This window comes from Thermus altitudinis (assembly GCF_022760835.1).
Taxonomy (GTDB): Bacteria; Deinococcota; Deinococci; order Deinococcales; family Thermaceae; genus Thermus; species Thermus altitudinis.
Genome location: NZ_JAKTNQ010000010.1, coordinates 1 through 54,525, shown reverse-complemented (window position 1 = coordinate 54,525; position 54,525 = coordinate 1). Strand labels below are relative to the sequence as shown.

The 54,525-nt window shown below is 64.5% G+C and carries 55 protein-coding genes (1 of these 55 only partly in view); 25 read left to right on the top strand and 30 right to left on the bottom strand.

Going from position 1 to position 54,525, the window contains the following annotated elements:
• The 3 genes from L0D16_RS05365 to L0D16_RS05355 all read left to right on the top strand — a co-directional run.
• Window positions 1–2,438, top strand: partial view of a choice-of-anchor U domain-containing protein gene (locus L0D16_RS05365; protein WP_243030415.1) — the 3' portion only. The gene continues 22 nt to the left of window position 1, outside the view; the window shows 2,438 of its 2,460 coding nt (coding positions 23–2,460); its start codon lies beyond the left edge, outside the window; its stop codon occupies window positions 2,436–2,438.
• A 61-nt stretch (window positions 2,439–2,499) separates the two neighbouring features.
• A complete protein-coding gene (locus tag L0D16_RS05360) occupies window positions 2,500–2,874 on the top strand; it encodes a hypothetical protein (RefSeq protein ID WP_243030414.1) in 375 nt (124 codons plus the stop codon).
• 72 nt (window positions 2,875–2,946) lie between these two features.
• The gene (locus L0D16_RS05355; RefSeq protein WP_243030413.1) at window positions 2,947–3,606 is read left to right on the top strand and encodes a hypothetical protein; all 660 of its coding nucleotides are present in this window, start codon (window positions 2,947–2,949) and stop codon (window positions 3,604–3,606) included.
• 4 nt (window positions 3,607–3,610) lie between these two features.
• Here L0D16_RS05355 and L0D16_RS05350 read toward each other — a convergent pair whose 3' ends face one another.
• From L0D16_RS05350 to L0D16_RS05340, 3 genes are all read right to left on the bottom strand, one after another.
• Complete coding sequence (locus tag L0D16_RS05350; protein WP_243030412.1) at window positions 3,611–3,820, bottom strand: heavy-metal-associated domain-containing protein; 210 nt, start codon at window positions 3,818–3,820, stop codon at window positions 3,611–3,613.
• Window positions 3,821–3,824: 4 nt separating this feature from the next.
• Window positions 3,825–4,250 (bottom strand): DUF1999 family protein, encoded by a 426-nt coding sequence (locus tag L0D16_RS05345; protein WP_243030411.1) that lies wholly within the window; start codon window positions 4,248–4,250, stop codon window positions 3,825–3,827.
• Between the two features lie 64 nt (window positions 4,251–4,314).
• Window positions 4,315–5,643 (bottom strand): vWA domain-containing protein, encoded by a 1,329-nt coding sequence (locus tag L0D16_RS05340; protein WP_243030410.1) that lies wholly within the window; start codon window positions 5,641–5,643, stop codon window positions 4,315–4,317.
• 102 nt (window positions 5,644–5,745) lie between these two features.
• Here L0D16_RS05340 and tsaD point away from each other — a divergent pair, with 102 nt between their 5' ends.
• Window positions 5,746–6,717 carry a tRNA (adenosine(37)-N6)-threonylcarbamoyltransferase complex transferase subunit TsaD gene (gene tsaD / locus L0D16_RS05335; RefSeq protein WP_243030409.1) on the top strand — a complete coding sequence of 324 codons (972 nt, stop codon included), beginning with the start codon at window positions 5,746–5,748 and terminating at the stop codon, window positions 6,715–6,717.
• 38 nt (window positions 6,718–6,755) lie between these two features.
• On the top strand, window positions 6,756–9,752 hold the full coding sequence (gene secA, locus L0D16_RS05330) for a preprotein translocase subunit SecA (RefSeq protein WP_243030408.1): 2,997 nt from the start codon (window positions 6,756–6,758) through the stop codon (window positions 9,750–9,752).
• Window positions 9,753–9,833: 81 nt separating this feature from the next.
• Here secA and L0D16_RS05325 read toward each other — a convergent pair whose 3' ends face one another.
• The 7 genes from L0D16_RS05325 to L0D16_RS05295 form a co-directional block, all read right to left on the bottom strand.
• A complete protein-coding gene (locus L0D16_RS05325; RefSeq protein WP_243030407.1) occupies window positions 9,834–10,568 on the bottom strand; it encodes a YebC/PmpR family DNA-binding transcriptional regulator in 735 nt (244 codons plus the stop codon).
• Window positions 10,555–12,090, bottom strand: a complete 1,536-nt coding sequence (locus tag L0D16_RS05320) for a cation:proton antiporter family protein (protein ID WP_243030406.1) — start codon at window positions 12,088–12,090, stop codon at window positions 10,555–10,557. The genes L0D16_RS05325 and L0D16_RS05320 overlap by 14 nt, the downstream gene beginning before the upstream one ends.
• 69 nt (window positions 12,091–12,159) lie before the next feature.
• Window positions 12,160–12,795 (bottom strand): DsbA family protein, encoded by a 636-nt coding sequence (locus L0D16_RS05315; RefSeq protein ID WP_243030405.1) that lies wholly within the window; start codon window positions 12,793–12,795, stop codon window positions 12,160–12,162.
• A gap of 55 nt (window positions 12,796–12,850) precedes the next feature.
• Window positions 12,851–13,795, bottom strand: a complete 945-nt coding sequence (gene speE / locus L0D16_RS05310; RefSeq protein ID WP_243030404.1) for a polyamine aminopropyltransferase — start codon at window positions 13,793–13,795, stop codon at window positions 12,851–12,853.
• Between the two features lie 2 nt (window positions 13,796–13,797).
• Complete coding sequence (speD, locus tag L0D16_RS05305; RefSeq protein ID WP_243030403.1) at window positions 13,798–14,199, bottom strand: S-adenosylmethionine decarboxylase; 402 nt, start codon at window positions 14,197–14,199, stop codon at window positions 13,798–13,800.
• 22 nt (window positions 14,200–14,221) lie between these two features.
• Window positions 14,222–16,822 (bottom strand): FtsK/SpoIIIE family DNA translocase, encoded by a 2,601-nt coding sequence (locus L0D16_RS05300; RefSeq protein WP_243030402.1) that lies wholly within the window; start codon window positions 16,820–16,822, stop codon window positions 14,222–14,224.
• A 78-nt stretch (window positions 16,823–16,900) separates the two neighbouring features.
• Window positions 16,901–17,392, bottom strand: coding sequence for an OmpH family outer membrane protein (locus L0D16_RS05295; RefSeq protein WP_243030401.1), 492 nt, complete (start codon window positions 17,390–17,392; stop codon window positions 16,901–16,903).
• Window positions 17,393–17,489: 97 nt separating this feature from the next.
• On the opposite strand from L0D16_RS05295, the gene L0D16_RS05290 reads away from it, so the two are divergent.
• Both L0D16_RS05290 and L0D16_RS05285 read left to right on the top strand, forming a co-directional pair.
• The gene (locus L0D16_RS05290; protein WP_243030400.1) at window positions 17,490–17,930 is read left to right on the top strand and encodes a hypothetical protein; all 441 of its coding nucleotides are present in this window, start codon (window positions 17,490–17,492) and stop codon (window positions 17,928–17,930) included.
• Window positions 17,931–18,014: 84 nt separating this feature from the next.
• On the top strand, window positions 18,015–18,647 hold the full coding sequence (locus tag L0D16_RS05285) for a CBS and ACT domain-containing protein (protein WP_243030399.1): 633 nt from the start codon (window positions 18,015–18,017) through the stop codon (window positions 18,645–18,647).
• On the opposite strand, the gene pheA is transcribed toward L0D16_RS05285, so the two are convergent.
• Window positions 18,644–19,465: a prephenate dehydratase gene (pheA, locus tag L0D16_RS05280; protein ID WP_243030398.1), complete on the bottom strand. Its 822-nt coding sequence runs from the start codon at window positions 19,463–19,465 to the stop codon at window positions 18,644–18,646. The two genes, L0D16_RS05285 and pheA, sit on opposite strands and share 4 nt — an antisense overlap.
• Before the next feature lie 51 nt (window positions 19,466–19,516).
• Here pheA and L0D16_RS05275 point away from each other — a divergent pair, with 51 nt between their 5' ends.
• The 5 genes from L0D16_RS05275 to L0D16_RS05255 are packed head-to-tail and all read left to right on the top strand — an operon-like array spanning window position 19,517 to window position 23,686.
• Complete coding sequence (locus tag L0D16_RS05275) at window positions 19,517–20,266, top strand: response regulator (protein WP_243030397.1); 750 nt, start codon at window positions 19,517–19,519, stop codon at window positions 20,264–20,266.
• 3 nt (window positions 20,267–20,269) lie between these two features.
• On the top strand, window positions 20,270–21,292 hold the full coding sequence (locus tag L0D16_RS05270) for a lipid II:glycine glycyltransferase FemX (RefSeq protein ID WP_243030396.1): 1,023 nt from the start codon (window positions 20,270–20,272) through the stop codon (window positions 21,290–21,292).
• A gap of 55 nt (window positions 21,293–21,347) precedes the next feature.
• Window positions 21,348–21,902, top strand: coding sequence for a hypothetical protein (locus L0D16_RS05265; RefSeq protein ID WP_243030395.1), 555 nt, complete (start codon window positions 21,348–21,350; stop codon window positions 21,900–21,902).
• The gene (locus L0D16_RS05260; RefSeq protein ID WP_243030394.1) at window positions 21,899–22,756 is read left to right on the top strand and encodes an LptA/OstA family protein; all 858 of its coding nucleotides are present in this window, start codon (window positions 21,899–21,901) and stop codon (window positions 22,754–22,756) included. The genes L0D16_RS05265 and L0D16_RS05260 overlap by 4 nt, the downstream gene beginning before the upstream one ends.
• Window positions 22,757–22,759: 3 nt before the next feature.
• Window positions 22,760–23,686 (top strand): hypothetical protein, encoded by a 927-nt coding sequence (locus L0D16_RS05255; protein WP_243030393.1) that lies wholly within the window; start codon window positions 22,760–22,762, stop codon window positions 23,684–23,686.
• On the opposite strand, the gene L0D16_RS05250 is transcribed toward L0D16_RS05255, so the two are convergent.
• Together L0D16_RS05250 and L0D16_RS05245 are read right to left on the bottom strand one after the other, a co-directional pair.
• Window positions 23,683–25,191: an ABC transporter ATP-binding protein gene (locus L0D16_RS05250; protein ID WP_243030392.1), complete on the bottom strand. Its 1,509-nt coding sequence runs from the start codon at window positions 25,189–25,191 to the stop codon at window positions 23,683–23,685. The genes L0D16_RS05255 and L0D16_RS05250 overlap by 4 nt on opposite strands.
• Before the next feature lie 56 nt (window positions 25,192–25,247).
• On the bottom strand, window positions 25,248–26,372 hold the full coding sequence (locus L0D16_RS05245) for a BMP family lipoprotein (protein ID WP_243030391.1): 1,125 nt from the start codon (window positions 26,370–26,372) through the stop codon (window positions 25,248–25,250).
• Between the two features lie 60 nt (window positions 26,373–26,432).
• Here L0D16_RS05245 and ligA point away from each other — a divergent pair, with 60 nt between their 5' ends.
• Entirely contained in the window at window positions 26,433–28,478 is a 2,046-nt protein-coding gene (ligA, locus tag L0D16_RS05240) for an NAD-dependent DNA ligase LigA (protein WP_243030390.1), read from the top strand.
• On the opposite strand, the gene thyX is transcribed toward ligA, so the two are convergent.
• The gene (thyX, locus tag L0D16_RS05235) at window positions 28,475–29,272 is read right to left on the bottom strand and encodes an FAD-dependent thymidylate synthase (RefSeq protein WP_243030389.1); all 798 of its coding nucleotides are present in this window, start codon (window positions 29,270–29,272) and stop codon (window positions 28,475–28,477) included. The genes ligA and thyX overlap by 4 nt on opposite strands.
• 207 nt (window positions 29,273–29,479) lie before the next feature.
• On the opposite strand from thyX, the gene trpB reads away from it, so the two are divergent.
• Both trpB and trpA read left to right on the top strand, forming a co-directional pair.
• The gene (trpB, locus tag L0D16_RS05230) at window positions 29,480–30,697 is read left to right on the top strand and encodes a tryptophan synthase subunit beta (protein ID WP_243030388.1); all 1,218 of its coding nucleotides are present in this window, start codon (window positions 29,480–29,482) and stop codon (window positions 30,695–30,697) included.
• Entirely contained in the window at window positions 30,694–31,473 is a 780-nt protein-coding gene (trpA, locus tag L0D16_RS05225; RefSeq protein WP_243030387.1) for a tryptophan synthase subunit alpha, read from the top strand. Before trpB ends, trpA begins: the two co-directional genes overlap by 4 nt.
• On the opposite strand, the gene mqnC is transcribed toward trpA, so the two are convergent.
• On the bottom strand, window positions 31,470–32,606 hold the full coding sequence (mqnC, locus tag L0D16_RS05220) for a cyclic dehypoxanthinyl futalosine synthase (protein WP_243030386.1): 1,137 nt from the start codon (window positions 32,604–32,606) through the stop codon (window positions 31,470–31,472). The genes trpA and mqnC overlap by 4 nt on opposite strands.
• 56 nt (window positions 32,607–32,662) lie before the next feature.
• On the opposite strand from mqnC, the gene L0D16_RS05215 reads away from it, so the two are divergent.
• From L0D16_RS05215 to metG, 4 genes are all read left to right on the top strand, one after another.
• Window positions 32,663–33,148, top strand: a complete 486-nt coding sequence (locus tag L0D16_RS05215; RefSeq protein WP_243028193.1) for an adenosine diphosphatase — start codon at window positions 32,663–32,665, stop codon at window positions 33,146–33,148.
• A gap of 44 nt (window positions 33,149–33,192) precedes the next feature.
• Entirely contained in the window at window positions 33,193–33,660 is a 468-nt protein-coding gene (gene bcp, locus L0D16_RS05210) for a thioredoxin-dependent thiol peroxidase (protein WP_243030385.1), read from the top strand.
• A gap of 2 nt (window positions 33,661–33,662) precedes the next feature.
• The gene (rpiA, locus tag L0D16_RS05205) at window positions 33,663–34,346 is read left to right on the top strand and encodes a ribose-5-phosphate isomerase RpiA (protein ID WP_243030384.1); all 684 of its coding nucleotides are present in this window, start codon (window positions 33,663–33,665) and stop codon (window positions 34,344–34,346) included.
• A gap of 157 nt (window positions 34,347–34,503) precedes the next feature.
• Window positions 34,504–36,378: a methionine--tRNA ligase gene (metG, locus tag L0D16_RS05200; RefSeq protein ID WP_243030383.1), complete on the top strand. Its 1,875-nt coding sequence runs from the start codon at window positions 34,504–34,506 to the stop codon at window positions 36,376–36,378.
• Between the two features lie 104 nt (window positions 36,379–36,482).
• Here metG and L0D16_RS05195 read toward each other — a convergent pair whose 3' ends face one another.
• Complete coding sequence (locus tag L0D16_RS05195; RefSeq protein WP_243030382.1) at window positions 36,483–37,808, bottom strand: S41 family peptidase; 1,326 nt, start codon at window positions 37,806–37,808, stop codon at window positions 36,483–36,485.
• A 77-nt stretch (window positions 37,809–37,885) separates the two neighbouring features.
• On the opposite strand from L0D16_RS05195, the gene ftsE reads away from it, so the two are divergent.
• Together ftsE and hpf are read left to right on the top strand one after the other, a co-directional pair.
• Complete coding sequence (gene ftsE / locus L0D16_RS05190) at window positions 37,886–38,614, top strand: cell division ATP-binding protein FtsE (protein ID WP_243030381.1); 729 nt, start codon at window positions 37,886–37,888, stop codon at window positions 38,612–38,614.
• Window positions 38,611–39,171 (top strand): ribosome hibernation-promoting factor, HPF/YfiA family, encoded by a 561-nt coding sequence (hpf, locus tag L0D16_RS05185; RefSeq protein WP_243030380.1) that lies wholly within the window; start codon window positions 38,611–38,613, stop codon window positions 39,169–39,171. Before ftsE ends, hpf begins: the two co-directional genes overlap by 4 nt.
• A 9-nt stretch (window positions 39,172–39,180) precedes the next feature.
• On the opposite strand, the gene L0D16_RS05180 is transcribed toward hpf, so the two are convergent.
• The 4 genes from L0D16_RS05180 to L0D16_RS05165 all read right to left on the bottom strand — a co-directional run bounded on the left by L0D16_RS05180 (window position 39,181) and on the right by L0D16_RS05165 (window position 43,557).
• Window positions 39,181–40,473: a murein hydrolase activator EnvC family protein gene (locus tag L0D16_RS05180; protein WP_243030379.1), complete on the bottom strand. Its 1,293-nt coding sequence runs from the start codon at window positions 40,471–40,473 to the stop codon at window positions 39,181–39,183.
• Between the two features lies 1 nt (window position 40,474).
• A complete protein-coding gene (locus L0D16_RS05175; protein ID WP_243030378.1) occupies window positions 40,475–41,329 on the bottom strand; it encodes a cell division protein FtsX in 855 nt (284 codons plus the stop codon).
• Window positions 41,330–41,401: 72 nt separating this feature from the next.
• Entirely contained in the window at window positions 41,402–42,499 is a 1,098-nt protein-coding gene (locus tag L0D16_RS05170) for a zinc-dependent alcohol dehydrogenase (protein WP_243030377.1), read from the bottom strand.
• Window positions 42,496–43,557: a class II aldolase/adducin family protein gene (locus L0D16_RS05165; RefSeq protein WP_243030376.1), complete on the bottom strand. Its 1,062-nt coding sequence runs from the start codon at window positions 43,555–43,557 to the stop codon at window positions 42,496–42,498. Before L0D16_RS05165 ends, L0D16_RS05170 begins: the two co-directional genes overlap by 4 nt.
• A 44-nt stretch (window positions 43,558–43,601) precedes the next feature.
• Between L0D16_RS05165 and L0D16_RS05160 the strand changes: the two genes are divergently transcribed.
• A complete protein-coding gene (locus L0D16_RS05160) occupies window positions 43,602–44,576 on the top strand; it encodes a P1 family peptidase (protein ID WP_243030375.1) in 975 nt (324 codons plus the stop codon).
• Here L0D16_RS05160 and L0D16_RS05155 read toward each other — a convergent pair whose 3' ends face one another.
• From L0D16_RS05155 to L0D16_RS05115, 10 genes are all read right to left on the bottom strand, one after another.
• The gene (locus L0D16_RS05155; RefSeq protein WP_243030374.1) at window positions 44,577–45,596 is read right to left on the bottom strand and encodes a S1C family serine protease; all 1,020 of its coding nucleotides are present in this window, start codon (window positions 45,594–45,596) and stop codon (window positions 44,577–44,579) included.
• A gap of 55 nt (window positions 45,597–45,651) precedes the next feature.
• Complete coding sequence (locus L0D16_RS05150) at window positions 45,652–46,749, bottom strand: YwiC-like family protein (RefSeq protein ID WP_243030373.1); 1,098 nt, start codon at window positions 46,747–46,749, stop codon at window positions 45,652–45,654.
• A gap of 31 nt (window positions 46,750–46,780) precedes the next feature.
• Window positions 46,781–47,158 (bottom strand): hypothetical protein, encoded by a 378-nt coding sequence (locus tag L0D16_RS05145; protein ID WP_243030372.1) that lies wholly within the window; start codon window positions 47,156–47,158, stop codon window positions 46,781–46,783.
• Complete coding sequence (locus L0D16_RS05140; RefSeq protein ID WP_243030371.1) at window positions 47,155–47,451, bottom strand: cupin domain-containing protein; 297 nt, start codon at window positions 47,449–47,451, stop codon at window positions 47,155–47,157. Before L0D16_RS05140 ends, L0D16_RS05145 begins: the two co-directional genes overlap by 4 nt.
• Window positions 47,448–47,645 carry a DUF542 domain-containing protein gene (locus L0D16_RS05135; RefSeq protein WP_243030370.1) on the bottom strand — a complete coding sequence of 66 codons (198 nt, stop codon included), beginning with the start codon at window positions 47,643–47,645 and terminating at the stop codon, window positions 47,448–47,450. The genes L0D16_RS05140 and L0D16_RS05135 overlap by 4 nt, the downstream gene beginning before the upstream one ends.
• 46 nt (window positions 47,646–47,691) lie before the next feature.
• Complete coding sequence (locus L0D16_RS05130) at window positions 47,692–48,117, bottom strand: RrF2 family transcriptional regulator (RefSeq protein ID WP_243030369.1); 426 nt, start codon at window positions 48,115–48,117, stop codon at window positions 47,692–47,694.
• A 54-nt stretch (window positions 48,118–48,171) separates the two neighbouring features.
• Window positions 48,172–49,854 (bottom strand): cbb3-type cytochrome c oxidase subunit I, encoded by a 1,683-nt coding sequence (locus tag L0D16_RS05125; protein ID WP_243030368.1) that lies wholly within the window; start codon window positions 49,852–49,854, stop codon window positions 48,172–48,174.
• A 9-nt stretch (window positions 49,855–49,863) separates the two neighbouring features.
• Complete coding sequence (locus tag L0D16_RS05120; protein WP_243030367.1) at window positions 49,864–50,394, bottom strand: cupredoxin domain-containing protein; 531 nt, start codon at window positions 50,392–50,394, stop codon at window positions 49,864–49,866.
• Window positions 50,395–50,403: 9 nt separating this feature from the next.
• Window positions 50,404–50,529, bottom strand: coding sequence for a hypothetical protein (locus L0D16_RS12395; RefSeq protein WP_279231204.1), 126 nt, complete (start codon window positions 50,527–50,529; stop codon window positions 50,404–50,406).
• Between the two features lie 495 nt (window positions 50,530–51,024).
• Entirely contained in the window at window positions 51,025–51,432 is a 408-nt protein-coding gene (locus L0D16_RS05115; protein ID WP_243030366.1) for a YbaN family protein, read from the bottom strand.
• A 360-nt stretch (window positions 51,433–51,792) separates the two neighbouring features.
• Between L0D16_RS05115 and L0D16_RS05110 the strand changes: the two genes are divergently transcribed.
• From L0D16_RS05110 to L0D16_RS05100, 3 genes are read left to right on the top strand one after another with little or no spacing between them, the layout of a single operon-like run.
• Window positions 51,793–52,458 carry a c-type cytochrome gene (locus L0D16_RS05110; RefSeq protein WP_243030365.1) on the top strand — a complete coding sequence of 222 codons (666 nt, stop codon included), beginning with the start codon at window positions 51,793–51,795 and terminating at the stop codon, window positions 52,456–52,458.
• A 10-nt stretch (window positions 52,459–52,468) separates the two neighbouring features.
• Window positions 52,469–53,899, top strand: coding sequence for a cbb3-type cytochrome c oxidase subunit I (locus tag L0D16_RS05105; RefSeq protein ID WP_243030364.1), 1,431 nt, complete (start codon window positions 52,469–52,471; stop codon window positions 53,897–53,899).
• Window positions 53,892–54,188, top strand: a complete 297-nt coding sequence (locus tag L0D16_RS05100) for a hypothetical protein (RefSeq protein WP_243030363.1) — start codon at window positions 53,892–53,894, stop codon at window positions 54,186–54,188. The genes L0D16_RS05105 and L0D16_RS05100 overlap by 8 nt, the downstream gene beginning before the upstream one ends.
• Window positions 54,189–54,525 lie beyond the last annotated feature (337 nt).

The window sequence follows — 54,525 nt, the reverse complement described above, 5'->3', positions numbered from 1 at the left end:
GTTGGCATAGGCTCAAGACCCTTCTCCTTTTCGCTCTCCTTCTCCTCTCCGCCTGCGGGGGCAACACAGGGGGTAGCCCTACCTCAGAAACCGTAAACACCCCCGGTGGCCAGGTGCAGGTAGCCCTGCAGGGGGGAAGCTTCACCCAGAACCCCTCAACCGCCCCGGTGAACGCCCCCGGCTTCCAGACCCCCTACGGCGGGATCAGCTTCACTGCCCAGGTGCCCCAAGCGGGAGGCACCCTCACCGTGACCCTCTCCTTCCCACGGGACCTGCCCCAGGGGGCGGTGCTCCTGAAGTGCCTGAACGGGAACTGTACCCCCATCCCGGATGCCCAGCTCTCGGGGCGCACGGCCACCTTCAGGGTGCGGGATGGGGGTCCCTTGGACGCGGACGGCCAGGCCAACGGCCAGGTGCGGGACCCCGTGGCCCTGGGGGTTCCCGCCCCCAACTTCAGCCTCTCTCTGAACCCCACCAGCCTCACCGTTCAGCAGGGGGGTAGCGGTACCACGCAGCTCACCCTCACCCCGCAAAACGGGTTCACGGGGCAGGTGACCCTCAGCCTGGAGGACCAAAACGGCAATACCCCCAGCGGCTTCACCCTGAGCCCCAACAGCCTGAACGTGACGGGGACGAACCAGGTGACCCAGACCCTGACCATCGAGGTGGCGGAGGGTGTGGAAGAGGGAGCCTATGCCCTGCGGGTCAAGGCCACCTCGGGGAGCCTCACCAGAACAGTAGACCTCTCCCTCACCGTGACCGCCTCGGGTGGGGGGAATGCGGGGGAGATCTGGCGACTGGTCCAGACCGGTGCGCCCCTTAATCATGTCACCCACGGGAACGGCCGCTTCGTGGCCGTAGGGAGTGGTGGCACCATCCTCACCTCCCCGGATGGGGTGAACTGGACCCCGCGGGCCTCGGGGACGAGCAGGGAGCTCTATGGCGTCGCTTACGGGAACGGCCTCTTCGTGGCCGTAGGGAGGGATGGCACCATCCTCACCTCCCCAGATGGGGAGAGTTGGACAGAGCAGACCTCGGGGACATGGGCCTGGCTCAATGGCGTCACCTACGGGAACGGCCTCTTTGTGGCCGTGGGAAGCTGGGGCACTATCCTCACTTCTTCCAATGGGGTGAACTGGACCCCGCGGACCTCGGGGACGGGGAACCACCTCTATGGCGTCACCTACGCCAACGACCTCTTCGTGGCCGTAGGGAGGGATGGCACCATCCTCACCTCCCCGGATGGGGAGAGCTGGACAGAGCAGGCCTCGGGGACTGATAGCGACCTCTTTGGCGTTACCTACGGGAACGGTCGCTTCGTGGCCATAGGGGGTAGTGGCACCATCCTCACCTCCCCGGATGGGGAGAGCTGGACAGAGCAGGCCTCGGGGGTGGTGAACTCCCTCTATGGCGTCACCCACGGGAACGGCCTCTTTGTGGTGGTGGGGAATGAGACCATCCTCACCTCTTCCGATGGGGCTAGCTGGACCCGGCAAGACCTGGATGGGGAGGGCTCGCTCTATGGTGTCACCTTCAAGGACGGCCTCTTTGTGGCCGTGGGGGGAGTGGCTTTTGTGGCCGAGGGGGTGGTGAGTGGTAGCACCATCTTCACCTCTTCCGATGGGGAGAGCTGGACCCCGCGGGCCTTGGGGGCGTGGAACGACCTCTATGGCGTCACCTACGGGAATGGCCTCTTCGTGGCCGTGGGAGAGGGGGACACCATCCTCACCTCTTCCAATGGGACGAGCTGGACCCAACGGGCCGCGCCGCCATGGACCCGGCCCTTTAGCGTCACTTACGGGAACGGCCTCTTTGTGGCCGGGGGACAGGGGGGTGCCATCCTCACCTCCCAGGATGGGGTGAGCTGGACCGCGCGGGGCACGGGGATAGGGAGCAACCTCGTGGGCGTCACCTACAACGGCCTCTTCGTGGCTGTGGGGACTGGCGGCACCATCCTCACCTCCCCGAATGGGGTGAGCTGGACCCAGCAGACCTCGGGGACGGGGAACCACCTCTACGGCGTCACCTACGGGAACGGCCTCTTCGTGGCCGTAGGGGGGAATGGCACCATCCTCACCTCCCCGGATGGGGTGAGCTGGACGCAGCAGGCCTCGGGGACGAGCAGGGAGCTCTATGGCGTCACCTATGGGAACGGCCTCTTCGTGGCGGTAGGGAGGGATGGCACCATCCTCACCTCCCAGGATGGGGAGAGCTGGATCCCGCGGGCCTCGGGGACATGGGCCTGGCTCAATGGCGTCGCCTACGGGAACGGCCTCTACGTGGCCGTAGGGAGTGGTGGCATCATCCTCACCTCCCCGGATGGGGAGAACTGGACCCTGCGGGCCTCAGGGACGGGGAACGAACTCAATGGCGTCACCTACGCCAACGGTCGCTTCGTGGCCGTGGGGGATTGGGGTACCATCGTTACCTCTCCCTAATGTCCCTTCCCGGGCGGGGGGAAACCCCCGCCCGGGGCTTGGGCAGCAGAGAGGATGAAGCATGTGGGAACCCGTACTGGGCGTGCTTTGGACCCTATTGCCTCTCGTGCTGATAGGGGTGCTCTTTCAGCTGGCCAAGGCTTTTGGTGTGGCCAGTCCTTCCTGGCACCTAGCCAAGGCGGAGGTGGTTCGCTTAAAGAAGGAGCAACCGGCCGGGCAAGGGGGACTCCCCGATGAGGCAGAGATAGTGCTAGGTGAAGGCGGAAGCCAGTGGTCCTACTTCCTCCTTTGGAACGGTCAGCGGGAGATGGCAGCTTGGCGGCTGATCCACGCGGCAGAGCGCCAGATGGCCAAGGACTTTGATGACCCCCGGGTGCGGGCACGCTTGAAGCGGGGGCTGGGGGAGCTGGAGGAGCTTTCGGAGGGAAAGGCCTAGGTCTGGAGGGAGTGCCTAAGGCGGGCCTTGTGCCAGGAAGGGGAGGAGGGGCTAGAGGGGAGGAGGACCCTTTTGCAGGAGTTTTTAGCCGACCTCTATAATGCCCGCGACACCCAGTACGCCCGGCTCCTTACCCTTCACAACAAGGGTACGTATCTCCTTTGGCTGGGACTGTTGGTGGCGGCCGCCTTGATTCTTTTATGGAAGTCATTCTTAATGGAGGTTTTTGGCTCCGTTCAACCCCTTTTTCTATTCCTTGCCGGTTTCGGGGGCGGCCTGCTTTCCCGGCTCCTACGGGTGGTGCGAACCGACAGGCTTCCCACGGACTACGGGGCTTACTGGGTACCCCTGTTTCTGTCCCCTGTACTGGGTGGGCTTGCGGCCCTCCTGGGGGTGTTGGTTGTGGAACTGGGGGTGGGGCTAAAGCTCCTTGGGGAAGGGGTTACGGGCCTGCTCCAGCCCCCCTCGGTGTACGGACTAGGGGTGGTCTTGGGCTTTAGTGAGCGCCTCTTCCAGGGGCTCTCCCAGGGGGTGGAGGACAGGTTGCTCCCTCCTCCTGGGAAGGGAGGCGGAAGCCCCGCGCCTTCCCCACCCGCCGGTGGCACCCCAGGCGGGGCGGGGTCCACTGGGGGTGGGCCTGAATGCCCTCCCCCAGTAGGGCAAGGGGAGGGACAGGGAGGCGATGGTAATAGCCTGCTCAGCGTTCCGGAGGAGATGCCTTCCCGAAGGTAGCCCCTTAGAGCATCCCTGCCAGGAAGCCCTCCTCCCGGATGGTGCGCAACAGGTCCATCACCGTGAGGACCTGGGGGTCGTACTCCACCAGGACCTGGGCGGGGCCGGTGGCCTGGACCTCGGAGGTTCCCTCCAGGCTCCGCAAGGCCGCAAGGATCCGTTCCATGCCCTCTGGGGTGGGCTCCCCCCGGATGCCGATGAGGACGCGGTTCATGCCCCTATTCTAGAACGCCCCGGGCCTCCCCCCTTGCCCCCCGGCTTCCCAGGATGCGCACCGCCAGCACCAGGGGGCCTAGGTGGAATCCCTGGGCCTCTAGAGCCCTTTTGAGGGCTTCCCGGTTGGGGTCCAGGTGCAGGGCCACCTCGTAGACCCCAGCGTCGTAGGCGCTTTTCACCACGGCCGCCAGGAGGCCTTCCAGGGTGGCCTGGTCCTCACCCTCTATCCGGCTTATGAGGACCGTAGTGGCCTCCCCTTGCCAAAGGGCCTGGGCCAGGGCGAAGCCCTTGGGCTCCTCCCCTTCCTCCGCCAGGAAGGAGTGCCCGGTGCGGGCGAAAAAGCGCACTGCTCCCCGGCTTAGGGGCCGGTTTCCCGCCACCCGGTTCAGGAGATCCAGATCCAGCTCGCTAAAGGGACGGAAGCGCATGGGCCCACTATGCCACCCCACCGGGGCTTTCGCCAAGCCAAGGGGGATGGGGCCAAGGGGGGCCTTATCCCTTTTGGGCTTCTGGCCTTGGGCGGAAGAGGAAGGCCTCCAGGAGGAGGACCATGGCGGCCAGGAGGGCCAAATAGCGGCCTGCTCCCCCTTGCTCCTTGGGCAGGAAGCTGGGCCCGGGGGTGGGGAGTAGGGTTTCCCCTGGGGAGAGAAGCCCGCTTCGCACCTCCCGGTAGGGCCTGAGGAAGTTGTAGACCAAGATGGGGAAAAAGGGACGGTCCTGGATGGCCGCCAAAGGCGGTAGGTATAGCCCCTTTTCGCTGAAGAAGATGAGCTCCCCCTCCTCGCCCTCGGCTAGGGGTTGCCAGGGCCCTTTGGGGGGTGGAGGGGAGGGCAGGCGTTCGCCCAAGAGGGCCACGCCTTCCAGGAGGGGATGGGGGGTGGTGGCCAGGACCGGGACCGGGTTCCCCCCTTGGGGGGCCAGGTAGAGGGTGGGCCTATCGGGCAGGCCCTCCGGTACCCCGATGCGCACCTCCACCTCGTCCCCCGGGGCCGTTCCCAGGAGCAGGAAGAGCCTCTCCAGGGCGGGGGCCTTGGGGTAGACCACCCCAGGCCGCCTAAGGCCGAAGCTGGCCTGGTCGTCCAGGTCTAGGGCGTCCCCGTTTAGGAGGCGGGCGGTGAAGGTGGAGGGAAGCTTCTCCAGCCGGGCAAAGCCCCCGGGGGGGACCGGCACCTCCTCCACCTTGCCCCCCACCTCCACCCGGGCGGTGAGGGTACGCCCCGCGCTGTTCCCCAGGGCCAAGAACCCCGGGGCCACGGCCACGATCCCCAGGTTCTCCTGGGGAGTCCCCACGCCGATGTACCCCTCTACCCCGGGGGGCGGGGGGGCGTCGCTGGCCACCACCACGGGGGCCTTTAGGAGCCTTCTGCCTAAGGCGATGGCTTCCTCCAGCCGGGCCTCCCGGTCCTTGGCCTCCAGCTCTAAAAGCCTCCCCTTTAGGGCGATGCCCGGGGCGGGGCCAAAGGCTTCAGGCCTTTCCCCCGCCCGCACCAGCACCGCCTCCGGGGTCCTTTCCAGAAGGGGAAGGAGCCTTTCCTTAGCCAGGTCCAGCCGGGTTTTGGCCCCTTCCCGGGCGGCCATGCTGGCGGAGGCGTCCACCACCAGGACCAGGGGGGAGGGTCCTAAGGGAGGGTCCTCGAGGGCCAGGACCATGAGGGCCGCCCCCAGGAGGAGGAGGAGGAGCCTTAGGTCCCACCGCGGCCGCAAGCGCCTCCTCCTGCCCCTTGACCAAAGCCACACCCCCGCCCAGGGGCGCACCCTGGGCCTCCTCGCCCGGTAGAGGAGGTAGACCAGGAGGAGGACCGGGAGGAGGAGCCAGAGCATCCCCCTTAGCCTAGCCGGGCCCCTCGGCGTCTGCTAGGGTAGTAAGGGCCCAGGGGCTTGGGCAGGTCCGGATTCCCGGGGCGGGGGTTTGGAGGAAAGGCTATGTGGACTTTGGGCATAGACACCTCGTGCGACGACACCGGGGTGGGCTTGGTACGGGATGGGGAGGTGGTGGTCAACCTGGTGGCCAGCCAGGTGGCCCTGCACCAGGCCTTTGGCGGGGTGGTGCCCGAGCTGGCGAGCCGCGAGCACCTCAAGGCCCTTCCCCTCCTGGTGAAGGAGGCCTTGGCCCAGGCGGGGATCGGGCCCAAGGACCTCTCCCTGGTGGCGGCTACCCGGGGTCCGGGGCTCATCGGGGCCCTGCTGGTGGGATACACCTTCGCCAAGGGGCTGGCTTGGGCCCTGGATAGGCCCTTTTACGCCATCCACCACCTCGAGGCCCACATTGTGGCCGCTTGGCCCGAGGGCTTAAACCCCCCTTTCCTGGCCCTGGTGGCCTCCGGGGGGCACACCCACCTCTTCCTGGTGGAGGCCTTGGGCCGCTACCGCCTCCTGGGGGCCACCCGGGACGATGCCGCCGGGGAGGCCTTTGATAAGGTGGCCAGGCTTCTGGGCCTGGGGTTTCCCGGGGGGCCGGAGATCGAACGTCTGGCCCAGGAGGCCAAGGAGAAGGTGCCCTTCCCGGTGCCCCTACGGGAGCAGAAGGGCTATGACTTCAGCTTCTCCGGCCTTAAGACCAAGGCGGTGCAGCTTCTGGAGGCGGGGCACGAGGCCCCGGCCTTGGCCAAGGGCTTCCAGGAGGCGGCGGTGGAACATTTGGCCCAGGTGGTCCTCCGGGCCGCCAAGGACACCGGCCACCGGGTGCTCCTGGTGGCGGGGGGGGTGGCGGCCAACCGCGCCCTGCAGGCCCGCTTCCAGGAGGCGGGGCTCACCGTCTACTTCCCCCCTAAAGGGCTTTCCCAGGATAACGGGGCCATGGTGGCCTTGGCCGCCTGGCGGCGCCACCAAGCGGGTGTTGCCCCTAGCCCCTTATCCTTGGGGGCCACTGCCTACTGGCCCTTGGAAGAGGCCTGAAGGCTTTCTCATCCAATAGGGGTACAATCGGCCTTAGGATGCTGGGCCTCATACGGAAGCTTTTTGACAACAACGAGCGGGAGATCGCCCGCTACTACAAGCAAGTGGTGGAGCCCACCAACCGGCTGGAGCCGGAGGTGGAGGAGATCCCTGACCTGGCTGCGGCCTATGGGGAACTCAGGGAGAAACACCAAAAGGGGGCAAGCCTGGAGGAGCTTCTCCCCATGGCCTTCGCTCTGACCCGGGAATCCGCCAAGCGCTATTTGGGCCTGCGCCACTTTGACGTGCAGCTCATCGGCGGGGCGGTCCTCCACGAGGGCAAGATCGCCGAGATGAAGACCGGGGAGGGGAAGACCCTGGTGGCCACCCTGGCCGTGGCCTTGAACGCCCTGAGGGGTAAGGGTGTGCACGTGGTCACGGTGAACGACTACCTGGCCCGGCGCGACGCCGAGTGGATGGGGCCCGTGTACCGGGGCCTGGGCCTCAGCGTGGGGGCGATCCAGCACAGCTCCACCCCCGAGGAGCGCCGCAAGGCCTACCTGGCGGACGTCACTTACGTGACCAACTCCGAGCTGGGCTTTGACTACCTGCGGGACAACATGGCCATAGCCCCGGACCAGCTGGTCCTGCGCCACGATACCCCCTTGCACTACGCCATCATTGACGAGGTGGACTCCATCCTCATTGACGAGGCCCGCACCCCCCTCATCATCTCGGGCCCCGCGGAGAAGGCCACCGACCTCTACTACAAGATGGCGGAGATCGCCAAGAAGCTGGAAAGGGGCCTGCCCGCCGAGCCCGGGGTGCGCAAGGAGCCCACGGGGGACTACACCATTGAGGAGAAGAACCGCTCCGTGCACCTCACCCTCCAGGGCATCGCCAAGGCGGAAAAGCTCTTGGGGGTGGAAGGGCTTTTCAGCCCGGAGAACATGGAGCTGGCCCACATGCTCATCCAGGCCATCCGGGCCAAGGAGCTCTACCACCGGGACCGGGACTACATCGTCCAAGACGGCCAGGTGATCATCGTGGACGAGTTCACCGGCCGGCTCATGCCGGGGCGGCGGTATGGGGAGGGCCTGCACCAGGCCATAGAGGCCAAGGAGGGGGTGCGCATAGAGCGGGAGAACCAGACCCTGGCCACCATCACCTACCAGAACTTCTTCCGCCTCTACGAGAAGCGGGCGGGCATGACCGGTACCGCCAAGACCGAGGAGAAGGAGTTCCAGGAGATCTACGGCATGGACGTGGTGGTGGTGCCCACCAACCGTCCCATGATCCGCAAGGACTTGCCCGATGTGGTCTACCGCACGGAAAAGGGCAAGTTCTATGCGGTGGTGGAGGAGATCGCCGAGAAGTACGAGAGGGGCCAGCCCGTCTTGGTGGGCACCATCAGCATTGAGAAGTCGGAAAGGCTCTCCCAGATGCTCAAGGAGCCCCGCCTCTACCTGCCCCGGTTGGAGATGCGCCTGGAGCTATTCAAGAAGGCCAGCCAGAAGCAGCAGGGGGAGGCGTGGGAGCGCCTGAGGAAGCTCTTGGAAAAGCCCACCCAGCTCAAGGACGAGGACCTGGCCCCCTTTGAGGAGCTCATCCCGGCCAAAGGCAACCTGAGGGCGGCTTGGGAAGGTCTGAAACGGGCGGTGCACACCCTGGCCGTGCTGCGCCAGGGCATCCCCCACCAGGTGCTCAACGCCAAGCACCACGCCAAGGAGGCGGAGATCGTGGCCCAGGCCGGCCGGAGCAAGACGGTCACCATCGCCACCAACATGGCGGGCCGGGGCACGGACATCAAGCTGGGCGGAAACCCCGAGTACCTGGCGGCGGCCCTTCTGGAGAAGGAGGGCTTTGACCGTTACGAGTGGAAGGTGGAGCTCTTCATCAAGAAGATGGTGGCGGGCCAGGAGGAGGAGGCCCGGGCCCTGGCCCAGGAGCTGGGAATCAAGCCCGAGCTTCAGGAAAGGATCCGCCAGATCCGGGAGGAGTGCAAGGCGGACGAGGAGAGGGTGCGAGGGCTGGGAGGGCTTTTCATCCTGGGCACCGAGCGGCACGAGTCCCGCCGCATTGACAACCAGCTCCGGGGCCGCGCCGGGCGCCAGGGGGACCCGGGGGGAAGCCGCTTTTATGTCAGCTTTGACGACGATCTCATGCGCCTCTTTGCCTCGGACCGGGTCATCGCCATGCTGGACCGCATGGGCTTTGACGATTCCGAGCCCATAGAGCACCCCATGGTGACCCGGTCCATTGAGCGGGCACAAAAGCGGGTGGAGGACCGGAACTTCGCCATCCGCAAGCAGCTTTTGCAGTTTGACGACGTGATGGCCCGCCAGCGGGAGGTCATCTACGCCCAGCGCCGCCTAATCCTCTTGGGCAAGGACGAGGAGGTGAAGGAAGCGGCCTTGGGCATGGTGGAGGAGACGGTGGCTGGGATAGCGGAAAACGTCCTCAACCCCCAGGTGCACCCGGAGGACTGGGACCTCGAGGCCCTCAAGGCCACCCTCCTGGACACCGTGCCCCAGCTGGAAGGCTTCCCCTTTGAAGACCTCCGCGCCCTGAAGCCCGAAGAGGGCGTGGAACGCCTGGTGGAGGCGGCCCTAAAGGCCTACGAGGCCAGGGAGGTGGAGCTTTCCCCACCCCTCATGCGGGCGGTGGAGCGCTTCGTGATCCTCAATGTGGTGGACTCCGCCTGGAAGGAGCACCTTCACAACCTGGATGTGCTCCGGCAGGGCATCTTCCTCCGGGGCTACGGGCAAAAAGACCCCTTCCAGGAGTACAAGATTGAGGCCACCCGGCTTTTCAACGACATGGTGGGCTTCATCAAAGGGGAGGTGGCCAAGTTCCTCTTCCGGCTCAAGGTGGAGGCGGAGCCCGTGCGCCCGGTGCGGGAAGCCCCGTACGTGCCCGTTCCCTCCCCTAAGGAGGAGGCCCGGTCCTTTGGCGTGGAGAAGAAGCGCCCTGCCACCCCACCTCCCCAGCCGGGTCTTTCCCGGGCCGAGCGCCGGCGGCTGATGCGGGAGGAGAAGAAGCGCAAGAAGGAGTAGGGAAGGTGGCCTGGGTTAACCCCAGGCCACCAAGGTCCTTCCCGGAGCCCCCACCCTGGCGCAAGCCAGGGTGGGGCGGTATCAGGCTTCCACCTGGAGGCTAGCAGGGTCCAGGTTGGTGTAGACGTGCTGCACGTCGTCCAGGTCCTCCAGGGCCTCCACCAGGCGCATCACCTTGGCCGCCTCTTCCGGGGAGAGGGCCACGGTGTTCTGGGGGTGCTGCACCACTTCCACCGCCTCCACGGGGATGCCCCGCCCCTTGAGCTCCTCGGCGATGCGGTAGGCATCGGCGGGGTCGGTGTAGAGGGTGAGGCTTTCCCCTTCCTCCTCGAGGTCCAAGGCCCCAAGTTCTATGGCCGCTTCCTGGGCGGCCTCGGAGTTTTGGCAGACGATCACCCCTTTGCGCTCAAACTGCCAGGCCACGCTGCCCGAAGCCCCCAGGGAACCCCCGTACTTGTTGAAGACGTGGCGCACCTCGCCGGCGGTGCGGTTGCGGTTGTCGGTGAGGGCATAGACCAAAAGGGCCACGCCGCCTGGGGCATAGCCCTCGTAGACGATCTCCTCGTACTGCTCGGCGCCATCCCCCCCGCCTTGAAGCTTTTGCAGGAGGCGCTCAATGTTTTCCATGGGGACATCGTCGGCCCGGGCCGCCTCTATGGCGTTGCGCAGCTGGACGTTGGCCTCGGGGTAGGGGCTTCCCCCGGCTCGGGCGGCCGCCTGGATGGCCCTTAGGTGCTTAGAGATGATCTTACCGCGCTTGAGGTCGTTGGCGGCTTTTTTGCGCTTGATCTGTGCCCACTTGCTATGACCGGCCATGGCTCACCTCACCCATTATAGCCAGCTTCTCCAGGACCTTTTCCGCCAGGCGCTCGCCGGCTTCGCGGAAGGGGTGGAAGAGGAGGGTGACGCCGGCGGCCTCCAGGGCCGGGTCTTCCTCCAGGTGGAAGCTGGTGGCGGCCAGGATGCCCCCAAAGCCCCGCTCCTTCAGCCAGCGGGCCGCCAGGAGTTTGGCCTCGAGGTCCGGTAGGGCCAAGACCACGGCCTTGAGGTTCCCCAGGTCCAGGCGTTCCCAAAGCTCGGGGTCCTCCGCGTCCCCGTAGAAGACCTTCCGCCCCTTGGCCTGGTGGCGGGCCACCTTTTCGGGGTCGGCGTCCAGGCCCACGGGGCGCTCCCCCTTAGCCTCCAGGATGCGGTAGACGGCCCCCCCGGTGCGGCCCATGCCCACGATGAGCACCGTGGCCCCTTCCAGGCGCTCGGGCTCCTGGTCGGGGTGGGCCACTTTCCGCTCCAGGGGGAGGAGGCGGGATTCCCAGCGCTTGTAGAGGCTATGGCTGTACCGGGCCAGGGGGGCGGAGAGGGCCATGGAGACGGCCACCGCCAGGGCGAGGGTGGAAAGGCCAAGGGGCAGAAGGCCCGCTCGTTCCAAGACCACGCCCACGATTAGGGCGAACTCGGAGTAGTTGCCCAGGTACATCCCGCTGACGAAGGCGGTGCGGGCCCGAAGCCCCAGGAGGAGAAAAAGGCCGAAAAAAAGAGGGGATTTGACCAGGATGAGGAGGAGGAGGGTCAGGACCAGCCCCACCTCCACGCCCCGTAGCCCCTCCCTTAGCCCTATGTCCAGGAAGAAGGCCACCAGGAAGGCCTCCTTCAGGCTCCAAAGGGCCTTGGCCATCTCCCCCCCCTTTTCATGGCCGGCCAGGAGGACCCCCATCAGGAGGGCCCCCAGCTCCGGGGATAGGCCCACCTGGCGGAAGCCCTCCCCCCCAAGGAGGGCTAGGCCCAGACCGAAGAGCACCAAGAGCTCGTCGTGGCCGCTTTTCTCCAATAGCCAGGCCACGGCAGACCGCCCTAGGGGCAGGAGGAGGATCAGACCGGCCCAGGGGCTGATCCGGTTTTCGCCGTAGAGGGTGATGAGGCCCACGGCCACCAGGTCCTGAAGGACCAGGATGCCTACGCTGAGGCGGCCGTGGTAGGTGGTGAGCTCCTTTTTGTCCTCCAGGACCTTCACCACCAGCACGGTGCTGGAAAAGGCCAGGGCTATGGCCAGGGGAAGGTTTCCCAGGAAGAGAAGGGCCAGGAGGGAAAAGACTAAGAGGTGGAGTCCCCCGGCCACCAGGACCCGAGGCTCCAACAGGTCCTGGAAGCGGAGCTTTAATCCCACGGTGAAAAGCAAAAGGAGGACCCCGATTTCGGCCGCATGGTGTAAAAACTCCGTCTCCCTCAGGCCCAGCCCGTGAAGGGCAAAACCCGCCGCCAAATACCCCACCAAGGGGGGAAGCCCCAGGCGGCTCGTCAGTAAGCCCAGGGCGAAGGCCGTGGCCACCCAAAGGGCTTCCATGGGTTCCAGGGTAGCAAAGAAATCAAGGGACGGCGGGCTTTACCTTTCCGTGTTTCTACACCTATCCCCTCACTTCTTTTCGGCCAGGGCTTTGTCCAGGAGGTTCTTCCATTCCTCGTAGCTCAGGAAGCCGGTGCGCTTCTCCCCGGCAATGAAAAAGGTGGGGGTGCCGGTGAGGCCCAGGTCCGTGGCCAGCTTTTGGTCGGCCAGGACGCCCTGGCGGTGCTTTCCGGAGGCCAGGCACTGGGCGAAGGCGTTCTCGTCCAGGCCCATCTGCCCGGCTAGGTCCACCAGGTAGCGGTCCAACACGCTTCCTTCCAGGTTGCCCCAGCTGGAGGCGGCCCGGAAGAGGACCTCGTGGTAGTCGTAGTAACGCCCTTGGTCGGCGGCGCAGGCGGCGGCCTCACTGGCCCGGATCACGTTGGCCTGGCCCGGGAAGGGGAAGTCACGGAAGAGGTAGCGCACCTTGCCGGTGTCTATGTACTCGGCCTTAAGCCGGGGAAGAACGTTTAGGGCGTGGTTTTGGCAGTGGCCACAGAGGTAGTTGGAGAAATCCACCACTGTTACCGGTGCCCCCTCGGAACCTAGGGCAAAACGAGCCCCTTGGGCGGGGTCCAGACCCGCCTTGCCCTTCGGACCCCATAGGATCCAGCCCAGGCCCACAAGGGCCAAGACCACCACCACGAGAACGATAACGCGTTGCATGGGCTTACTCTATCACGTCCCGGATGAGAAGCCCTAGAGGGCCCCGCAGGTCCGCCTAGCCCCGGTAGGGGGCCTGCCGGGCCTCTCCTTCGGGGGTAACGTAGAAGGGGTTTTGGTCCGTGGATACCAGGGTTTCCCGGTCTATGGCCTCCTGGATGTCCTTGGGCAGGACGAACATGGCCTCCAGGTAAGGGGCGGAAAGGTGGCGTAGGGCCAGGTTCCGCTCACGGATGCGGGCCGCAATCACCCCTTCGGAGAAGGCCGCGGGGTCAAAGGCGTCCGAGGCCAAGAGGAAGCCGAAGTTCAGAAAGAAGCCGGGGATGTGGTTCTTGTAGCTGCGCACGTAGCGGAAGGCCTCCCGCACCGTGCGGTGGATCACGGGATGGATCCGGTGGTGGGTGAGCATGATCATGCCCGCCTGCATGCCCATGATCCCGCCGGGGTTCAGGTGGCCCTTCACCAGCCGGTAGAACTCCACCGTATAGAGGAGCCGGGCGGGGTTGTCCTCCCCCACGGGGTCCGTGAGATCGATGATGACCACGTCGTACGTGTCCTGGGTGTGCTCCAGGTAAGCCCGGGCGTCGTCAATGATCAGGACCGCCCGGGGGTCCTCAAAGGCCCCCTGGTGCCATTCAGGCATGTGGCGCTTGGCCACCTCCACCAGCTCCCCGTCTATATCCACCATCACCGCCCGTTCCACGGTGGGGTGCTTGAGCACCTCCCGCAAGGTGGCCCCTTCCCCGCCTCCTACGATCAGAACGGCCTTGGGCTCGGGGTGGGAGAGCATGGCCGGGTGGACCAGGGTTTCGTGGTAGACGTACTCATCCCTTTCGGTGCTCTGGACGTCCTTGTCCAGGACCAGCACCTTGCCAAAACCCTGGGTTTCAAAAAGGAAGTAGTCCTGGTACTTGGTTCGGCCGGAGGCGATCACCCGCTCCATGCGCCGCACCATGGTCTCAAAGGGGGTGATGTGCTCAAAGAAGTACATGCCGTAGTCCATAGCTATCCTCCTTGTTGGCCGCCAAAGGCCCGCCGCTTGATGGCGTGTTCCGTTCCCCGCCAGTACCGGAAGGCCGATTCCTCCTTGGCCCCGAAGGCCCGGGAAAGCCCCTTCAGGACCTCCTCCGGGTTCACCCCATCCCGGTAGAAGTAGAGGTCCAAGGTGGCGGAGGCGTTATCCTCCGGCCAGGTGTGGATCATCACCGCCGCCACCGGGCTGACCACGGCGGCGGAAAGACCCTGGGGATGAAACTTGTACACCACCGACTGGGCCGCATCCCTGGGCGCCCCCAAGCGCATCACCGCATCCAAGAGGGCCGCCTCCACCATCTTGGGGTTTTCCAAGACATCCAGGTCGCAACCGTAGATCTCCGCCACCCAGCGCCCGCCCGGCACCGTTTCCACAAAGGGCCATGATAGCACACCTCTAGCCGAAGAAGTCCTTAAGCTGTTCCTTGCTGATAAGGACCTCCCGGGGCTTGGAGCCCTTGGGCGGGCCCACGATGCCCATGGCCTCGAGGGCATCCATCAGCTTCCCCGCCCGGGCGTGGCCGATGGAAAGCCGGCGCTGCAGGCGGCTTACGGAGCCATAGCCTTCCTCTACCACGATCTCCGCCGCCTTCTTGAGCAAGGGATCGGAGAAGTCCACCTCGCCCACCCCGGCCCCTTCCGGCCCCTTTGGGGGCTCAAAGTCCTGGCCGTAGGCTTCGGCAAACCGGTCCTCAAAGCTTTGCCCCCTTAAGAAACCCGCCAGGCGCCCTACCTCTTCCTCGGAAAGGTAGGGCACCTGCAGGCGCACGGGCTTAGGCAGCCCGGGCTGGTAAAAGAGGGCATCCCCCTGGCCGATCAGCTTCTCGGCCCCCTGGGTGTCCAGGATGGTGCGGGAGTCAAAGCCGCTGGACACGGCAAAGGCCAGGCGGGCGGGGATGTTCACCTTGATGAGGGAGGTAAGGATGTCCACGCTGGGGCGCTGGGTGGCCAGGATTAGGTGCATCCCCGTGGCCCGGGCCATCTGGGCCAGGCGCAGGATGGCCGCCTCCACCTCCTTGGGGGCGGTCATCATCAGGTCGGCCAGCTCGTCCACCACGATGACCAAATAGGGAAGGGTTTCCCCGCCCTCCTTTTCCATCTTGGCGTTGTACTGCTCCAGGTTGCGGGCCCCCACCCCGCTGAGCAGGCGGTAGCGCCGTTCCATGTGGGCCACGGCTCCTTGCAGGACCAAGGCGGCCTCCTCGGGGCTGGTGACCACCGGGCGCACCAGGTGGGGGATGCCCTCGTAGGGAGTAAGCTCCACCATCTTGGGGTCTATGAGGAGAAAGCGCAAGGAGGTGGGTAGGTGCTTAAAGAGGAGACTGGTGATGAGGACGTTGATGGCCACGCTTTTGCCACTGCCGGTGGAGCCGGCGATGAGAAGGTGGGGCATCTTGGCTAGGTCCCGCACCCAGATCTCCCCCTCAATGCTCTTGCCCAGGACCAGGGGCAGAAGGGCCTTGGCGTTTTGGAAGGCAGGGGAGAGGACGGCTTCGGAGAAGCGCACCAGTTCCCTTTTGGGGTTGGGTACCTCCAGGCCCACGGTGTTCTTTCCCGGAATGGGGGCTTCTATGCGCACCGCCCCTGCCGCCAGGGCCCGGGCCAGGTCGTTTTGCAGGCTCTGGATGCGGCTTATCTTTTCCCCAGGGGCAGGTAGAAGCTCGTAGCGGATCACCGAGGGCCCGCGGGCGTGGCCCACCACCTCCGCCTGGACCCCAAAGTGCTTGAGGGTGTCGGCGATGGTGCGCTTGAGCCTTTCCACCTCCTCCTCCAAACCCCGGGCCGTTCCCTTGGGCTCCGGGGGGTCCAGGAGGTCCGGGGTGGGAAGGGCCAAGGCGGTGCTTTGGGGAAGGGGACGGGGTGGGGAAGGCGGGTCCGGTGGAGTTTGGGGCGGGGAGGGCTCGGGAAAGACCAGGTCCAGGTCAAAGGGTTCCGGTTCGGGGGCAGGGGGTGGGGAGGAGGGGACGGGCGGGGGGTTACCCGTGAGCAAGGCCCTTAACCCCTCGGCCTGGGCCTCGGGATGACGGGAGAGGAAGGATAGCCAGGAGGCAAGCTCCTCAAAGCGGGCCTCCAGGTCCTGGACCAGGCCAGCAAGCTCCTCCCACCGGGCCTTGCGCTCCTCTCTAAGCCTTAGCCCCCGCACCAGTCCCCCCACGGTGGCCCTGGGGGTGGGGATGGGGTGGAGGGCCTTCAGGCGGGCGAGGAGGGCCTGGGCCTCGAGGTGGAGGGCGGCCCGCCGCTCCTCTAAGGCATCCCGCAAGGGACCCTCCCCAGGCACAGGGGCCTTCAGGCCCTGGAGAAGGGATTGGAGCCGGGGTTCCAGGGGCCTTTGGTCCTCCTCCATCTGCCGCCTCAGCTCGGCGGCCCGTTCCTCCAAGAAGGCCCTTAGGGCCTTCTCCACCCCGGGAAGCTCCGCGGGGGAAAGGTTCTGCGCCAGGGCCTTGAGGGCGGTGTGCTCAGGGTAAAGGCGGGCGAGGAGGCCGATCCTTTGCTTAAGGAGAAGGGCCTTCACCCGGTAGCGGACCCGTCGCACCCCCTCCACCCCCAGGTGCAGGCCGGTGAGGAGAAGGTGAAGGGGAGGCTTTCGCCGCCAGAGGTCCAGGACCAAGGAGGCCAGGATCAGGGGAAGGAGGAGGCCCAAGGCCCCGGCCTTGGTTTCCAGAAGGGACCGGGCCTCCTTCCCCAGCTGCCCCGAAAGGGGTCCCAGGAGGGGAAGGAGGGCCAAGGCCAGGAGGTAGAGGAAAAGGAGGTGGCGAAGGAGGGGTTTTAAGGGCTTGTTCCTGAAGAGAAAGGTTCCCAGGAGAAAAAGGCTTGGCGGTAGGAGGTAGGCGGGCAGGCCCAGCATCTGGTAGAAGCCTTCCCGGAGGAAGGAGCCGAAGGCCCCCGTGGGTAGGGGTAGGAGGGGAGCGGCGAAGAAGACCCCCGCTCCCAGGGCCAACATACCCAGGGCCTCGAGGTCGCGGTTACGGCTGGGCTTGGCCGGCTTCCGCTTGGCCATCGGAAGGATTATAACCTCCAGATGGACTAGCCAAAAGAAAAACCCCGGGGAAACCTTTCCCCGGGGGAGGGGTTTGGGCTAGCGCTTCAGCTCCTTCTTTACCGCTTCGGTTAGGTCGGTGTCGTCGTCGGCATACACCACCAGGCCCGACTGGGCCGCCACCTGGCGGCTCATGACCACGGAAAAGCCCTGGGCCTTGGCCACTTTGGCGATGGCCTTATCCACATCTTCCAGGATGGGTTTAAGCACAGGGTTCTGCCGCTCCTGCCACTTCTTCACCGTGTCCTGGTAGGTTTTGACCAGGTTCTCATAGTCCTGGCGCTCTTTGGCCGTGGCCTGCCCCGAGCGGATCTTGGCCTCCAGGGGCTTGATTTTTTCTTCTATTGGGCCCAGCTCCTTCCGGGCCTGGGCCTGGAGGTCCTGGACCTTTTTGTAATCGGGGTGGGCCTGCACCAGGGCATCGGCGTCCACAAAGCCCACCCGGGTGGCCACGTTCTTGTTCTGGGCCAGCATGGGGGTGAGAAGGGCGCTGAACGCCAGGAGGAGGGCTGCTAGGGAAAGCCGCTTCATAAAAGAAAGCCTAAGGCCTTAGGGTGAAGGGTGCGTGAGAGAAGCCTCTCTTCCCCTTGGCCGTAAGGAAGGGTAGCATGCCGGAAGGAGGTGGGTTATGCGCAAGATCGTCTTGGTTTTGGCGTTGCTGGCCTTAGGCCCCGGGGCTTTGGCCCAGCGAGCGGTTTCCTTCCGGCTTTCCCTGCCCCCGGCGGGGCTAGGGCTGGGCCTGGAGGCGCCCTTGGAGCGCAACCTGGCCTTCCGGGGTTTTGTGGACATGAACCCCCTACCGTCCGGGCCCAGTTTCTTGGCGGCAGGGGAGCTCCTCTTTAAGCCGGACCTGGGCCAGCTGGACCGGGACCTTAGGGGTATACGCCCCTACTTTGGCGGGGGGCTTGCCGGGCGCTTTGCCGGCCCGGGGGAGCTGGGGCTTCACCTTTCCCTGGGGGTGGAGTTCCTCTTGGATGCCCGCACGGGGATCTTCCTGGATGGAGAGTACTTTTACGCCTTTGGCGGGGGCCGGCTGGCCCGTACGGTCATAGGGGCCAACCTGCGCTAGAGGGACCTTCCTGTCCCCGCCCAGCCCTGGGCGGGGACATCTTTCTTTTGGGCCCGGGGTAGACTGAGAGCCGGAGGTGAAGCCATGCTGGTCAGGGACTGGATGACCAAGGACCCCCTCACCGTGGCCCCGGATACCCCGGTGCTGGAAGCCATTAACCTTTTGAAACATAAGGGCTTCCGCCGCCTGCCGGTGGTGAAGGATGGTAAACTCATCGGCCTGGTCACCGACAAGGACCTCAAGGACGCCATGCCCTCCAAGGCCACCACCCTTTCGGTCTGGGAGATGAACTACCTCCTCTCCAAGCTCACCGTGCAGGAGGTGATGGCCAAGCCCGTCATCACCGTGGAGGCCGATGCGCCTTTGGAGAAGGCGGCCCTCCTGATGGAGGAGAAGAAGATCGGCGGCCTGCCGGTGATGGAAGGGGAGAAGCTGGTGGGCATCATCACCGTGACCGATGTCCTCAGGGCCTTCATTGAGGTGTTGGGGCTTAAGATGGGGGGCTTGCGCATCACCGTGGACATCCCCGACGTGCCCGGGGCCCTGGCCCAGATGGCCCGGGCGGTCCCCCCGGCCAACATCGTCTCCATCGCCACCGCGGCCCACTTGAATGGGTACCAGCGCCTGGTCCTCCGGGTGGTGGGGGAGGATGTGGAGGGGGTTCCCGAGCGGCTAAAGGCCGCGGGGGAGCGGGTGGTGGACGTACGCCCCGGTTAGGTGCCGTTGCGGTGGGCGGGGTAGGAGCCCAGCACCTTTAGGAAAGCGGCCCGCCGGAGAAGGCCTAGGAGGGCATGGGCGGGACCGGGGTCCTCGAGGTGGCCCTCCAGGTCCAGGTAGAAGAGGTAGCTGAAGGGCTTATCCCGCCTAGGCCGGGATTCCAGCTTGGTAAGGTTGACCCCGGCTTCGGCGAAGACGGTGAGGGCCTCCAAAAGCCCCCCAGGCCTGTGGCGCACGGCAAAGACAATGCTGGTCTTGTGGGGGCCTTCTCCCCTTTTAGCCTCCTCCCGCCCGATGATGAAGAAGCGGGTGTAGTTGTGGGGATAGTCCTCGATGTTTTCCGCCAGGACTTCGAGGCCATAGAGCTCCGCGGCCCGCCGGCTGGCGATAGCCCCCACGCCCGGTTCGGGATGTTCCGCTAAGGCCCGGGCTGCCCCGGCGGTGTCGTATACGGGAATGGGGGTCAGGCGCATGCGGGCCAGGAAGCCGTCGCATTGGGCCAGGGCCTGGGGGTGGCTCTTTACGGCCTTCAGGTCTTTAAGCTCTGTACCCTTAGGGGCAAGAAGGCAGTGCTCCACCCGGTGGATGATCTCCCCCACCACGTGGAGGTCGCTTTCCAAAAGAAGGTCATAGGTCTGGTTGATGCTGCCTGCGGTGGTGTTTTCCACCGGCACCACCCCGTAGTCCGCCTCCCCAGCCTCCACCGCCTCAAAGACCTGGTGGAAGGTGGGAAAGCCAAGGGGGGTGGATTCCGGGAAACCCTTGAGCAGGGCTTCCTCGCTGTAGGCTCCCTCCGTGCCCTGGAAGGCGATCCTCATGCCCCCCATGGTACTCCTTCCCGTAGACGCGGGAAAGCCGTCTCCCTTAGCATGGCCTTTGTGGCGCGGCTTCTTGTGGTGGACGATGACCCCCGCATCCGGCACCTTTTGGAACTTCTGCTTTCCGGGGCAGGCCACCAGGTGACGCTGGCGGATTCGGCCAAGGCCGCCCTGGAATACCTGCGCAGGGAAACCCCGGACCTGATCCTTTTGGACATCATGATGCCGGATATGGATGGCCTCACCCTTCTTGGGCGTATCCGGGCGGTGCGGCGCTTGGCCAAGGTACCGGTGATCATGTTCACCGGGGGCGGAAAGGAGCTGGAGGGGCCCAGCCGGGCCCTAGGAGCCGATCTCTTCCTGGAGAAGCCCGTTTCGGGCCGGCGCCTCAAGGACGCGGTGGAAGGCCTTCTCAGCATGGAGGGGTATCTGTTGCCCGGAGGGGAACGGGCGAAGACCCTCGAGGAGGTGGGAAGCCATCTGCGCCGTGCCCTTCCGGAGGAGGACCGCTTTAAGGTCCTCTGGCGCAAGACGGCAAGCCGCCGGGCCCTCCTGCAAAACCTCCTGGCGAAGGGTTGGACGGAGGCCCTTGTGAGGCGCATCCTTCCCGGGGAGTATGACCTCTACGACCTTCTAGGGCATCTGGCCTATGGCTGGCCTCTGCTGCCCCTAAAGGAGCGGGCGGCGCGGGTGCAGGATCCCCGCCTGGCTTCCCACCTGGAGGCCTACCTGAAGGAGAAGCGGCTTCCCCTGGAGGGCAACGGTCTTTTGGAAGAACTGGCCCAGGCCCTGTACGCTTAAGGGGTGGGGGACCTGGTAGAGATCACCGATCCCGAGGCCTGGAACCGGCTGGTTTCCGGCTTTCCCATCACCAGCGCCTTGCAGTCCTGGGGCTGGGGCGAGGTGAAGCGGCTTTCCGGCTGGGTGCCTAAGCGCCTGGCAGTATACGGAGAGGAAGGGCCCTTAGGGGCGGCTCAGGTCCTCCTAAGGCCCTTGCCTGGGGGGCTACGCCTGGCCTACGCCCCCAGGGGGCCAGCCCTCCTTGGCCTTTCGGATCTGCCCCGGGTGGCCCAGGCCCTGGCCCAGGGGGTGCGGGGGACGCATCTGGTCCTCGAGCCCGAGGCCGGGCTTCCTGCGGAGGAGCCAGCCCCAGGTTTTTCCGGCCTGCTACCGGAAGAGCCCATCCAGCCCGCCTACTCCCTTTGGCTGGACCTCACCCAGGGGGAGGAGGCCCTTCTTAAGGGCATGAAGGAGATGCACCGCCGCAACGCCCGTCTGGCCCTGAAGCGCACGGAGCTTGGCGTGGAGGGGGAGGAGGCTTTCCCGGAGTTCTTCCGCCTCTTTGAGGAGACCAACCGCCGGGCCAGGCTTTTGCAACATGCGGAGGCCTACTACCGGGCAGTACTTAGGGAGATGAACCAGCCCTATGGGGAGGCCTTCTTGGCCCTGGCCCGGAAGGATGGGGAGGCCTTGGCGGCAGGGCTTTTCGTGGCCTTTGCCGGCAGGGTGGATTACCTCTATGGGGGAAGCAGCCGCGCTCACCCCGAGGCCAAGGCTCCCATGGGCATGCACCTGGCGGCCATCCGCCACGCCATTGGCCGTGGCTACCGCATCTACGATCTTTGGGGCGTGCCCAGAACCCCAGAGGGGAGCCATGCCGAGGGGATATGGCGCTTCAAGGAGGGGTTTGGAGGCCGGCGCGTCCAGTTTCCCGCCTACACCTTGCCCCTTTCCCCTCTTTACCGTCCCCTGAAGGCGCTTTTGCGCCTGCGCAAGACCTGGGTGAACCTGCGGGTGCGGGGTAACCCCCGGGACGTCTTGGGGTAAACCGCCCCTTGGGCCCTTGTCATCTTTCTCAAGGGGCCTTGGGTATGGTGGTAGGGTGGTTCGCTTCTGGGTGGTTCTGGCCGTGGCCTTGGGTTTACTCCTCTGGCTTCTTCGGCCTTCCCCCAAGCCCCCGGTGGCGCAGGGGGGCGTGCGTCTAGAAGGGGTGGAGTTCCTCCTTTTCCCTGAGGAAAAGGACGTGGTCTGGCGGTTTGCCGCGGAGGAAATGGTGGAGGAAGGGGGGGTTTTCCGCATCCGGGGGGGTCTTAGAGGGGAAAGGCTTGTGGGGGAGCGGCTGGACCTCCGCCTCTTTGCCCCCGAGGTGGCCGTGGAACCGGGGGACAACCTACGGGCTCCGTATGCGCGGGCAGAGATTTTAAGGGGATGCTACCGCTTGGACCTCTCCGCTCCGGGCAAGGGGGAGGTGCTCATTCGTCAAAAAGAGGGTTTTTTCGCTCCTTGGGTAAGGATTGAGGCTCCCAATCTCCGGGGGGAAGCGGAAGCCTTTCGTGCGGATTTCGCTCTGGAACACATAGAGGCGGATCGCCCCCGGTTTGAGTTTCCCGCAGGGGGGGCCTTTGGCCCATGTACCGTGGAGGGAGGTAGCTCGTGAAAAGGTGGCTTTGGGTTGGGCTTTTGGGTTTGGCCTTGGCGGCTTCTGGGGTTAGGGTCATCCAGGTGGAGGGCGGGAGACTTTCCGGGGACCTGCGCTACGGGCCCTGGACCTTTGAAGGGGAGGTGCGGGGCCGGGTGAAGGACCTGGAGATCCGGGCCCCCAAGGCCACCCTTACCGCTCCTAAGGGCAAGACCATGCAGGAGGCGGAAGGGGAGCGGGAGGCCCGCTTTGAGGGCGGGGTGGTGGTGCGCCGGGGCCGGGTGGAGGCCAGAGGGCCCCTCCTGGTCTACCGGGAAAAGACGGGGGAAGGGGAGCTTCTGGGCCCGGCCCGCATGCGCCAAGAGCCCAAACCGGGGGAGGACCCGGTGGAGGTGGAGGCCAGCCGCATGGCCTTCCAGGTGGATACGGACACCTCCACCAGCGAAAATGCCCTTCTCCAAAGCGGCAACCAGGAGGGCCGGGCGGGTTTCGTCTATTACGAGGAGGAAAAGGGCCTGGCGGTGTTCACCGATCCCAAGGAGGTGGTCCTCACCCGTAAGCGCAAGGATGGGGACCTGGTGATCCGGGCTAAGGAGGTGCGAAGCCTCACCGGCCCCAAGAAGCTCATCGCCACCGGGGGGGTGAGGCTGCAGGATGGGGATCTGGTCACCACCGGGGATAGCCTTTACTATGATGACAACACCGGGGAAGCCATCGTCCTAGGGAGGCCGGCGGTGAGCGAGAACAAGAAGGAGGGCTTCAAGCTTTCGGGGAGCACCCTGCAACACAATGTCAACCGCCACCAGGTGCGGGTGTACGGCAAGGCCTTCCGACTGCCGGTGGAGGAGTTTCGTAAGCTTTCGGAGAAATAGGCGGTGAGATGGGCTTCTTTCCTCTTTCTGGGGCTCGCCCTTTGTACGCTGGCCCAGGAAGTCTACCGCCCGGAGGTGGAACTGGTCCGCAAGGATAAGAGGGTGGTGGCCTGGGTCAGCGGGGAGGAAGGAAGCCTTTTCTATGCCGATTACGGGGATATCTGGGTAGGGGACCTCGAGGCCCTTTCCCGGGAGAGGGCGCAGGTGGGGGGACGGGCCTTTTTTCTGGATGCGGGTAGCGCCGTGGAGGAAGGCCTGGAGGTGGGGCAGAAGGTGGAGGTGGCCTTTAACCCGGACTGGGAACAGGATGGCCTACCCTACCTCATGCGTTTACGCAAGGCCAGCGAGGAGAAGGCGGCGCGCTACCTGCGCCTGGTCCTCTTTGACCCAAAGGAGGTGGCGGTGCGCCTGGGGGAGGAGGTGGAGGCTAGGGGGCCCCTGGCGGTGGTGGAGCGGGGTGGGGTGGAGGAGCTTTTCCTCTCTGGAGGGGAGGCCCGCTACCTGGAGGAGGGAGGCCGGCTGGAGGTAAAACCGGCTCCGGGGAAGGTGGAGGTGGCCCAAGGGCAGGTGCGGGTAACAGGGCAAAGACTTCGCTACCAAAACCATACCGGAGAGGCCCTTTTGGAAGGACCCCTGGAGGTACGCCGAGAAGGGGAAAAGCCCCTTGTGGGCAGGGCGGGCTCCCTCCGTTACCTCTTGGATGAGGATCGGCTCTGGCTTCTCGGGGGGGTGGAGTTTACCCAAGGAGGAAGGACCACCAAGGCGGATAAGGCCCTTTTCAGGGAGAAGGAGGGGTACGCCTACCTCTTTGGTGGGGTGGAGAGCCGGGACGAGAAGGGCCTGGTGCGGGGGGAAAGGGTGCGCTACGCCTTAAGGACCGGGGAGGTGGTGGTCCTAGGCCAGGTCAAAGGGGAGTTTCGGAGCGATTAGGCGGGTACGCCGGCCATCAAGAGGCCCAGGCGCTCTTCCCTGGCCTCCTCGGGGGTGAGCTCGCCCACGATCCGCCCCTCGTACATGACCAGGATCCGGTCCGACAGGCTGATTACCTCGGAAAGATCCGCGGAAACCAAAAGCACCGCCAGGCCCTGGTCGCGGGCCTCTACCAGGCGCTGGTGGATGAACTCTATGGCCCCCACGTCCACGCCCCGGGTGGGCTGGGCGGCGATGAGGAGGCGGGGCCCCCGCAAAAGCTCCCTACCCACCACGATCTTTTGCTGGTTTCCCCCGGAGAAGCGCCGGGCGGAGAGTTCCGTGGAGCGAGGGCGGACATCAAAGGTTTCCACCAGGGCCCTGGCATGGCGTTCCATGGCCTTCCCATCCAGGAAGCCCAGGAAGCCCCGGAAGGGGGGGCGGCGCTGATCTCCCAGGATGGCGTTTTCCCGGACGGAAAAGTCCAGGACCAAACCCCGGGCAAGCCGGTCCTCTGGGATATGGCTCACCCCCGCTTCCCGCACCCGTAGGGCCTGGTGGGGAAGGGGGTGGCCCAGGTAGCGCACCGTGCCCCGGTACTTGCGCAGGCCCACCAGGGCCTCCACCAGCTCCGTCTGGCCATTGCCCTCCACCCCGGCGATGCCCACGATCTCCCCAGCCCGCACGGAGAAGCTTACCCCCCTTAGCCTTGGGGGCGCCTCGAGGCCCTCCACCTCCAGCACCACTTCCCCGGGCTTGGCGGGGCCCTTTTCCACCCTCAAGACCACTTCCCGGCCCACCATCATCCGGGCCAGTTCCTCCAAGGAGGTCTCGGGGGTCCTCACCGTGCCCACCACTTTGCCGTCCCGGATCACCGTGACCCGGTCGGACACGGCAAGCACCTCCTTCAGCTTGTGGCTGATGAAGATGGCGGCGTTCCCCTTGGCCACGTAGGCCCTTAGGAAGCGGAAAAGCTCCTCGGCCTCCTGGGGGGTTAGGACGGCGGTGGGCTCGTCCAGGATGAGGATCTTGGCCTGGCGGTAAAGGGCCTTGAGGATCTCCACCCGTTGCTGCAGGCCCACGGGAAGGTTCTCAATGCGCTCGTCCAGGGGCACCTGGAAGCCCAGTTCCGCCATGAGGGCGGTGGCCCGCTTCCGGGCCTCCTCTAGGTTGAGGTAGAGGGGGTTTCCCGGCTCGAGGCCCAACACCAGGTTTTCCAGCACGGTAAAGGGTTCCACCAGCATGAAGTGCTGGTGCACCATGCCGATCCCGTGGGCGATGGCGTCCAGGGGGCTTTTGGGCCGGTAGGGCTGGCCATCCACCCACATCTCCCCTTTGTCCGGGGGCTGAAGGCCGTAGACGATCTTCATCAAGGTGGATTTACCCGCCCCGTTTTCCCCCACCAGGGCCAGGACCTCGCCCCAGTTCAGGTCCAGGCTGATGCGATCGTTGGCCAGGACCAGGGGGAAGCGCTTGGTGATGTCCTTTAGGACCAGGGCCTTTGAGGTGGTTCCGCCGACCTCCACGCCCGGAGTATACAAAAAGGCCGGGAGGTTCCCGGCCTTTTGCTGAGCCCGCCTTTCTAGCGTTTTTCGGGCACCTTAAGCTGGCCCTTGATGATCTGCTGCTTCAAGACCTCCAGCTTGCTGACCACGGCGGCCGGGATCAGGGCCTTGTTGTACTCGTCCAGGGCGTACCCCACCCCGTTGTTGGCCAGGCCGAACTCCCGCACCCCACCCTTAAAGGCCTTCTGCACCACGCTCTTGATGACCTCGTAGGTGGCCACGTCCACCCGCTTCATCATGGAGGTGAGGCCGTGGTTCAGGGTGCTGGGGTTATTGTCGGTGTCCCCCAGGTAGTTCTGGTTGGCGTCCACCCCGATGAAGAAGAGGGGCGTGGCCTTGGTGCCGTCGGTGCCACAGGTCTTGGTGTAATCGGCGTACTTGGGCACCTTGGCGTAGGGGTCGGCCTTGCGCACAAAGCGGATGGCCCCGCCCTCCTTGAGGCACTTGGCCTGCTTCACGTAGTCGATGAGGCCCAGGCCCGAGCCACCGGCGGCGGCGTAGATGATGTCCGCCCCCTGGCGCACCTGGCTGGCGGCGATCTCCTTGGCCTTGGCGGGGTCGTTCCAGGCGGCGGGGGTGTTGCCCACATAGCCCACCAGGACCTTGCCCTGGATCTTGTCCTCCTTGAAGGCGTACTCCGCCCCGGCGCGGAAGCCCGCCTCAAACTTGTGGATGAGGGGGATGTCCATGCCGCCGATGAAGCCCACCACCCCGGTGCGGGTCATCTTGCCGGCGATGTAGCCCACCAGGAAGCTCCCCTCGTGCTCCCGGAAGACCAGGCCCACGGCGTTGGCCAGTTTGCCCTCGCCGGGGACGGCGTCAATCACCGCGAAGTTCACCTTGGGGAACTCCTTGGCGGTGGCGGTGATGGCCGGCTCGTTGGCGAAGCCCACCCCGATCACCAGGTCAAAGCCCTCCTCGGCGAAGGTGCGGATGCCCTGGCCCACCTGGGAGGGGTCGGCGGGCTCAAAGTCAAAGAGCTTGACCCCGAAATCCTTGGCCGCCTTCTGCGCCCCTTCCCAGGCGGACTGGTTGAAGGAGCGGTCAAACTTACCCCCAGCGTCAAAGGCGATGCCCACGCGGACTTGGGCCAGGCTTAGGCCCAGGGCCAATACTGCCAAAAGGGTTACGATACGTTTCATCTGCCACCTCCTACGGCGTTTCGCCGTAGGGCATTATACCGGGTTGGGTAAACTCAAGGCATGACCCTGGAGGAAGCCCGCAAGCGCATCAATGAGCTACGGGACCTGATCCGCTACCACAACTACCGCTACTACGTCCTGGACTCCCCCGAGATCTCCGATGCCGAGTACGACCGGCTTCTTAGGGAGCTGAAGGAGCTGGAGGAGCGCTTTCCTGAGCTCAAAAGCCCCGACTCCCCCACGGAGCAGGTGGGGGCGAAACCCTTTGGTCAGCCGTTGGGTTATCTGGAGGCCACCTTCCGCCCCATCCGCCACCCAAGCCGCATGTACTCCCTGGATAACGCCTTCTCCCTGGAGGAGGTCCGGGCCTTTGAGGAGCGGGTGGAGCGGGCCTTGGGAAGGAAGGGGCCTTTCGTCTACACGGTGGAGCACAAGGTGGACGGGCTTTCCGTGAACCTCTACTACGAGGAAGGGGTTTTGGTCTATGGGGCCACCCGGGGGGATGGGGAGACGGGGGAGGAGGTGACCCAGAACCTCCTCACCATTCCCACCATTCCCCGGAGGCTTAAGGGGGTGCCGGAGCGCCTCGAGGTCCGGGGGGAGGTGTACTTGCCCATAGAGGCCTTCCTGCGCCTGAACGAGGAGCTGGAAGAAAAGGGGGAGCGGATCTTCAAAAACCCCCGGAACGCCGCCGCCGGCTCCCTTAGGCAGAAGGATCCCCGGATCACCGCCAAGAGGGGCCTTAGGGCCACCTTCTACGCCCTGGGGCTTGGCCTGGAGGAAAGCGGGAGCAAAACCCAGTTTGAGCTTCTCCATTGGCTAAAGGAGAAGGGCTTCCCCGTGGAGCACGGCTTCACCCGGGTCCAAGGTGTAGAGGGGGTGGAGAGGGTTTACCAGGCCTGGTTGAGGGAGCGGCGGAGCCTACCCTTTGAGGCGGATGGGGTGGTGGTGAAACTGGATGACCTTTCCCTCTGGCGGGAGCTGGGCTACACCGCCCGGGCCCCGCGGTTTGCCATCGCCTACAAGTTCCCCGCAGAAGAGAAGGAAACCCGCTTGCTGCAGGTGGTCTTCCAGGTGGGGCGCACGGGTAGGGTCACGCCGGTGGGCGTCTTGGAGCCGGTTTTGCTAGAGGGGAGCGAGGTGAGCCGGGTTACCCTCCATAACGAAAGTTACATTGAAGAGCTGGACGTGCGCATCGGGGACTGGGTCTTGGTGCACAAGGCGGGGGGGGTGATCCCCGAGGTCCTGAGGGTCCTGAAGGAGAGGAGGACGGGGGAGGAGAAGCCCATCCGCTGGCCAGAAACCTGCCCCGAGTGCGGCCATCGTTTGCTGAAGGAGGGCAAGGTCCACCGCTGTCCCAACCCCTTGTGCCCCGCCAAGCGCTTTGAGGCCATCCGCCACTACGCCTCCCGCAAGGCCATGGACATCGGGGGCCTGGGGGAAAAGCTCATTGAGAAGCTCCTAGAAGCGGGATTGGTGAAGGATGTGGCCGACCTGTACCGGCTTAGGGAGGAGGACCTGGTGGGCCTGGAACGCATGGGGAAGAAGAGCGCAGGGAACCTCCTCCGCCAGATTGAGGAGAGCAAGGGCCGGGGTCTGGAGCGCCTCCTCTACGCCTTGGGCCTGCCGGGGGTGGGGGAGGTGTTGGCCCGCAACCTGGCAGCCCGCTTCGGTACCATGGACCGGCTCCTCGAGGCCACACCGGAGGAACTCCTCCAGGTGGAGGAGGTGGGGGAGCTCACCGCCCGGGGCATTTACGAAACCCTGCAGGACCCCGCCTTCCGGGACCTGGTGAGGCGCCTGAAGGAGGCCGGGGTGGAGATGGAGGCCAAGGAACGGGGGGGGGAGGCCCTAAAGGGCCTCACCTTCGTCATCACCGGGGAGCTTTCCCGCCCCCGGGAGGAGGTGAAGGCCCTCTTGAGGCGCTTAGGGGCCAAGGTGACGGATTCCGTGAGCCGCAAAACCAGCTACCTGGTGGTGGGGGAGGCCCCAGGGAGCAAGCTGGAAAAGGCGAGGGCCTTGGGGGTGCCCACCCTCACGGAGGAAGAACTCTACCGACTCATAGAGGCGCGCACAGGGAAAGGCCGGGAGGCCCTCTTGGCCTAGGTGGGTTCCGGGGGGAAGAGCTTGCTTAAGGCCTCTTCCACCCGACTCCCGGAAAGCCCCAGCTCCCGTAGGGCCTTCTCATAAAGCTCGGGGGTGAGAAGCCCCTGTAAGGCCCTAAGCTCCGTCTGGGAGAGATGGGCTCCCTTTAGCACGTGTTCCTCAAAACTCCCCCAGGCCAGGGGCACGTGGGCCTTGACGATCTCCGCGATGGCCTTGGCGTACTGCCGGATCTCCCACTGGGCATGGGGATCTAGGCGGAGGGCCAGGAAGTGGAAGAGGTTGTGCAGGTCCTGCTTCCAGTAAAACTCCGTGTACAGGTTTAAGGGGAGGACCATCCGGGCCATCTCCCGGGCGATGCCCTTTTCCAGGAGGGTCTGGTAGGCCTGGTAGGCCTCCCTCTCCACCCTCTTTAGAAGGCGGGAGGCTTCCTCGTCGGTGAAAGCCCCTTCCGAGCCCTGCTTATTCCGCCTGGCCTGGTGGCGCCAGGCCTTGGGCTCGTAGAACTCCTCCTGCAACACGGAATAGCGCCCAGAGATCTCGTTGACGCTGGCGGTGCGGTGGCGGAACCACTGGCGCACCACGAAGATGGGGGCCTTGACGTGGAACTTGAACTCCACCATCTCAAAGGGGCTGGTGTGGCGGTGGCGCATGAGGTAGTCGATGAGGGCGGCATCCTCCCGCAGGGTCTTGGTGCCCGGACCGTAGGAAACCCTGGCCGCCTGGACGATGGCGGCGTCGTTCCCCATCGCCTCCACCAGGCGGACGAAGCCCTTGTCCAAAACGGGGATCTCCATCCTCCGAAGTTTACTCCGTCCCCTTGCCCTTTGGCCCAAAGGGGTCTACCCTAAGCCTATGCGGGGTTCGCACCCCCTTGGCCTACAAGTGGCGGCATGGCCGCTATAGGCCTTGGTCACGGGCGAAGCCCGTACTTGGCCTCTTGGGCCAGCGGCTTGTAGGATGGATGGGCTTTTGGGGCTTGGTGGCCCCTTTCTGGAGTGGAGATGTTGAGGTTGCCTGATTTTCCTTTACCGGATGAGCGGGGACGGTTTGGTCCCTATGGAGGAAGGTACGTTCCCGAAACCCTGATTCCGGCCCTCGAGGAGGTGGAGGCCGCCTACAAGGAGGCCAAGAAGGACCCCGCTTTTTTGGCGGAGCTGGAGCACTACCTCAGGACCTTTGCCGGCCGGCCTACCCCCCTTTACCACGCCAAGAGGCTTTCCCAATACTGGGGCGGGGCCCAGGTGTACCTAAAGCGGGAGGACCTCCTGCACACCGGGGCCCATAAGATCAACAACACCCTGGGCCAGGCCCTCCTGGCCCGGCGCATGGGCAAAAGGCGGGTGATAGCGGAAACCGGGGCCGGGCAGCACGGGGTTTCCGTGGCCACGGTGGCGGCCCTTTTCGGCTTGGAATGCGTGGTCTATATGGGGGAGGAGGACGTACGGCGCCAGGCCCTAAACGTGTTCCGCATGAAGCTTCTGGGGGCCGAGGTGCGCCCGGTGGCGGCGGGAAGCCGCACCCTTAAGGACGCCACCAACGAGGCCATCCGCGACTGGCTCACCCATGTGCGCACCACCTTCTACATCCTGGGCTCGGTGGTGGGCCCCCACCCCTACCCCATGATGGTGCGGGAGTTCCAAAGCGTCATCGGGGAGGAGGTGAAGGAAGAGAGCCTGAGGATGTTCGGCCGCTACCCCGATGCCCTCATCGCCGCCGTGGGTGGGGGGTCCAACGCCATTGGCCTTTTTGCCCCCTTCGCTTATTTACCGCCGAAGGAGCGTCCCCGGCTCATCGGGGTGGAGGCTGCCGGGGAAGGGCTTTCCAGCGGTAGGCACGCCGCCAGCATCGGGGCGGGGAAGCGGGGGGTGTTGCACGGGAGCTACATGTACCTCCTTTACGACCACGACGGCCAGATCACCCCGGCCCACTCGGTTTCTGCGGGGCTGGATTACCCAGGAGTGGGGCCCGAGCACAGCTACTACGCCGACCAGGGCATCGCCGAGTACGCCGGAGTGACGGACGAGGAGGCCCTCGAGGGGTTCAAACTCCTGGCCCGCCTGGAGGGGATCATCCCTGCCTTGGAGTCCGCCCATGCCATCGCCCACGCGGCCAAAGTGGTGCCGGAGATGGATAGGGACCAGATCGTGGTCATCAACCTTTCGGGCCGGGGGGACAAGGACGTGACCGAGGTGATGCGCCTTCTGGGAGGGGAGCTATGACCACGCGGGAAGCCTTTGCCCGGGCCAAGGCCGAGGGGCGGGCCGCTTTGATCCCTTACCTTACCGCAGGCTTTCCCAGCCGGGAAGGGTTCTTGCAGGCGGTGAAGGAGGTATTGCCCTACGCCGACCTCTTGGAGATCGGCCTGCCCTACTCCGATCCCTTGGGGGATGGTCCGGTGATCCAAAGGGCCAGCGAGGAGGCCTTAAGGAAGGGGATGAGCGTCCAGGGGGTTCTGGAACTCTTCCGGGAGGTGCGGGCCCTCACGGAAAGGCCCCTTTTCCTCATGACCTACCTGAACCCCGTCTTAGCCTGGGGTCCGGAACGGTTTTTTAGCCTTTTCAAGCAGGCGGGGGCCACGGGGGTCATCTTGCCGGACCTCCCCCCGGACGAGGACCCGGCCCTGGTGCGCCTGGCCCAGGAGATCGGCTTGGAAACGGTGTTTCTCCTGGCCCCCACCTCCACGGACCGGCGGGTGGAAACCGTGGTGGGCTACGCCACGGGCTTCATCTACGCGGTCTCCGTCACCGGGGTCACCGGGGAGCGGGAGCGCCTGCCCGAGGAGGTGCGGGACCTGGTGCGGCGCATCAGGGCCAGGACCTCCTTGCCCGTGGCGGTGGGCTTTGGGGTTTCGGGAAGGGAAACCGCAGCCCAGGCGGCGGTGGCCGATGGGGTGGTGGTGGGAAGCGCCTTGGTGCGGGCCCTGGAGGGAGGCCGGCCCCTGGCCCCTCTCCTCGAGGAGATCCGCCAAGGGCTTTTGCAAAAGGAACCCGCTTAGGCCAAGGGGAGCTCCAGGCCCTCTTCCAGGAGGGCCTTGGGGTCTGGATACCGCAGGATGCGGTAGAGGGGATCCCGCTCCGCAGGCCTGAAACCCGCATCCACGATCTGGCGCACTATTTCCCGCACCGTGGCGTGGGTACGCCCGTGCCCCCCGGCCGCCGAGACCACGTTTTCCTCCAGCATGGTGCTGCCAAAATCGTCGGCCCCGTAGTAAAGGGCGGCCTGGGCCACCTTGAACCCCAGGGTGGGCCAGGAGGCTTGGAGGTGGGCGAAGTTGTCCAGGGTGAGCCGGGCGATGGCCAGGGTTTTCAGGTACTCGTGGGCGGTGGCCCCCGGGGCCTTGCCCTTAAGCCGGGTGTGCTCCACCTGCAAGGTCCAAAGGGCAAAGGCGGCAAAGCCGTTTTGGTACTTTTCCCGGGCCTTGTCCTGCTGGGCCCTTAGGCCCAGCAGGTGGGCGGTGCGCTCCCTTGGCCCTTCCCCAAAGCCGATCACCATGCTGGCCAGGGTGTAAAGCCCCAAGGCCTGGGCGGCATCCACGATGCGGTACCAGTCCGCGGTCTTGATGCGGGCGGGAGCGGCCTTTTGCCGCACCTCGTCCACCAGGATCTCCGCCCCGGCCCCCGGCATCCCATCCAGCCCCGCTTCCATGAGCCTTTCCAAGATAACCTCGGCCCGAAGCCCGGTGAGCCTTTCCAAGCCCAGAATCTCCTCGGGGCTGAAGGCGTCGATGCGCAGGTCGGGGAAGCGGTTCTTGAGGTAGCGGAGAAGGTCCAGGTACCACTCCAAGGGAAGCTCGGGGTTCACCCCCCCTTGCATCAGGATGCGCCTCCCCCCCACCTGGTAGAGTTCCTCTACCTTCTCGGCGATGGCTTCGTAGGTGAGGGTGTAGGCATCCTTCTGCCGCCGGGTGCGGTAAAAGGCGCAAAAGGCGCAACCCACCGTGCAGACGTTGGTGTAGTTGATGTTGCGGTCTATGAGAAAGGTCACCACCTCTGGATGGGTTTTCTGAAGGCGCACCTCGTGAGCGGCGGCGGCCAGCTCAGGTAAGGGAAGGTCAAAAAGGGAGAGCACCTCGCTTTCGGTAAGCCTCTCTCCCCCTACGGCCTTTTCCAGAACATCCATGGGACCCATGCTACACCCTTCGGACCCCCTGGGGTTGGGTCTTGGGCCACGGATAAAATAGGGGCATGGAACTCAAGCTCATTCCCATTGAGAAGCCGGAGAACCTGAACGTCATCCTGGGCCAAGCCCACTTCATCAAGACGGTGGAGGACCTCCACGAGGCCTTGGTGACCGCCGTGCCGGGTATCAAGTTCGGCCTTGCCTTCTCCGAGGCCAGCGGCAAGCGCCTGGTGCGGCGTTCCGGCACGGATCCCGAGCTCACCCAGCTGGCGGTGCGGAATATCCTCAACCTGGCGGCAGGGCACACCTTCCTCATCGTGTTGGGTGAGGGGTTTTATCCCATCAACGTGCTCCACGCGGTGAAGGCTTGCCCTGAGGTGGTGCGCATCTTTGCCGCCACCGCCAACCCCCTCCAGGTGGTGGTGGCGGAGGAGGGGGAGCAGAGGGCCATCCTGGGGGTTATGGATGGCTTCAAACCCCTGGGGGTGGAGGACGAGGCCGAGGTGGCCTGGCGCAAGGACCTCCTCCGCCGCTTCGGCTATAAACTTTAGCGCCCCCTTATTGGCGGCCGGGGGGGTTGGGGTAAGATGCCCTCATGGAGCTCGGAACCGTGGCGCCCGACTTCGCCCTGCCGGACCAAGAGGGGCGGATTCACCGGCTTTCCGATTACCGGGGGAGGTGGGTGGTTCTCTACTTCTATCCCAAGGACGATACCCCCGGGTGCACCAAGGAGGCCTGCGGCTTCCGCGACCGTATGGGGGATTTGCAGGAACTGGGAGCCGTGGTCCTAGGGGTTTCTGCGGACGATGTGGAAAGCCACAGGCGTTTTGCCGAGAAGTACGGTCTGAACTTTCCCCTTCTTGCTGACCCCGAGCGGCAAGCCATCCTGGCCTATGGGGCCTGGGGGAAAAAGAACCTTTATGGCAAGGAGTACGAAGGGGTGTTGCGCCAGACCTTCCTGATAGACCCCGAAGGGCGCATCGCCAAGGTGTGGAAAAAGGTCTCCCCGGAGGGGCACGCCGAGGAGGTGGCCGAGGCCTTGCGGAGGTTGCGGGGGTTTTAGCCATGGAAAGACCCTTGGAATCCTACAAGAAGGAGGCGGCCCACGCCGCGGTGGCGTATGTCCAAGATGGCATGGTGGTGGGCCTGGGCACGGGGTCCACGGCCCGGTATGCCGTTTTGGAGCTGGCCCGGCGGCTTAGGGAGGGGGAGCTTAGGGAAGTGGTAGGGGTTCCCACCTCGGAGGCCACTAAGGACCTGGCCCTGCGGGAAGGGATTCGCGTGGTGGAGCTGCCGCCAGAAGGGGTGGACCTGGCCATAGACGGGGCCGATGAGATCGCCCCGGACCTTTCCCTGATCAAGGGCCTGGGCGGGGCTCTCTTGCGGGAGAAGATTGTGGAGAGCAACGCCAAGGAGTTTATCGTGATCGCCGACCACACCAAGAAGGTGCCCGTGCTGGGCCGGGGGGTGGTGCCGGTGGAGATCGTGCCCTTTGGCCATCTGGCCACCTTGAAGGCCATCCGCGCCATGGGCGGGGAGCCAGAGCTAAGGATGGACGGGGATGAGTTTTACTTTACCGACGGGGGGCACTTGATCGCCGATGTGCGCTTTGGTCCCATCGGGGACCCCGGGGGCCTCCATAGGGCCCTTCTGGAGATTCCGGGGGTGGTGGAGACGGGTCTTTTCGTGGGCTTGGCCACCCGGGCCCTGGTGGCGGGGCCCATGGGGATAGAGGAACTGGTGCCTTAAGGCCCGGCCTTCTAGGTGGTCTCCGGTTTGGGGGATGGATTTTGTGCCGGGACTGGGCGCCGGTGTAGAATCATGGCCATGAAGGGGATGCCTCACCCCTAGGGCGGGGAAGCCTTTCCCGCCCGGGGCGCATGCCCCGGTTTTTCTTGGAGGAGGGATGGAAAAGGTTTTTTACATCACCACCCCCATCTACTACGTGAATGCGGAACCCCACCTGGGCCACGCCTACACCACCGTGGTGGCGGACTTCCTGGCCCGCTGGCACCGGTTGGATGGATACCGGACCTTTTTCCTCACCGGCACCGACGAGCACGGGGAAACCGTCTACCGGGCGGCCCTGAAGGCGGGGGAGGAGCCCCAGGCCTTTGTGGACCGGGTCTCCCAGCGCTTCCGCAAGGCTTGGGAGCTTTTGGGCATCGCCTACGACGATTTCATCCGTACCACGGAGGAGCGGCATAAGCGGGTGGTGCAGCGGGTCTTACAGAAGGTCTACGAGGCGGGGGACATCTACTACGGGGAGTACGAGGGGCTTTACTGCGTAAGCTGCGAGCGCTTCTACACGGAAAAGGAGCTTCAAGGGGATTTTTGCCCCATCCACGCCCGCCCCGTGGAGCGGAGACGGGAAGGGAACTACTTCTTCCGCATGGAGAAGTACCGGGAGTGGCTCATTGACTACCTCCAGACCCACCCCGACCTCATCCGGCCCGAGGGGTACCGGAACGAGGTGCTTTCCATGCTCTCCGAGCCCATCGGGGATCTCTCCATCTCCCGGCCCAAGGCCCGCGTACCTTGGGGCATCCCCCTGCCCTGGGATGAGGCCCACGTGACCTACGTGTGGTTTGACGCCCTCCTCAACTACGTTTCCGCCCTGGGCTACCCCGAGGACCCCCGCTACGCCACCTTCTGGCCCCAGGCCTGGCACCTGATCGGCAAGGACATCCTGAAGCCCCATGCGGTCTTCTGGCCCACCATGCTGAAAGCGGCGGGGATTCCCATGTACCGGCACCTGAACGTGGGAGGGTTTCTGCTGGGGCCGGATGGCCGCAAGATGAGCAAAACCCTGGGGAACGTGGTGGACCCCTTTGCCCTTACGGAGAAGTACGGCCGGGATGCCGTGCGCTATTACCTTTTGCGGGAGATTCCTTATGGCCAGGATACACCGGTGAGCGAGGAGGCCTTGAAGGCTAGGTACGAGGCGGATCTGGCCGACGACCTGGGCAATCTTCTCCAGCGCACCCGGGCCATGCTGTTTCGTTTCGCTGAGGGACGCATTCCCGAGCCGGTTTCTGGGGAGGAGCTGGAGGAGGGCACGCGCCTTGCGGGACGCCTCAGGGGTCTGGTGCGGGAGCTTCGCTTCCACGTGGCCCTCGAGGAGACCATGGCCTACGTGAAGGCCATAAACCGCTACATCAACGAGAAGCGTCCCTGGGAGCTATTCAAGGAGGATCCCAAGGAGGCTAGGGCGGCGCTCTACCGGGTGGTGGAGGGCCTGAGGATCGCCTCCATCCTCCTTACCCCGGCCATGCCGGACAAGATGGCCGAGCTGCGCCGGGCCTTGGGCCTGAAGGAGGAGGTGAGCCTTGAGGAGGCGGAGCGCTGGGGCCTGGCGGAACCCCTTCCCCTTCCCCAGGAGGCAGGGGTTCTCTTTCCAAAGGAAGTCCCAAGGGGGGAGGCCGGGGGAGGCAAAATGGAGGGCACAAAGGAGGATCGCTTCATTGGCATGGAGGATTTCGCCAAGGTGGAGCTTAGGGTGGCCCAGGTGGTGGCAGCGGAAAAGCACCCCAACGCCGATAAACTCCTGGTGCTTAGGCTCTCCCTGGGGAACGAGGAGCGCACCGTGGTTTCCGGCATCGCCCAGTGGTACCGCCCCGAGGACCTGGTGGGGAAAAAGGTGGTGGTGGTGGCCAACCTCAAGCCTGCCAGGCTTCGGGGCGTGGAGAGCCAGGGGATGATCCTTGCGGCATCCGAGGGGGATAGGCTGGCCCTGGTCACGGTGGAGGGGGAGATTCCCCCAGGGGCGTTGGTGAAATAGCCCTTGGCGCAAGAGGGGTGGAGATGGTGGGGCTCCACCTTGGCCTGTCAGGGTGGGGTGGTCTAGGGGGGCCGGGGAAAACCCGGCCCCTTGGCCTTTCCCGGCTAGCGGGTGGCGTTCAGCTCCTCCAAGGCCCGCTTGAGGATGGCGTCCCCTTCCAGGTCCAAAACCGCCTGCCCCCGCTCCTCGGGCAAGGGCCGCTGGCGCTGGGGCTCGGCGTAGGTGAACTTGCCCTCGGCATCGGCCTTGACCTTCACCGTCTTCCCGTTTAGGGTCACGGTGACCTCAGCCCCGGGAGGCGCCCCGGCCCCTTGCAGGGAGAAGGGGGTGGGGAAACGCGTGTCCTTGACCTCTATGTCGGGCTTCAGCCCCTCCTTGTTAATGGCCCGGCGCTTAGGGGTGAGCCACTCAAAGGTGACCAGGGTGAGCTCACCGCCGTTGGCCAGGGTGTAGGGGGTCTGGCCCACGCCCTTGCCGAAGGTCTTTTCCCCGATAACCTTGGCCCGGCCGTAGTCCTGCAGGGCCCCGGCCACGATCTCGCTGGCGGAAGCCGAGTTCCCGTTCACCAGGACCACCATGGGCCCATCCCAAAGGGGTTTCCCCGAGGCCTCGCACCAGACCCGGGTGAGGTTCTTGGTGCGGGTGTAGACGATGGGGCCTTCCTTCAAGAAGGCGCTGGCCACCGCACACCCCTGGTCCAGGAGGCCGCCCCCGTTATCCCGGAGGTCAAAGATGAGCTTCCTGATGCCCTGGGCCTTGAGCCCGTCTATGGCCTTCTTAAGCTGGTCCTCTACCTTGAAGTTGCCGAAGGTCTCCAGGGCCACATAGCCCACGTCCCCGATCCTGCCCGTGGAAACCGAGATGATCTCCACCTTTTCCCGGATGAGCTCAAAAACCAGGGGGGCGGGGGTCCCTTCCCGGCGCACCTTGATGGTGACCTTGGTTCCCTCCCGGCCCCGGATCCGGGCCACCACCTCCAAAAGGGGAAGACCCGTGACGTCCTCTCCGTCCACCTCGAGGATCACATCCCCGGCCCGCATCCCCGCCCGCTGGGCAGGCAGGCCCTTCATCACCCCTTCAATCTTGGCCCCGGTGCCGTCGGGATTGGCGGGGGAGAGGGTGGCCCCTATGCCGAAGAACTCGCCCCTTAGATCCTCCTGGCGGACGCTGGCCCGCTGGGGGGGAGAGTAGCTGGTAAAGGGGTCCTTAAGGGCGGAGACCATGCCCCCGATGGCCCCTTCCAGGAGGGCGTTGAGCTTATCGCGGGGGAGGTTCTCCAGGTAGTCCTGTTGGATCCTTTGGTAGACCTCCAACAGGGCCTGGCCGTTGGGGTTTTGCAGGAGGTTTTCCGCCTGGGGCCTTGGAAGCTGAGCGTATACCAGGGCCAGGACCACCCCGAGCCCTGCAATGAACCACGCGCGTTTTTTCATCTCTTCCCTCACCTAAGCTCCACTATAACGCCCCACCATGAGAAACAACCGTGGCCTGTCTTCCGTATAGTAAGGGCATGATCGCCTTCCACCGGGTGGGCCTGGAATACCCCCGCACGGGGACCAAGGCGCTGTACAACGTGAGCCTTGAGGTCAGGAAGGGGGAGTTCGTGTACGTGGTGGGCCACTCGGGGGCGGGGAAGTCCACCTTGCTTTCCCTGATCCTGCGCCGACTCCTTCCTACTCAAGGAACGGTGTACTTTGGCGGACAGAACCTGAAGCTTCTCAAGGGGGACCAGGTGGCCCTTCACCGCCGCCGGATCGGCATGGTGTTCCAGGACCACCGCCTCCTTTCCGACATGACGGTGGAGGAGAACCTGGCCTTTGTGCTCCAGGTGCAAGGGATTCCCCCCAGGGAGTGGGGGGAGCGCATCGCCACGGCCCTGCGACGGGTGGGGCTTTCCCACAAGAAAAGGGCCTTTCCCGAGGAGCTTTCCGTGGGCGAGGCCCAGCGGGTGGCCATAGCCCGGGCCTTGCTCCTGGACCCCCCGGTGATCCTGGCGGACGAGCCCACGGGGAACCTGGACCTGGAAAACGCCCTGCAGGTACTGGATATCCTTAAGGCCGCCCACGGACGGGGGGCCACGGTGCTGGTGGCCACCCATAGCCGCGAACTCTTGGAGGCCTACCCGGCCCGGGTGGTGGTGTTGAAGGCGGGCCAGGTGGTGCGGGACGAACGTCCTGGGGAAGGTGGTAGCATAAGGGTAAGGGAAAGCCCTGACCGGGGCGGAAAGGAGGGTGTATGAACGTCTACAAACTCATCGGTCGCAACCTGGAGATCACCGACGCCATTCGGGACTACGTGGAAAGGAAGCTTTCCCGCCTGGACCGCTACCAGAATGGGGAGCTCATGGCCAAGGTGGTTCTTTCCTTGGCCGGCAGCAACCACGTGGCCCGCAAGGCCAAGGCCGAGGTGCAGGTGGACCTCCCCGGGGGGCTCGTTAGGGTGGAGGAGGAGGACCCTGACCTTTATGCGGCCATCGACCGCATGGTGGACCGGCTGGAAACCCAACTGAAGCGTTACAAGGAGCGGCGTTTCGTGGGCAAGCGGCACACCTACCAGGGGCCGCCACCTCCCGAGGTACGGGACCTCGAGGCCCTGCGCAAGCCCGAGGAGGAGGAAGGTCCCAGGATTGTCCGGGTCAAGCGCTTTGAGATGAAGCCCATGGACCCCGAGGAGGCCGCCTTCCAGATGGAGGCCTTGGGCCACGACTTCTTCGTGTTCCGTAACGCCAAGACCGACGAGATCAACGTCATCTACCGCCGCAAGGACGGCAACTACGGGCTTATTGAGCCCGCATAGCCAAGGTCTTCAGTAGTAGGCGGAGGGATCCACGAAGCGGGTCTCTCCGCCTAGGCGTACCGCCACCCTGAACTCCACTTCCTCCGGGCGGATGAGGAGGCCGCCTCCCGTGTAGCCCAGAAGCTGTCCGCGTTGCACCCTCTGGCCTTCCTGCACCAAGGGTTCTTGCAGGTTGGTGTAGACGGTGGAAAGGGTTTCCGTGTGCACCAGCATCACCGTGTAGCCCAGGTTGGGCAGGTAGAGGATCCCGGCCACGTACCCGTCGGCGGCAGCCTGTACCGGGCTTCCCGGGGCGGGGCCCTGGATCACCTGGAAAGGCCCTTCCTGCCCATAGGGCACCAGGATTCTACCTCCGGGCACGGGAAAGGCCAGCCGGCCCACGGTGGCGGGCAAGGGGGGAGGGGGTACCACCACGCTGGCCTGGCGGGGTGAGGGAGGGGTGGCCGCCTGGCGGCGCTCGGCCTCCAGCCTCCTCCTCTCCTCCTCCTGCCTTCGCCGCTCCTCCTCCTGGCGCTTAAGCTCCAAGAGGCGTTGCCGTTCCGCCAGCACCCTGGCCTGGAGGGCGGCCAGCTGGGCTTGCAGGCGTTGCCGTTCCGTCAGGGCCTCCCGGAGAAGGGCCCTTTTGCCCTGCGCCTCCTGCCTTAGGCTGGCGAGGGTGGTCTCCAGCTCCCCCTTTTGCCCCTCGAGGGCCCTTTGGGTCTGGCCCAGGGCCTTCTCCTTGGCGGTGAGGTCGGCGAGGAGGAGGCCTAAGCGCTCCCGCTCTTCCCTTAGGGCCTTCAAGGTGGCCTGAAGGGTACGGACCAGCTCCGCATCCCGCTCCGAGATGTACCCCACCCAGCGGGCCCGCACCGCCAGGTCGGTGAAGGACTGGGCCCGGAGGAGGGGGAGGTAGCGGCCAGCCCTTTCCCGGTGCAGGCTTCGCATCAGGGCCTGGAGCCGCTCCTTTAGGTTTTCCAGGTCTCTTTCCAGCTTGGCGATACGCCCTTCCGTCTGGCCGATTTCCTCCTTCAACTGGGTGATCTGCCGGCTTAAGACGGCTCGTTCCTTCTCCAAGCGGGCGATCTCCCCCTCGAGGCGGGCTTTCTCCTTGAGCAGGTTCTCCACCCGGGTGGATAGGCGGGCAAGCTCCTGGTTTAGGAGGCGGATTCGCTTTTGGCTTTGCTCCTCCAGGGCCTTGGCCTGGCTCAGCTGGTCTTCCAGGTTGCGCACGGTGCGCTCCTGGGCAGGCACGTTCTGGGCCAAGACCCCTAGCAGGAAGCCTTGGCTTAGAACCAAGGGGAGGAGGATCCAGCGGAAGCCCATCCTAGACTTCCCTCAGATAGGCCCGGGTGGCCATGAGGGCCCCACCGGCCCCCAGGACCACCGCCAGGGCCAGGACCATGAGCCCGGTCTGTGAGAGGTCCTTGACCCCCAGCACGGGCAGAAAGGGAAGGAGCCCCTGGAGGGCTTGGGCCAGGCCCCGGTACAGGAGGCTGCCGAAAGCCACCGCCAGGAGGCTGGCCCCAAGGGTGAGCAGGATCCCTTCCACCACGAAGGGAGCCTGGATAAACCGCCGGGTGGCCCCCACCAGGAGCATGATGCCCAGGGCTTCCTTCCGGCTCTCCAGGGATAGGCGTATGGAGCCCATGACGCTGAAGAAGGTGTTGAGGAGAAGAAGTCCCACCAGGACCCCCATGGCCAAGCGGCTTCCAGACAGCACCTGGACCAGCCTTTCCGTTAGCTCGCCTCCGTACTCCACCCCCTCTACCCCCAGAAGCTTCCTGAGCCTTTCCGCCACCCTGCGCACCGCCTCCGGGTCCTTAAGCCTCAGGCGCAGGGTGTCGGGCAAAGGGTTCTCCACCAGGTCCTTGGCTTCGGCCAGGTAGGGGTAGTCCAGAACCAGCTGGGCCAGGGCCTCCTCCTTGCTCTGAAGCCGCACCTCCCCCACTTCGGGCCAGCCCTGGATCTCGCTGAGGATGGCTTCCACATCGGCCCCTTTTTGCAGGAAGGCCGCCACTTCCAGTTCCCTCTCGAGGGTATACACTACCCGCTCCAAGTTCCATAGGACGAGGCCCAGAAAGTAAAGGAGGGCGAAGGAGACGAGGGCGGTAAAAAAGGTGGCGAGACTGGCCGTAGGATGACGGAGGATCTGCCGCAGGCCCTCGCGGAAGGCGTACATGGCTACCATCTTACGTGCCTTTACGGATGAGAAGCTTTAGCCATGGAGCGTGGCGGCCATCGGGAAAGGCTCCTATGAGGAGATGGCTGGCCGGAAGAGGGCCTTTCCCTTGGCGGTAAGGGCCTGGGGCCAGGCCTCGAGGGGGAAGATGCCCCCGAGGAGTTCCTCCAATCCCCTAAGCTCTGGGAGGAGGCCCACTGCCTGGCTAAACTCCTCATGGGTGTAGGTGTAGCTTCCCACCAGGCCCACCTCCTTGAACCAGAAGGGGGAGAGGTCGGCCCAGTCCAGGCCGGGGGCGCCCAAAAGGAGCACCCGGCCCCCTTCCTGGGCCAGGGTGAGGGCCTGGCGGAAACCAAGCCCGCTTCCCGAGGCCTCTATGACCGCCTCGTACCCGCCCCGGTATCCCTCAAAGAGGAGGTAGCGGTAGCGCCGGGCCCGTTCCCATAGGGCCTCCTTGGCGCTTCCGTAGATCCCATCCGCCCCGAAGGCCCAAGCCCGCTCCGCCTGGTGGGGGTACTTGGCCACCCCATACACCTTGCCGGAAAACCCCAGGGCCCGAAGGGCTTTGAGGGCCAAAAGCCCCAGGGTACCCATACCTAGGACCAGGATCTCCCTGGGCCAGGGCCTTAGCTTGTTAAGACCCCGCACCACCACCGCCAGGGGCTCGGCCAAAACGCCCCGCTCCTCGGGGACGCCCTCAGGGAGGGGATAAAGCCTCTCGGGCCGGGCCAGCACCCACTCCCCCCACCCCCCCGGCAGGTCCCGGTTGTAGCCCAGCATCCCGGGGGCCAAGGGTCCTTCGGCCACGTTCTGGCATAGCCCTTCCTCCCCCCGCTGGCATGCTGGGCAGGGGGGAAGCCCCCGGTCGGCGCAGGTGAGGAGGGGGTTCACCGCCACCAGGCTGCCCTCCACCTCCCCCAGGATCTCATGGCCCAGGACGGCGGGGAAGGAGAAGAAGGGGCTGATGGAAGGAGGGCTTTTCCCGTAGAGGAGGGAAAGGTCCGAGCCGCAGACCCCGCTTAGCCGCACCTTGACCTTGACGAAGCCTGGCCGCTCGGGAAGGGGCACCTGGGCCAGGGTTAGGGGCAGAAGGCCCTTGGGGAAGCGCTTACCTATGGCCCGGGCCGCAAAGAAGCGAGGAAGGGAAGGGGTGTAGAGGAGGGCCTTCATGACATGGGGACGGTGCGGATGAGCCTGCCCTCTATCCGCTCCATGATCTCCTCCAGGCTCCTTCCGGTGATGGTGAGGCCGTGGTTTTTCAGGCCCACCACCGCCCGGGTGGGGTCGGGGGCCTCCCGTACCTTTTCCGCCACCGCCTGGGCCAGCTCGTAGGTGCCGCAAGGGTAGTTGAAGGGGGTGGCGGGAACCCCCTCCATCCAGGCGTGCACGTGCAGGATGGCCCCTACCCCCGGGTGTTCCCGGTAGATCATCCAGTGCTCAATGGCGTCCACGCTCACCCGCCTGGGCTCCACGTGGGGGGGCACGGAGAGGAGGATGGCGTTTTCCTTGGGGTCGTAGTCCTTTACCATGAGGATGTCGCGGCCGATCTCCCTTAGGTTGGCCTTGTCCACGCCGCTTGCGGACATCCAGAAGCGGCGCTCGTCCTTGCGCACGGAGAGGTTGCCGTAGGAAAGCCCACCGATGCCGTAGAGGCGCTTCACGTGGCGGAGGTCCTCGGGAGGGAGGATCTCCTCAATGGGGAAGGGGGCAGGAAGGAGGTCCCACTCCTTGAGCCTCTTCCCCGCCCGGTACATGCTCTCCGTGAGCTCGTCCCCCTGCCAAAGCTCAGGCTCCAGGTCCGGGTGGAAGATGTTGTTGATGACCAGGCGGCTACAGGCGATGGGCCTTAGGCGTGCGGCCACCCGCTCAAAAAACCCTTCGCCATTGGGCTCGTCGTAGTGCCCGAGCTCCAGGGTGAGGAACTTGACCCCTTGGCTGGGCACGTAGGCTAGAAGCACGTTGGAGAGGGCGCGGACCAGGTAGGGGTAGAGGGCCTGCAGGGGGTTTTCGGGAAAGGCGGGAAGCTCCAGCACCGAGGCCACGAAGGTGGCCTGGGCCCTTCGCCGGTAGGGGCGGGGGTTTTCGGGAGAAATCGCGTTCAGCACCAGATTGGGGGCCTCGGCTTTGGGGTTATAGCGGAACCCCTGGGCTTCCAGGGCCTTCCCAAGACCCTCTAGAAAGGCTTGGATGCTAGGGGAAGGCTCGCCGTGGATCAGGTACTCCCACATACTCCCTCCTTGTGCTGGCCTTTAGCCTACCCGATACTGGCCTTATGGCGGAAGCCTTGTGGGGCAAAGCGGCCCTTTGGCCGGGGATCAGGGTGGGGCATTTCACCGACCTCGAGGCCCTCACCGGCTGCACCGTGGTCCTGGTGGAGGAGGGTTGGGTGGGGGCGGTGGACGTGCGGGGGGCAGCCCCCGGCACCCGGGAGACGGATCTTTTGCAGCCAGAAAACACCGTGGAAAGGGTGCATGCCCTCCTCCTCACCGGGGGAAGCGCCTTTGGCCTGAGGACGGCGGAGGGGGTCATGCGCTACCTGGCGGAAAGGAAAAGGGGCTTTCCCACCCCGGCAGGCGCGGTACCCATCGTGCCTGCTGCCGTGCTCTACGACCTGGGCCGGGGAGGGGTGCACCGCCCGCCGGGGGAGGAGGCGGGGTACCAGGCGGCCTGTGCCGCGGGGGAGGAGGTGGAGGAAGGGGGCGTGGGAGCGGGCACGGGGGCGGTGGCGGGCGGGGTAAAGGGCGGGGTGGGCCTGGCGGGGTACCTTCTGGAGGAAGGGTACCGGGTCCTGGCCCTGGTGGCGGTGAACAGCCTAGGCCGTTCTTTTGACCCCCTGACGGGAAGGCTTTATGGGGAAGACCTCCTGGCGGAAGGGGAGAGGGCTTTGGTTCCGGATCGCTCCCGCTACCGGGGAAGCCCAGAGGACTACCGCTACCCCTCCCTCCTGGGCCAGAACACCACCTTAGCGGTGGTGGCCACGGATGCCCCCCTTAGCAAGGCCCAGGCCAGGAGGCTTGCCATCATGGCCCAAGACGGGATCGCCCGGGCCATCCGCCCGGCCCATACGCCCGTGGATGGGGACCTGGTCTTCGCCCTGGCCCAGGGGGATGGGAAGGGTGTGGATCCTTACGCCCTTTTGCGCCTAGGAGCCTACGCCGCCGATGCCGTAACCCGGGCCATCCTCCGGGCGGTGCTCCTTGCGGAAAGCGCACAGGGTATTCCCGCCTACCGGGACCTCATGGGCTGACTACCGCCCGGGGAAGGGGGCGAGTTCCACCTCCACCTGGAAGACCTCCCCTCCCCGGCGCACGGTGAGGCGGATTAGGTCCCCCACCCTGTAGCGGCGCACCTCCCGCAGGAGGTCCTCAAAGCTATTCACCGGGGTGCGGTTCACCTCGAGGATCACGTCCGGCACCCCTCCCGCCTCCAGGCCCCTTAGCCCTGCCCGGTGGGCGGCCCCGCCGGGCACCACCTCTCCCGCCAGTACTCCCCCTGGGGGCAAGCCCAGCTCCCGGGCCAGCTCCGGCGTGAGGGTCCTGGGGCCCCTCAGGCCCAGGTAGGGCCAGTAGCTCCTTTTACCTTGTTCTAGATCCGCCAGGATGGCGCTCCGCTCCGCAAGGGGGGTGAAGAAACTCCTAAAACCCGCTTCCGTCTGGCCGATGGCCACCGCCACCCCCAGCACCTTCCCCTGGCCGTCCAGTACGGGCCCCCCGGAGTCCCCAGGGGAAAGGGGCAGGCTGGTTTCCACCAGGCCCTGGGGCAAGAAGGGGGAAGGGTCTACGGAAACCCGGGTGATGCGCCCATAGCGGGGGGCGATGAACTGGCCCCGGCCGTTGCCGATGTGCAGGACGGCCTCTCCCACCTGGGGGCGCCTTTGGGTTTCCAGGGGAAGGAGGGCGGGGGCTTGGGCCTCCGTGGCCAGGACCGCCAGGTCCAGGGGTTCGGCGAAACCCAAAAGGGTGGCCCTGGCCCGCTGACGGTTGGCGAGCACCAGGGTGTAGGGCCCTCCCTCCGCCACCACATGGTAGGCGGTGAGCACCAGGCCTTCCCGGTAGAAGAAGCCCGTGCCCCTGCTTCCCTCGGGGCCATCTATGCGCAAGGCGGCGGGGTGGGCCTTGGCATAAACATCCTGCAGGCGCTCAGGAGGTGACTGGGCCAGCTCCCAAGCCACCTTCTCTGGTTTCTTCCCGAGTGGTCCCAGTTGGCCCCAGAGGGCGTAAAGGGCCACGACCAGGATAGGGAGGACAATCCCCCAAGCTTTTCTCATGCTCTTATTTTCCCGGGTTTCGGGCGTAAGAGGGTGGTGTCCCCCACCATGGGCCTCAATGCCAAAGAAGCAGAAGCCCCAGGAGGAGGAAGCCTATCCCAGGCCAGGGGTAGGGTTTCTTCAGGAGGAGGTGGAGGAGCACCACGCCCGTGAGGGCCAGGAGGGGATGGGGGAGGGGTTTCCAGACGAAGGCTAGGTAGAGGAGGCCCAAGAGGGCATTCACGTCATAAAAGCCCACCAAGATGCGGATGGGCCTACCCACCTCTTTTCGCCATAGAAGATAGAGACCTGCCAGGAAAGCTAACCCCACTAAGGCCCAGCCCAGAAACCGGTGCAGGGCCGGTACCCCCAGGAGAGCGGTGGGGAGGCCCTGGAGGGTATAACCGAGGGCGGTGGCCAAGACCAGCAAAAGCCCAAAGCCCATCTGGGTCCAGCCTATGATCCTGGCCTCCACCGGCGGCCTGAGGAGGGCCAGGCTGCCATAGAGGGCCAGAAGCAGAAGGACCAGGGATGCGGCAAGGGGGAGAAGCCCCTGGCCTTGGAGGAACAAAGCGAGGCCAGCGCTGGACCAAAGGGCGATATAGGCGGGGTAGCGTTTTGGGCGCATTCCTCGGGCCCTCAGCACCTGGGTGCGGGCGTAGTAGAGGGCGGCCACGTCCCTGAGGGCCAGGACAAGAAAGCTCCCCAAGGCCATCTCCGGCCCCAAGCCCCCCGCCAGTACCCCTGCTGGGGCTAAGGAGGCCATGGCGAGAGCGGCAGCTATTTCGGGGAACAGGTCACGGGAGCGGTTTTGCGTATCCGCCCAGAGCATGAAAGCCCCTAGGGGCAAGGCCAAAAGGAGGGGAAGGAGGAAGGGCCCCTGGGCGGTGAAGGCGGTGAGGAGAAAACCTAAGAGGGCCAAGGTTAGGTAAACCCCGCTCACCCTGAGGGCCAAGTGGGTGCGGGGGTAGCGCTTGCCCTTTCTAAGGTCCTGGTAGATCAGCTTCAAGGGATGCCGGGCTAGGAAGCCGAAGAGCCCTAAGAGGGCAAGGCCCAGGGTGGGGGGGCCTGGGGAGAGGAGGAGGCCCAAGAGGATGGGTTCCAGGGTAAACCCCCAGCCCCCGTGCTCCGTGGGCAGGGCTACCGATTTAAGAGGGATGCTGGCCGTGCGCATAAGCTTTCCCCAGGTGGGCCGGATAGGCCCCTTAGTTCCAGAGTACCTCCAGCATCAAGAGGGTAAACAGAGCGCCAGCCAAGGCCGAGAGGGTGGCGAACAGGCTCCAGATACGGGTTTCTAGCCCCAGACCCCAGGCTAAGGTCATTCCCAAAAGCCCTAGATTGGCCAGAAGCACCTGGAAAAGGGCCAGCCCTGGCCTGCGGAAGACCACCCCTCGGAACCGGGGCAGGGCGTGGTAGGCCACCCCATAGATCATAAGGCTTACGAACCCTAGTAGCTGCATGTGGGCGTGGGCGGGCCGCCAGGAATAGGGAAGGAGGCCTAAACCGAGAAATAGGCCCACCAGGTTGGCGGCCAGGAACCAGAGGAGCGCCGTGGTGAGGGCCACCCGGCTTGCTGGGATCATGGTCTAGGGGTGATGATGCCAAGGACCAATAAGGTTCCTTCCCCGGCCTTGGCGCCGTGGGCTTCCCTAGGCTCTACGGCTAAGAGGGTACCAGGGGTGGCAGGGATAGCCTGTTCCCCAGCCCATAGGGTGCCCTCACCCTCGAGGCAAAGCAGGTGCACCCTTGGCTCCCCTTTGCCCCGGACCTCCTGCCCTTTTTGCAGGCTGAAGAGGACCAGGCGTACTTCCGGGTGGTCGGCCAGCAGCTCCACTCCACGGACCTCGCTGTAGCGGGCCTTTTGGATAAGGTTCATCCTTGCCCCTCCAGAACGGCTAGGAGTTCCTTCAGCACCTCTTCCGGCTCTTTCCCCGCCTGGCGAGCGGCCTCTTCCAGGGAATCGGCCCCACCGCAACAGGTGTCTATGCCCATCCCGTTAAGCAGCTTCACCGCTTCCGGATGGCGTTGGAGGATCTCGTTTACCGTGGTCTTCAAGGTGAGTTCCACCATACCCCCTAAGCTTGGCACCCAGGGGATAGGGACGCCATGACCTGGGTCAAGCGGTCTTGGTGGCCCCGGGCAAGAGATCCTTCAAGGTGAAGCCCGCCAAGGTTTTGCGGATCTCCTGGTCCATGCGCACCAGGTTTGGCTTAAGGTAGCAGAATCCTCGCCTCTCTTCCGTGGGGCAACGCTTTAAGGTGGCGCAAAGGTCTATGACCACAGGGCCGGAGAGGCTTTCCATCACCCTGAGCAGAGTGATCTCCTCCGGGGGGACCTTCAGCCACACTCCCCCGGCCCGGCCCATGCGGCTTTCCACCAGGCCTGCTTTGGCCAGCTTGGAAAGGACTTTAGCCATGAAGGCAGGGGGGGCTTTGAGCTTGGCAGCGATCTCTGCTGCGCTGAGCCCGGGCTCCTCTGATAGGAGCAAAAGCGCATGAAGGGCGTAGGATTCCTCGCGTCTCAGGAGGCTTCGCACCGGCATGCTTACATAGTAAGCCCCCTGGAGGATTAACCCCCAGGGGCGGGTAAAGGAGCCCTACCTTCCACCGATGAACCATGACTGGGAGAGGAACCAGTGGTTATAGAGATAGTAGATTAGGAAGAAGGCCAGGAAGAGGAAGGCCAGGAGTTGGACACCCTTGGGGGTAGCCTGCCCTTCTTCCGCCTTCACCTGGTAGGTTTTTTGGATTTCTTCGTCGGTCAAAGGTTGACCCCATAGCAGGGTGGCTACTGTTAGGAGGATAAAGAGAAGGCCGCCCAAAAGGGCCAGGGTTCCCCCGATTCCCATGATGCCAAGAAGGGGGGCCATCTCTGGAGGGTACTGGAAGGCAAAGGGGCTTCCCCCGAATTGGAAGGTGTCCCCGAAGCGCCGGGGGAGTCCGTAGACCACCCCTAGGCGAATCATGGCCAGGGAAAGGAGGCCTATGCCCAGTCCAAAGAACCAGGGTTGCCAGGCGGCAAGCCGAGGCCAGATGAGCTTTCGGCGGAAGATAAGGGGCAGGAGGTAGTAGGTGAGGCCCATGAAGGCCAAACTGGTGCCAGCCACTACCGTGCCCTTAAAGTGGCCCACCACCGCCAGGGTGTTGTGCCACTTAAGGTTTTGGTCGTAGGAACCCATGGTGACCCCGCTCATGCCCCCCAAGAAGCCGAAAAGAATGACGGAAAGCACCAGGGCGGAGAACCCAGGGTTGCCCCAAGGGGCCTTGGTCAGCCAGCCGAAAAGCCCGTTGTTAAAACCCTTGAGCCTAAGACCCCGCTCGATGGCTGCGGGCACCGAGAATGCGTGGATCAAGCTTCCCAGAACAGCCACGTGGATCAGGTAGCCGGTATTCACCCAGGTCCAGGCGCTGGAAAGAGCCCCCGTGGGCTCGGTGAGGAGGTGATGGGCGGAGCCCAGGTTGATACCCAGGAGATAGAGGAGGAAGGCGATGCGGGAGAGCCGTTCGCTGGGAGTAGTACCCCCCACGGTGAAGAGGGCCAAAAGGTACCAGGCGGTGACCATGGCGGCCAGGTTTACCTGCTGGGCCCCGTGGCCAAACCCCCAGTAGGTGTGCCGGAACCAGAGGGGATCCACCTTGATTAGGCCTAGAGACCACAGGAAGGTGGGGATAAAGGCGATGGCTCCGGAGAGAAGCGTGGTGGTGGCTAAGATGGCGGCGGTGAGGGCTCCGAAAGCGCCCAGAGGCATGGTGGTCCCATAGGTTTTCTCCCGCCAGGCGCGATGCAGAGTGGCGAAGAAGACGAAGACCGCCAGGATGGCCCCCACGGCGAAGAGGATCACCGCCAGGTAGAAGAGAGGTGGGGCTTGGAGGGGAACGTAAGGGGTGAAGGGGAGAAAGTTAATGGGGCCCATTAGGCCAAGGTAGTTGATGAAGGCTGCCCCCAGAAGCATAAGCCAGAACCCTCCCCAGGCCAGGCGAGGGAAGCGGAGGGGGATTTTGAGGAGGGCAGAGGCAGCGAAGTGGAGGAGGGCCACTTCGAAAAAAAGGATCCAGAAGATGAGCATGTTCCAACCGTGGAGGAAGGTGGACTGATAGTACAGTTGGGGAGAAACCGCGTCAGGTCCCAGAACCCGGTTCATGGTGCTGGGGATGACCCAGAGAGAGCCCAGGAGTAGGAAGACCACCGCAGCCACGGCGTTCACCTTTACCAAGGTTTCTGCAGCGCTAAAGAGCCTCAGCCCTGTGGCAGGGCAGGTGCGTTCCAAGGGAAGCGCCATAGGTTCCTCCTACTCTTCCACCAGAATCCGTCCCACCATCACGTGGTGCCCTAAACCGCAGTAGTCGTTGCAGATAAGCGCGTACTCTCCCGTTTTGGTGGGTGTGAACGCGTAGACCCACTCGTAACCGGGGTAGAGCTGGATGCTCCACTCGTGGGGGTACAGGCTGAAACCGTGGGGATAATCCACCGAGGCTACCCTGAGACGGTAGGTTTCCCCCTTCTTCAGCTTTAGGACGGGATACCAGCTGAAGGCCTGGGCCATAAGGTAAACGTCCCCCGGGGGTGGGGCCACCACAGGGATGCCGTGAAGCTCCCCCACCTGGTAGCGTTCTGCGAAAGCCTGCACCTCCTGCCGGAAGGATGCCGGGTCTACCTGGTAAGCCTCCCCATGGGTGGTCTGGAGGCCAGCCAGATGCCAAAGTCCCATGAAGGCAGAGAGAAAGACGATGGCGAAGAGGGTGGCCAGGACCAGCCAGATCCGCTCCTCCGGAGCGATGGCCTCTTTTAACCAGTTTTTGGGAGGGGTGTGCAGGGCCATGGCTACCTCCTAACGGCTGGAAACCCGGCTGATATCCAACCAGCCCCAAATGAGGTAAAGTCCCACGAAGAGCACCACGTGAAGGGCGAGGAGGAGCCAGGGATTATCCAGGAGCCAGTGACCTTTCTCCGTCATACGCCACCTCCTAACTAAGATCTACGTGTCTTAGTTTTGATCCTGCTTCCGGCAATGTCAAGTACAAATGTCCTTTCCCATTGCCGGTACCCTGAGGACATGCCTTCCTGGATCCCCCCGCTTTTGGCTCTCTTGCCAGCGCATCTTCAAGGCCTGGGAGCGGAGCTAGGTTTAAAGGGCTTCTGCGGGGACCTCCTTGTTAGTCTGGGACGAAGGGCTTACGGGGGAGAGGCGGAGTCCTTCTTTTACCAGGGGGTGCTTCTCGGGGGGCTGATTCTCCAAGGAGGTATGGGCTATGCCCTCCTTTTTCTACTCACTGTGGCCCCGGAAGCACTAGGAGGGCGCTTAGGAAGGTGGCTGTGCTGGGTTTCTGCCTTTCTGGCCCTGGGCCTTTTCCTCTTTTATGGGGCAACTCGCTTTGTGGGTCTTCCCCTCCTCACGCCTTACGGCTGGGCCTGGGGGGGAAGGGAAGATGGAGATGCCTTGGGGGATTTCTTAGCCCTTTGGGAGGCCCTGGTCTTTTGGGCCTTCCTGGTTACCCACCGGCGATAAGGTGGGTACCCGTTTCCAGATGAAATAGATGCCGTAGGCGATAAGGAGAACCACGACCACCCGGCCTGCGATGGGGGGTAGACCGTAGAGGCTTATGCCCGCTGCCCCCAAGGCTAAAACCGTGGCCAGGATCTTGGTGCTCTTGGGGATACCCCGGCCTTCCCGGTAGTTTTGCACCAAGGGGCCTACCTGGGGCAGGGAGAGAAGCCAGGCCTCGAGCCTTGGGTGGCTTCGGGAGAAAAGGTAGGCCGCTATCAGAAAAAAGGGGGTAGAGGGGAGGATGGGGAGGAGGGCCCCCAGGAAGCCCAGCCCGGTGAAGAGTAAACCCAAGCCCAAAAAGGCCAGCTTCATGGCGTTAAGTTTACTCTTACCTAGGCTGGGATTGCCTTGACTGAGGTCACGAAAAGGTAAGGTTTTCATCAAGTTCTGCTTAGGAACATGGGTCGCGAGCACGTCCTTGGCCTGCTGGAAGGAGAACACAATTCGGCCTTGCTTGAAGGGTACCATCCCCGTTGACCACGCCTGAAGGGTATCATCCCAGGTTGCCAGCCCTTAAGCCACGGGGGGTTCATTCCCAACGGGTTGGAGCTCGGGCATAACCACCGGTCTATCCCTCAGGAGTCCTCTGGGACTTTTGCCCTTGACCTAGATCATGGAAATCCCGAGGGCTGTATCGGAGTTTATGAGCTGGAGGTGAAAGGAGGTTGAGGTATGGAGATTGGCTGGATAGAAACCACCATCGGGGCCCTGTTTGCCACCGTGGTCCTCACCCTTTGGCTTTCCCGGGGGTCCGGGTGGCTCGAGCCCCGCTTTTGGCGGAATGCGGCCGTGGTGAGCTCCTTGATCATGACCGGGATCCTAGTCTATCTGACCATTGACTCGCTGAACCAGATCCGCGAGGGCTCGGCTAGGGTGCCGGCCTATACCGTCATCAACAAGACCATTTGGCTTAAGCGCGACTATGAGAAAAGGCGGGATATCCCGGTCATCGGGGAAGAGGTGGGGTTTTTCGGCAAAACCTGGAGCGAGGCTGAGGCCTTCGCCCTGGTTAACAAGGGCAAGATGACCCTGCAGAGCCGCAACTGCATGGACTGCCACACCCTCCTGGGCAACGGGGCCTATTTTGCCCCGGACCTCACGCGGGCTTGGTTGGACCCCAAATGGGAGACCATGGTCAAGGGAATGACCGGGAAGGCCACCAAGGAAGAGGCTATAGCGGAATGGCTCCAACATCCGGACCGCTACCCCACCTTTGCTCGCCGGATGCCCAACTTGGGCTTGAGCGAGGAGGAGGCCAAGGCCTTGGTGGCCTTCTTAAAGTGGATGTCGGCCATAGACACCAACGGCTTCCCGGACCGCTTCGCCGGGGTGCAGTAGGAGGTGTTCCATGACCCAAGCATTACCGCAAGGAAAGCTTTACGAGTCCCAGAAGCTGGCCCTCTGGTACTTCTGGGTGGCCTTGGCCCTTTTCGGGGCCCAGGTCCTCTTCGGTTTGCTGGCAGCTTGGCAGTACCTGGATCCCAATTTTCTCTACGGCAAGCTGAACTTCATGACCAACCGGATGCTCCACATCAACGCTATGATCGTTTGGCTCCTCCTTGGCTTCATGGGCGGAGTGTACTGGTTTCTGCCCATGGAGCTGGGTCGGGAAGTGGTGGGCATCCGGCTTGCCCGCTTGGCCTTCTTCACCCTGATCGCCGCTGTGGGTATCGTGGTAGTGGTCTACCTTTTGGTCCAGTACGGTCCAGGCAACGCCCCTACCCTTTGGTTCATTACCGAGGGACGGGAGTACATAGAGGCCCCCCGCTGGGCGGATTTTGGCATTGTGGCGGTGATGGCCGTCTTCCTCTACAACGTGGTGGCCACAGCGCTTAAGGCCCAGCGCATCACCGGAGTGGTGGCGGTCCTCATGTTTGACCTGGTGGCCCTGGCCGGGCTCTATATGGCGGGCATGCACTACACCCCCAACATTTCCATGGACCAGTACTTCTGGTGGTGGGTGGTGCACCTTTGGGTGGAGGCCACCTGGGAGGTGCTGGTGGGCTCCATTATGGCCATGGCCCTGATGCACCTTCTAGGAACTCCTAGGCGGATTGTGGAAACCTGGCTTTACCTCGAGGTGGCTTTGGTCTTCGGCACCGGAATCTTAGGACTGGGGCACCACTACTTCTGGATTGGCACCCCGGAGTACTGGTTGGGCCTGGGTGGCTTCTTCAGCGCCTTGGAGCCGATACCCTTAGTGGCCATGGTGGTGCATGCGGTCTACGACGCTGGGGTCCACCGCATGCAGACCGTGAACCAGCCTGCCCTCTTCTGGGCTATTGCCCAGGCTTTTGGTAACTTCATCGGCGCAGGGGTGTGGGGGTTTATGCAGACCTTGCCCCAGATCAATCTCTACTCCCATGGCACCCAGTTAGCCCCAGCCCATGGGCACCTAGCCTTCTTCGGAGCCTACGTCACCGCCATCCTGACGGTGATCTATATGGCCCTCCACCAGGTGAGGCGGCCTGACCTACCCCGCTTTGACTCCAAGCTTTGGAAGTGGGCTTTTGTGCTGATGGTTATCAGCATCTTCGGCATGTCGGCGGCCATGACCATCGCGGGCTTTACCCAGACCATGGTGGAGCGGGCCATCGGCGGAAGCACCTGGCAGGCCTACATAGAGGCCCAGCAGCACCCCTGGTTCCAGAACGGCATGGTTTGGCGGTTCGTCTTTGGGGTTTTCTTCCTGGTGAGCTACCTGGTCCTCCTCTGGGACCTAGTCACCATCGGGAAAGGGGAGGTCAGGGTGACCAAGGAGGTAGGTGCCCATGACTAGCGAGGCGGTGCGGGACCTGATGCTTTACGGCATGCTCATGGTTTCCGCCGCGGGGTTCTACGCTATGTTTTACGCCCTGGGGCGGATGCTGGAGAGGTCCTCCATCGTCGCTTTTTCCTACGCCTTCGCCGTTTTGCAGGCCCTGGGGGCCTTGGGCATGATTTTGCCTCCCTACCTGGATCCTTTCTGGAAGTACTTGATCGCCTTTAGCTCCATGGTGTACCTCTTCATCCCCCAGGGAATGTGGTGGGTGGTGACCACCTTCCACGAAAAAGAGCACGCCCATTAGCCCCTTCTGCCTTTTACCGGACCCCTTATGGGGTCCGGTTCCAACTTTCTTCCACAGACTTTATTTAAATAGGGACTTCTGTCTTGGGACATCTGTACTACTCGGATAGACGTATCGTAGTTCGGGGAGGTGACAGGTATGGGTAGGTGGTTGGGTTTCTTGGGCGTTCTGGTTTTGGGGGCCTTGGCTCTGGCCCAGGCTCCTGCACCCCTTAACCCGGGGGAGAGGGAGCAGGCGGCAAAGATTTACAGAAAAAGGGGAGTGCGGGGGGCCATAATGCCCCCCCTTCAGTCCGGGGATACATGGACCCCCCACAGTGGGCTACACTAGGAGCAAA

Excerpts from the sequence above, each read along its gene's own strand:
- L0D16_RS05360 (WP_243030414.1), top strand. The coding sequence starts at position 2,500 with ATGTGGGAACCCGTACTGGGCGTGCTTTGGACCCTATTGCCTCTCGTG.
- L0D16_RS05350 (WP_243030412.1), bottom strand. The coding sequence starts at position 3,820 with ATGAACCGCGTCCTCATCGGCATCCGGGGGGAGCCCACCCCAGAGGGC.
- L0D16_RS05345 (WP_243030411.1), bottom strand. The coding sequence starts at position 4,250 with ATGCGCTTCCGTCCCTTTAGCGAGCTGGATCTGGATCTCCTGAACCGG.
- L0D16_RS05340 (WP_243030410.1), bottom strand. The coding sequence starts at position 5,643 with ATGCTCTGGCTCCTCCTCCCGGTCCTCCTCCTGGTCTACCTCCTCTAC.
- tsaD (WP_243030409.1), top strand. The coding sequence starts at position 5,746 with ATGTGGACTTTGGGCATAGACACCTCGTGCGACGACACCGGGGTGGGC.
- secA (WP_243030408.1), top strand. The coding sequence starts at position 6,756 with ATGCTGGGCCTCATACGGAAGCTTTTTGACAACAACGAGCGGGAGATC.
- L0D16_RS05325 (WP_243030407.1), bottom strand. The coding sequence starts at position 10,568 with ATGGCCGGTCATAGCAAGTGGGCACAGATCAAGCGCAAAAAAGCCGCC.
- L0D16_RS05320 (WP_243030406.1), bottom strand. The coding sequence starts at position 12,090 with ATGGAAGCCCTTTGGGTGGCCACGGCCTTCGCCCTGGGCTTACTGACG.
- L0D16_RS05315 (WP_243030405.1), bottom strand. The coding sequence starts at position 12,795 with ATGCAACGCGTTATCGTTCTCGTGGTGGTGGTCTTGGCCCTTGTGGGC.
- speE (WP_243030404.1), bottom strand. The coding sequence starts at position 13,795 with ATGGACTACGGCATGTACTTCTTTGAGCACATCACCCCCTTTGAGACC.
- L0D16_RS05300 (WP_243030402.1), bottom strand. The coding sequence starts at position 16,822 with ATGGCCAAGCGGAAGCCGGCCAAGCCCAGCCGTAACCGCGACCTCGAG.
- L0D16_RS05295 (WP_243030401.1), bottom strand. The coding sequence starts at position 17,392 with ATGAAGCGGCTTTCCCTAGCAGCCCTCCTCCTGGCGTTCAGCGCCCTT.
- L0D16_RS05290 (WP_243030400.1), top strand. The coding sequence starts at position 17,490 with ATGCGCAAGATCGTCTTGGTTTTGGCGTTGCTGGCCTTAGGCCCCGGG.
- L0D16_RS05285 (WP_243030399.1), top strand. The coding sequence starts at position 18,015 with ATGCTGGTCAGGGACTGGATGACCAAGGACCCCCTCACCGTGGCCCCG.
- pheA (WP_243030398.1), bottom strand. The coding sequence starts at position 19,465 with ATGAGGATCGCCTTCCAGGGCACGGAGGGAGCCTACAGCGAGGAAGCC.
- L0D16_RS05275 (WP_243030397.1), top strand. The coding sequence starts at position 19,517 with ATGGCCTTTGTGGCGCGGCTTCTTGTGGTGGACGATGACCCCCGCATC.
- L0D16_RS05245 (WP_243030391.1), bottom strand. The coding sequence starts at position 26,372 with ATGAAACGTATCGTAACCCTTTTGGCAGTATTGGCCCTGGGCCTAAGC.
- ligA (WP_243030390.1), top strand. The coding sequence starts at position 26,433 with ATGACCCTGGAGGAAGCCCGCAAGCGCATCAATGAGCTACGGGACCTG.
- thyX (WP_243030389.1), bottom strand. The coding sequence starts at position 29,272 with ATGGAGATCCCCGTTTTGGACAAGGGCTTCGTCCGCCTGGTGGAGGCG.
- trpB (WP_243030388.1), top strand. The coding sequence starts at position 29,480 with ATGTTGAGGTTGCCTGATTTTCCTTTACCGGATGAGCGGGGACGGTTT.
- trpA (WP_243030387.1), top strand. The coding sequence starts at position 30,694 with ATGACCACGCGGGAAGCCTTTGCCCGGGCCAAGGCCGAGGGGCGGGCC.
- mqnC (WP_243030386.1), bottom strand. The coding sequence starts at position 32,606 with ATGGGTCCCATGGATGTTCTGGAAAAGGCCGTAGGGGGAGAGAGGCTT.
- L0D16_RS05215 (WP_243028193.1), top strand. The coding sequence starts at position 32,663 with ATGGAACTCAAGCTCATTCCCATTGAGAAGCCGGAGAACCTGAACGTC.
- bcp (WP_243030385.1), top strand. The coding sequence starts at position 33,193 with ATGGAGCTCGGAACCGTGGCGCCCGACTTCGCCCTGCCGGACCAAGAG.
- rpiA (WP_243030384.1), top strand. The coding sequence starts at position 33,663 with ATGGAAAGACCCTTGGAATCCTACAAGAAGGAGGCGGCCCACGCCGCG.
- metG (WP_243030383.1), top strand. The coding sequence starts at position 34,504 with ATGGAAAAGGTTTTTTACATCACCACCCCCATCTACTACGTGAATGCG.
- L0D16_RS05195 (WP_243030382.1), bottom strand. The coding sequence starts at position 37,808 with ATGAAAAAACGCGCGTGGTTCATTGCAGGGCTCGGGGTGGTCCTGGCC.
- ftsE (WP_243030381.1), top strand. The coding sequence starts at position 37,886 with ATGATCGCCTTCCACCGGGTGGGCCTGGAATACCCCCGCACGGGGACC.
- hpf (WP_243030380.1), top strand. The coding sequence starts at position 38,611 with ATGAACGTCTACAAACTCATCGGTCGCAACCTGGAGATCACCGACGCC.
- L0D16_RS05180 (WP_243030379.1), bottom strand. The coding sequence starts at position 40,473 with ATGGGCTTCCGCTGGATCCTCCTCCCCTTGGTTCTAAGCCAAGGCTTC.
- L0D16_RS05175 (WP_243030378.1), bottom strand. The coding sequence starts at position 41,329 with ATGTACGCCTTCCGCGAGGGCCTGCGGCAGATCCTCCGTCATCCTACG.
- L0D16_RS05170 (WP_243030377.1), bottom strand. The coding sequence starts at position 42,499 with ATGAAGGCCCTCCTCTACACCCCTTCCCTTCCTCGCTTCTTTGCGGCC.
- L0D16_RS05165 (WP_243030376.1), bottom strand. The coding sequence starts at position 43,557 with ATGTGGGAGTACCTGATCCACGGCGAGCCTTCCCCTAGCATCCAAGCC.
- L0D16_RS05160 (WP_243030375.1), top strand. The coding sequence starts at position 43,602 with ATGGCGGAAGCCTTGTGGGGCAAAGCGGCCCTTTGGCCGGGGATCAGG.
- L0D16_RS05155 (WP_243030374.1), bottom strand. The coding sequence starts at position 45,596 with ATGAGAAAAGCTTGGGGGATTGTCCTCCCTATCCTGGTCGTGGCCCTT.
- L0D16_RS05150 (WP_243030373.1), bottom strand. The coding sequence starts at position 46,749 with ATGCGCACGGCCAGCATCCCTCTTAAATCGGTAGCCCTGCCCACGGAG.
- L0D16_RS05145 (WP_243030372.1), bottom strand. The coding sequence starts at position 47,158 with ATGATCCCAGCAAGCCGGGTGGCCCTCACCACGGCGCTCCTCTGGTTC.
- L0D16_RS05140 (WP_243030371.1), bottom strand. The coding sequence starts at position 47,451 with ATGAACCTTATCCAAAAGGCCCGCTACAGCGAGGTCCGTGGAGTGGAG.
- L0D16_RS05135 (WP_243030370.1), bottom strand. The coding sequence starts at position 47,645 with ATGGTGGAACTCACCTTGAAGACCACGGTAAACGAGATCCTCCAACGC.
- L0D16_RS05130 (WP_243030369.1), bottom strand. The coding sequence starts at position 48,117 with ATGCCGGTGCGAAGCCTCCTGAGACGCGAGGAATCCTACGCCCTTCAT.
- L0D16_RS05125 (WP_243030368.1), bottom strand. The coding sequence starts at position 49,854 with ATGGCGCTTCCCTTGGAACGCACCTGCCCTGCCACAGGGCTGAGGCTC.
- L0D16_RS05120 (WP_243030367.1), bottom strand. The coding sequence starts at position 50,394 with ATGGCCCTGCACACCCCTCCCAAAAACTGGTTAAAAGAGGCCATCGCT.
- L0D16_RS12395 (WP_279231204.1), bottom strand. The coding sequence starts at position 50,529 with ATGACGGAGAAAGGTCACTGGCTCCTGGATAATCCCTGGCTCCTCCTC.
- L0D16_RS05115 (WP_243030366.1), bottom strand. The coding sequence starts at position 51,432 with ATGAAGCTGGCCTTTTTGGGCTTGGGTTTACTCTTCACCGGGCTGGGC.
- L0D16_RS05110 (WP_243030365.1), top strand. The coding sequence starts at position 51,793 with ATGGAGATTGGCTGGATAGAAACCACCATCGGGGCCCTGTTTGCCACC.
- L0D16_RS05105 (WP_243030364.1), top strand. The coding sequence starts at position 52,469 with ATGACCCAAGCATTACCGCAAGGAAAGCTTTACGAGTCCCAGAAGCTG.
- L0D16_RS05100 (WP_243030363.1), top strand. The coding sequence starts at position 53,892 with ATGACTAGCGAGGCGGTGCGGGACCTGATGCTTTACGGCATGCTCATG.